Source organism: Flavobacterium galactosi, assembly GCF_048158585.1.
In the GTDB taxonomy this organism is placed as follows: Bacteria; Bacteroidota; Bacteroidia; order Flavobacteriales; family Flavobacteriaceae; genus Flavobacterium; species Flavobacterium galactosi.
On record NZ_JBLNKV010000005.1, the window covers coordinates 288,356 to 346,026 of the forward strand.

Below are 57,671 nucleotides of genomic sequence, written 5' to 3' on the forward strand. Positions count from 1 at the left end.
TATCTTTAAAAATAGGACGTCAAGAAATCTCTTATGATGACCAAAAAGTGTTAGGAGGTTTAGATTGGTTGCAACAAGGAAGAAGACATGATGCGATTGTTTTCAAATTTGCAAACAAAGGATGGATTGCTGATGTTGGAGCTGCATTTAACCAAAACAAAGAACTTAATGCCGGGACAGTTTATAATGGAGTTCCTACTGCTTATGGCGCTGGTACAAATGGAATTGGTACCATGTACAAATCATTTCAGTATGCTTATATAGGAAAGAAACTTTCCTTTGGTGATATCTCGTTTCTATTCTTTAAAGATGATTTTAATAAATATACGAATGTTACTTCTGGAACACCGGCTGTAACTACCAAAGTATATGGAGAAGGAGTTTGGAGTCGCAATACTACAGGATTTTATTTCAACACTAATGTTACCAGAAAATTCAATCTTACAGGAAGCTTGTACCATCAAGGGGGTAAGGACAAAGACGGCAGATCTATAAGTGCTAATTTGGCTTCGGTAACATCAACTTTGCAAGTAGGAAGAAAATTATTTGTAGGTCCTGGAATTGATTATTTATCAGGAACAGACGGTACAAAAGCAGTAACCGCAACTTCAGAAAGCAATCTTTTTGATCCATTATACGGAACACCACACAAATTCTGGGGAAGTATGGATTATTTCTATGCTGCGAATGGCTTTGGAAAACAAGGATTATTGAACTATTTCTTTAAAATGAAATACAACGCAAAAGATAACCTTACATTTTTTGCTGATATACATGGTTTTGCAGCAGCAAACACCTTGTCTAATGGAGCTGGAGGAGAATTAGATTCTTATTTAGGGACTGAGGTTGACTTAATGGTACGATACAATTTAACTAAAATGATCAATATTGAAGCTGGATATTCTTTCATGAAAGCTACTAATTCAATGGCGTCAGCAGCGGTTAAAAATGTTACAACACCAGATCTTAGCCCACAATTTGCTTATCTAATGCTAAATATCAAACCTAATTTTTTAGCCAAAAAATAAATTAAAGTATTCAATTTTAAAAAAATAAATAAAATGAAAAATTCAAATAAACAAATAACAAGGGTTTTCAAAAGAGTTATGTTGACCTTGTTGACCGTATTGAGTTCCGCTTTTACAACAATAAATGCTCAAAGTGATCCTGTACGATTAGGTTTCATTCCACTTACGGATTGTTCGCCAATTGTTATGGCAAAAGAACTAGGGTTATTTAAAAAATACGGAGTTGAAGTTATTGTAACCAAAGAATCTTCTTGGGCGAATGTTCGTGACAAAATTTTAACAGGAGAATTAGACGGAGCACATTGTTTGTATTCTATGCCGTTCTCAGTATACACAGGAGTTGGTGGTAAAGCTGGATCTGAAATGAAAATTGCCATGATGCTTAATGTAAACGGTCAGGCCATTACACTTTCTAATGATTTTTGTGGAAAAGTAGGCTTTAAACAAATGAATAAAATAACTCCAGTGGTTGCGGCCAAGTTAAAAGCTGAAAAAGAAGTGACATTTGCCATGACTTTTCCAGGAGGAACACACGATTTATGGTTGCGTAACTGGATGTCTATCGCTGGATTGAATCAAAAAGCAGTGAAAATTATTACGATTCCTCCTCCACAAATGGTGGCGAACATGAAGGTTGGAAACATGGATGGTTATTGCGTAGGAGAGCCTTGGGGAGGTGTTGCCGTAAAGCAAGGAATAGGATTTACACAAATTGCTTCACAAGATATTTGGAAAGATCATCCTGAAAAAGCTTTGGTTGTGAACAAAGATTTCAGCTCAAAACGTAAAGCAGATTTAGTAAAAGTAATGAAAGCGGTAATGGAAGCTTGTATCTGGTTAGACAATCCATCTAATCGTAAAAAAGCGGCTGCTATTATTGGTAGAGCACCTTATGTGAACGCTCCAGCTGATGTAATTGAAGCTAGATTGATGGGAGATTACAATTTAGGTTGTAACCAAGGAACACAAGTTTATTCTAAAGATTATATGTTGTTTCACAAGGGCGGAATGGTTAATTATCCTCGTAAATCATATGCAATTTGGGCGATGGCACAGTTTGTAAGATTCGGATATTTGAAAGAAGCTCCAAATTATGCTGCAATTGCTGATAAATTAATCTTGCAAGATTTGTACGAAGAAGTAGCTAAGAGCATGAAAGTGAAAGTTCCAAATGATGATATGAAACCTTTTTCTCTTACTATGGATAAAACTGTTTTTGACCCATCAAATCCTGCAGCTTACTTAAAAGTTGTAAAAAGATAAATTAAAAAATAGATTACAACGTCTCAACCCCTTCTCTTTATAGAGAGTCCCGTCCCGAAGTTTCGGGATCGGGGAGACATTAGAAATACCTTAATTAAACTAAATTTTATTACCATGTCTGATAAAAACACACTAACCATTGATACACTAGATTCAGAAATCAATGTTTCAACAGAGACAAAAAAAAGTGTCACAGAAGAAAATTATAAACTCAAATTAGCATTAAATACTTTACTTGTAAAATCGAAATCATTGCTTTTGGCAGGTGTAGGTTTGTTCGTTTTTGGCGGATTCTGGAGTTTATTAAGTTATTATACAAAAGATGCACTACCTGGTCCAATAGCTACTTTAACTGTTTTGAAAGAAATGTTAAGCGATCCTTTTTATGACTACGGACCAAATGATAAAGGAATAGGATTACAATTATTCAATTCGATAAAAACAGTATTGATGGGGTTTTTGTTAGGTTCATTAATTGCTATTCCAATTGGAATTTTAATGGGAGCCAGTACCGTTTGTAAACAAATTTTTTATCCAATTGTTCAGCTTTTAAAACCAGTTTCCCCTTTAGCCTGGTTTCCTATTGGTTTGGTGGTTTTTAAAGATACTGGAATGGCAACCATATTTATTGTTTTTATCACTTCTTTGTGGTCTACGTTGATTAATACTTCTTTTGGTGTGGCGTCGATTCCTCAGGATCATAAAAATGTAGCAAAGGCATTTGGATTTTCTAAAATGAGATACTTGACTAAAATTTTAATTCCGTATAGTTTGCCTCATATAATTACAGGGTTGCGTTTGAGTATCAGTGTAGCTTGGTTGGTAATTGTAGCGGGTGAAATGTTGTCTGGTGGAGCGGGTATTGGGTTCTTTGTTTGGGACAGTTGGAATGCATTAAGCTTGGAAAAAGTTATATCAGCCATTATCATCATTGGTATTGTAGGATTGCTTTTTGACAGATTATTTACTTTCATCGAAAATAAAGTGGCTTATAAAGCTTAATAAAATTTAAAAAATACGACTATGAGTTATTTAGAAATAAAAGATTTGGAAATTTCGTTTCCAACTCCAAAAGGAAAATATGTTGCAGTAACAAATATTAATTTATCCATCAAAAAAGGAGAAATCATCTCTATCATTGGTCACTCCGGTTGTGGAAAATCAACCATCATGAATGCCATTGCCGGAATGCTTATTCCCACAGGAGGAACGGTTGAATTAGACGGAAAAATAATAAAAGGCCCAGGCCCAGATAGAGGAATCGTTTTTCAAAACTACTCTCTTTTGCCTTGGATGTCAGTTCATGAAAATATTTTTCAAGCGGTAGATTCAGTAATGGATTGTTCTACGAAAGAAAAACATGAAATTGTGGATAATAATCTTAAAATGGTCAATTTATTGGAACATAGAGATAAATTACCGGGACAATTATCGGGTGGCATGAAACAAAGAGTAGCCATTGCGAGAGCTTTTTCTATCAACCCGGGAGTATTATTGTTGGATGAACCTTTTGGTGCTTTGGATGCTTTAACCAAAGGTACTATGCAAATTGAAGTATTGAAATTATGGAACTTAAACAATAGAGATAAAACTATTGTTATGATTACTCATGATATTGAAGAAGCATTGTTTTTGTCAGATCGAATTGTAGTATTAAATAATGGTCCCGCATCAACCATTAGGGAGATTGTAGAAGTTCATTTACCAAGACCTCGAAACAAAATTGAAATAGTAAAAATGCCTGAATATATTGAGCTAAGAGATGAATTATTACATCTGTTAACGGATAAGTTCTCCATTGAAGATATGGATATGGTATATAAAAGTTAATTTTTTTGGTTTGGTTTAATTTGTTTAGTTAATTTAAGAATCCCTGAGGTATTGAGCCATTTCAGGGATTTCTGTTTAAACCCAAAATACTAATTATAAAAAATAAATCGATATGAATACTACAATTTTTGATTTTATAGGAGATCATGCCGGGGAGTGGAAAGTAACTTCAATGATTGCTTTGAAAGGAGAGCCAATCGAGTCCGTTTCTCACATACAAAAGATTTCAAGTTCTTTAGTTCCATCTAAAAAAGGAATTTGGACCTTAAAAGGAATTGTGAGTAACCTTAGGTATACGGAGAAAGAGGATAAAGACAACTTGGTTGCTATTCAAGAAGATTTAGGCCGCTCAGAAGCTACTTTAGCGGCATTTATTCCCATCCGAAAATCGGAAGCATGGTGGAATTTAGCGCAAGATGAACGTAGAAAAATAATGGAAAATAAATCCCAACATACCCAAATAGGTATGAAGTATTTGCCTGCAATTGCCAGGAAGTTATTTCATTCCAGAGACATTGGTGAGCCTTTTGATTTTTTGACTTGGTTTGAATATGCTCCAGCTGATGCCGCTGCTTTTGAAGAACTTTTAGAAACACTTCGAAAAACAGAAGAATGGAGTTATGTGGATAGGGAAATTGACATTAGATTGGTGAGAATATAACCAATAATCATAGGGTAAAGAGATGAATTATTTGCGACTGTTATCGCTGTGCATTCTTGGACTTTGAGGTTTTATTTTTCGGTTTCAGACCGATTTCCACTTCCTCAAAAATCGAAGACTTTGTCTGGGCCTAGCTATTTCATTTTTTCAATTATATTTCCATCAAGTCCTGCCACATCTAAATACATTTCGTTAAATTCTTCTGAGTCAACAAATGAAATTCCTCCAAATGGATTTAACTCAATACCATTCAATAAAACTTTAAAATTGTAATTGACACTATTAGCATTTCTATATTTATTAGTAAGTTTTTGAATGTCTTTTTTAAATTTTGTATAGTTTTCATTTGCAAAAAAATTACCACCGATTACGCCCATGCTTTCGTCAATATTTTTAAAATTAGCAAAACCAATTTCTTCATTATCTATAAATACGAATCCTTTCATAAGTTTTTCATAGTTTGATGTATAATATTTCTAAAATGATTTATAACCCATAAATAGTATCGCCTTTATAAATCTGAAGTATTTAGTTAATCTCAAATATACTGTTAAATCAAATAGTACAATATCTCAAATTACCATTAAAAAAATCAACCGCAAATTCACAGATTTCAAAGCTGTGAATTTGCGGTTGATTTTTTAGCTTCTACACAAGACGTAAAACCGTAATAGAAAGTGTTACGTCTGTGCATGAAGTAAAAACTTTCTAGAGGAATTGAAAGTTTTGCTATTCTTTTTTAAATGAAGTTTACTGGTTTTATTATTAACAATTTTTTTAACCTAATTAACCCATTCAAAAAAGTATTATTATTTACGTTCCATTTCTCTGGATAACGTAGGTTGTTTTTCGTTCATAATTTTAGTTACGGTAAGATGCATCCAAACTAAACAGATTGCTGAGAATAGCAGGATAAATACCCAAGAGCTTGACCAAATTCCGGTTGCAGTCAATAAATAACTGAAGATAATTGGTCCAAAGAAACCTCCAAGACCACCTATCATACCTACCATTCCACCTACAACACCAACTTCTGTCGGGAAATATTCAGGAATGTGTTTATAAACGGCTGCTTTCCCGATTCCCCAAGAAATACCAATCAGGATTACCAAAACTAAGTATACCCACATGTTAGCATCAAAATGGATTTGTGTTATTCCTTTTGCTAATAATTCTTTTTTCTTCACTTCTTGGTTTTGTTTTACCACTATTTCTTGCCAAGAGTTTTTGGTTGGGAAAATAGAATTTTCAACTGTTTTTTCTACTTTTTTATTGATTGGAAAATCTTTATCTCCTACTTTTACATTGGTATCAGAAATAGCGGTTATAGTTCCTTTTTTACCAGCCATAACACCTGGACCAGCAGTTGTAATATCCATTTTTGGGACCATCAATAAAGCACTTAATACAACAGAAGATCCTAATACCCAATACATCACTTTTCGAGCTCCGAATTTATCAGATAAATAACCACCAAAAGCGCGAATCACTCCAGAAGGTAAGCTGAACATGGTAGCAAATAACCCTCCCATGACAAGGCTAGTTTGGTATACGTTCATAAAGTTTGGCAACAACCATTGTGAATACGCAACGAAACATCCAAATACTAAGAAATAATAGGCTCCAAATCTCCAAACTCTCACACTCTTTAAGGATTGAAGCATTTGAGAAACTGTTTTGGTTTGGTTCTCTATTTTTTTGTTTTTTGCAAAAATCAAGAAGACAACACCAATAACTACCAATGCAACTCCATATATTATAGGTAATAATTTCCAACCATTTTGTGGGTCTTCTACTGAAAAATGATTCAATAGAGAAGGCGCAAGAAATGTAGTTATCGCAGCTCCAGCATTTCCCATTCCGAAAATCCCCAAGGCTCTACCTTGCCATTCTTTTGGGTACCAAATAGAAGTATACCCAATTCCAACGGCAAAACTCGTTCCTACCATACCAAACAAAAAGCTTAGAAGGGCAAACATGAAAAAACTATCAGCCAAAGGAAGAAGAAACAAAGGAATAGAGCAAAGGAGTAGTAATATGGAGAATACGTATTTTCCACCGAATTTATCAGTTAAAATACCGATTGGTAAACGCATAATAGAACCTGTAAGAATTGGAATTCCAAGAAGCCAGCCCACTTGGACAACACTCCATTTAAAAATTCCATTGTCTACTAAGAATGTAACTAAAACACCATTTAAAGTCCAACAAGCAAAACATACAGTAAATGCAAGTGTATTTAAAACCAAAATTTTATGGGATTGGGATAAAGAGTTTGAATTTTTCATAAAACTTATATTTTTTTTACAAATATAAGTACTAAAACTTAGTCAAAATCTGCGTTTTCGCAGCTTTAATAAAATAATTAAGTATTTATACTTAATTATTATTATTATTATTATACGTAGTCTTTAAGTTGTTGGAAAGATGCTTCTGCAAAAAAAAAAGATTACAATAAAGAATATTCAGTTGCTTTATTAGAAAGTTCCATAAGATTTTTTACTTTTAATTTTTTCATCAAATTAAAACGGTGAACCTCTGCCGTACGCTTACTGATGTCTAAAGCTTCGGCAATTTCTTTATTCCCTTTTCCAGATAGTAAAAGTTTAAGAATTTCTTTTTCTCTTTTGGTTATCATCAGTTCTTCGTCAAGTGCATGCTTTGTTTCCATTACTCCAGACGGATTACTAAGCTGACCAATTAATATAGAGGAGATGTCGCCACTAAAATATTTTCCACCATTAGCAATGGTGTGGACTGCTTTAAGAAATTCTTCTTTGCTGGAACCTTTAAGTAAGTATCCATCGGCTCCGGCTTTGATTGATTTTAATACGTACTCTTCTGATTCATGCATAGAAAGCATAACAATTTTTACCATATTGTTTTGATTCCTTAGTTTTTCTACTACTTCAATACCGGTCATATTGGGCATACGAATATCTAAAATCAGTAAGTCAGGTTTAACGGATTCTACCATTTTCAAGGCTTCCAGACCGTCCATAGCTTCGCCTGCAACTTCTATGTTGACTTCATTTTCTAATAATGATTTGATACCATCTCTTACAAATACATGATCATCTGCCAGTACAACTCGAATAGTATTACTCATAACTTACTTAATTTTGAAACTTGATTATTACGTATATTAACCTAAAAATAAAGGCTAAGATACGTATTCTAATGAAATTATTTTATTTGGATTGAAAAAAGAGTGAATTTTGTAAGTTTCCCAGGATTATATAGGAATATTGAAAGTAATACGAGTTCCTTCACCTGGAATCGAGTTGAAGAAAATCCTACCATTAATATATTGAATCCTTTCTTTCATGAAAAGCAATCCCATTCCGGACTCGCTGTCTCTTTTTTTCTCGACGGTAGTAATATCAAATCCTTTTCCGTTATCGTCAATTGTAATACTCAAAATAGAATTACTATGCGACAATTGTACAATTATATGCGAGGATTCGGCATATTTAAGAGCGTTATTAATAGCTTCCTGGGTCAGTCGGTAGATGTTAATTTCAATTAAAGAATCCAATCGTTTGTCAAAATGGGTCTTATTGTAAAAAAGAATATTCTTTCCTGTCAATTTTGATAATTCCTGAGTCAGTTTTGCAATAGAGGAAACAATGCCATGATCGCTCAATTCCGGAGGCATTAAGTTGAATGTGGCGGTGCGAACTCCTTTTATAATGTCAAGCGATAATTTTTTTAGGTATTCTATTTTTTGAGCAGCTTTTTCTTTATCATCCAGATTGATGCTTTCCAGACTAAATTTTAAACCGGTAAGCATTTGGCCAATTCCATCGTGAATTTCTCTGGCAATCCTGTTTTGTTCGTTTTCCTGATTTTCGACAATCTTACTCGAAATAATTTTTTGCTGATTGATTTTATCAGTTACATTTTCGGTATTCAATCGTTCAACTTCCTGTTCCGCTTTCTTACGCTCGGTAATATCAAAACAGATAATCAATAATTCAGACTCTTCTTTTTTTATGGTTACAGGAACCATTGATAAGTCGAGCCAGAGCGATTCTCCGTCTCTATTGGTAATGTTGAGTTCTCCTTGCCAACCACTTCGTTGTTTTTCGGCAAGAATCCTATCAATTACGATTTGCTCTTTTTCTATTGGAGTCAAAACCTGAGAAAAGGTCTTGTCCGAAATAAATGGGTTGTATTGAAGCAGTTTTGAAAATTTTTCGCCAATATGAATTACGGTGCCATCAGGGGCAACGCGGCAATAGAGCAACGTATTCTCCATGGCATAATTGAGTGATTTTAATTCTTTGACAGAATTTTCTTTTATTTCACTAATTATTTCGGTGTTATAAGCAAGTTTTAATGCCTTTTTTTCAGAAGATAAAAGTTTAGAAATAAGTTTTTCTACTTTTTGATTTGTAGGTTTAAAGATGAACAAGAATTCGAGTAATAAAACAAATAGCGTAAATACTAAAATTGCATATTCCGTTTTACTTTGGAGTGTCACTTTTTCTAGCGCCTCTTTGTCGTATTCATCAACAATTTGGTTCATTTTAGAAAGAAAAACTACTTGGTTTTCAAGAATGGCTTGTACTAATTTTTGATTTTCGGATTCCTTTGCGTTTAGTTTTTTATTTTCTAAAAAAAAGGTTGTAGCATTAACAATACTGTCAAAATTAGGTTTAATTGCCTTAAATAATACCGAAAGGGTTTTGCTTTTCTCTTTTGGAAAACCAAGACTGTCATTTCCTTTTTCTAAATTAAAATGGGTAGTTTTCCAAAGCGAAAGCGTTTCTTCTATGCTTGTGATTTCCTCATTTTTTTTTGCAGTATCTGTTACGAAATTTAAAATTAAAACCTCTTTCGTCAATTTCTGGCTCAGCATTCTTTGTTTTCCCGAAATATTGATTATTCGGGAATCACTCAGTTGGCTGTTAAGGTTGTATTGTATCAACAACTGGCTTAACAACACTGTAATGGCAATAGTTAATAAGGCGAAAAGATACAATCGCCTTAAGTTTTTAAATGAAATAGTATCGATAGATGATCCTTTGGCGCTTTTTGTCATAACGAAATCAGATTACAGTTCAAGAGACTCTTTGATCAATTCAAGATTCGCAGCACTGTAGTTGATTTTTAAGGCTTCCTGCTGTCCTTTTTCAGACATTTTAAGCCAAGTTTTCAGAATGATATTTTTCATTTTTTCCCTGTCGTGTTTGTGTACAAAAGGGTCTAGGTAGTATTCTAGAAAGACTAAGCAAATGACATCTTCTAAAAGTTGTGTTTCCTCGTCTTTTTTAAGTAATTTTTTTTCAATCAGAAAAGAAACTCTGTCGATAAATTCCTCACTGTACCCCGCTTTTTCTAAAATAACAGCGGTTGTTTTGGCGTGAAATTTTTTCAAATCTTCGCGCCATTTTAAATAACCCACACGATCCATAGGGTAGGATTCCCGTGCTATTTTCCATCGGCAAATGTGTTGTGCTTTAGAGGCTATTTGAACTGATTCTGAAGCATTTGGATGAAAATCCATCAGTCTTTTATACATTCGATTTGAATATAATAATTCCTTTGGATAGGTTATAGATTGGTATGTTTCGTGGTTTGGATCTTGAGCATTCTCTGCATCAATCCATGTACTTGCGTTCTGGAATGGTGTTGTTGTCATTTGAAATGTTTAAAATCAAAGATACATAATTATTCCAAAAAGCCAACGAATACTTCATCTTCTACAATTTTTACAGGGTAGGTAGCGATTTTTAAATCATCACCATTCAGATTCGAACCGTCTACAAGAGAAAATGTTTTCTTGTGCATCGGACAAGCTATTTTAGGAATATCGTCAGTAGAACCAATCATTCCTCTTGAAAGCACCATTTCCATTTTATGAGGACATAGGTTTTGACAGGCGTACCATTCGTTTCTGCGGTCAAATTTTATAATGGCAATCTGTTTGTTTTTGTATTTGATACAACCACCACCATTACTAGGGAAATCAGATGTTTTACCTGCCTTGAACCATATTTTTACATCGTTTAGAGAAACGGTTTGGTATTGATTTAGAATATTTTCCATTTGAATAATCTTTTAATTTTTCTTCACTTCAGCCCTCTCCAAAAGAGAGAGGGTTGAGAGTAGAAAGAGTTAATTAGTTGTATATAATGTAGTAGTTGTTTTTATTTAAAAACGGTTGATTACCAAGATTTTGGCATTTTTTGATCTCTTATTGGTACAAATTCAATATTGTCGTCTCTCTCGTCAGAATTGGTGAAATGTCTAAAACGTTTTTGCAATTCAGGATTTTCAATAACTTGAGTCCATTCACATTCGTATGAATCAACCAATCCTTGCATTTCTACATCCAATGCATTAGCAATTCCCAAGCTATCTTCGATTACTACTTGTTTCAAGTAATCTAGTCCACCTTCCAGTTTTTCTAGCCAAGTAGAAGTTCGTACTAATGGTCCTGCTGTACGGATATAAAACATCAAGAAACGATCTAAGTATTTCAAACAAGTTTCTTTGTCAACCTGTTCTGCAAATAAAACAGCGTGTTTTGGATTTGCTCCTCCATTACCACTGATGTATAGATTCCAGCCTCCGTCTACGGCAATAACTCCAAAATCTTTTCCTCTGGCTTCGGCGCATTCCCTTATACAACCAGAAACGCCACCTTTGATTTTGTGTGGTGAACGCAATCCTTTGTATCTGTTTTCTAATTCAATGGCAAAAGTGGTACTATCATCCATTCCATAACGACACCAAGTGTTCCCTACGCAGCTTTTTACGGTACGTAATGATTTACCATAAGCATGTCCACTTTCAAAACCGCTGTCGATAAGTATTTTCCAAATTTCAGGCAAATCATTTAATTCGGCTCCAAATAAGTCGATACGTTGTCCTCCTGTAATTTTGGTATATAGATTGTATTTTAGAGCTACTTGACCTAAAACGATTAGTTTCTCGGCTGAAATTTCCCCACCTGTAACTCTAGGCACAACAGAATACGTACCGTTGCGTTGAATATTAGCCAAGAATCTGTCATTTGAATCCTGTTCAACGACATGTTTGTTGGCAGTATCATTGTATATACTGGAGAATATAGAAGATAAAACCGGTTTACAAACCTCGCATCCGTCTCCTTTTCCTACAGTACCTAATACCTCATTGTGATTGGTAAATTTGTTGATTTTTACGATATCATATAGTTCTTGTCTGCTATAAGCAAAATGCTCGCAAACAACATCTTTTACTTCTTTTCCTAATGATTTTTGGGTTTCTTTTACTAAATCTACAACCATTGGTTTACATCCACCACAACCCGTTGTTGCTTTGGTCAATTTGACTACATCTGAAAGAGTTTCGCAAGTACCGTCTGTGATAGAACAGCAAATACTTCCTTTGGTAACATTTTCACAAGAACAAATTACGGCAGTGTCCGGCAAGTCCATTGCGCTTCCCATAGTAGAACTTTCTCCTCCTCTTGAACCCAAAATCAAATCTTCTGGATTTTTAGGCAATTTCATGGCGTTGCTGTAAATTTGGAACAATCCATTATAATCACTTGAGTCACCTACCAATATCCCTCCTAAAAGTGTTTTTCCGTCTTTGGTAACATTGATTCTTTTATAAATTCCACTGAATTTATTTTCGTAAACAATGGCGGTCACCTCCTCATTTTCTATAAACGGATCACCAAAACTCGCAACTTCAACACCAATTAATTTTAATTGTGTAGACATATCGATGGTTTCCCTCATCGTTTTTGCTCCTTTCATAATTTGTTCAGCGGCTACATCGGCCATTTCATATCCGGGAGCTACAAGACCATAAATCATATGATTGTAAAGTGCTACTTCTCCGATCGCATAGATGTAAGGATCAGAAGATTGCATTTTGTTGTTTACTACAATTCCTCCTCGTACGCCTACTTCAAGTCCGGAAACTCTTCCTAGTTCGTCACGTGGTTTAATCCCTGCAGAAATTACTAACATGTCTACTTTTAGGAGTTTTTCTCCTTCAAACATCATTCCTGTTATGGTATCTTCACCAGCAATATATTGTGTTGATTTGTTAAGGTGAATGCTAATGTTGAGTTCCTCAATTTTTGATTGCAACATATCACTCGCACCTTTATCAAGCTGTCTTGGCATCAATCGAGGAGCAAATTCCACTACATGTGGATTTAATCCTAAATCATATACCGCTTTAGCGGCTTCAAGTCCTAATAATCCACCGCCAAGGACGGCAGCTTCAGTAGCACCATTTTGCTTTATTTTCTTGGCGTAAGCCATGATTGCATCTAGATCTTCAATAGTTCTGTATACAAAAACTCCTTCTTTATCTACGCCTTCAATAGGTGGTACGAAAGCAGCTGAACCTGTAGCTAAAACTAAGTAGTCGTAGGCATGCGTTTTTTCTAAATGGGTATGTATGGTTTTTTGCTCTCTATTAATATCAGTGATTAATTCAGAGGTATTTAGGATTATGTTGTTTTCTTCATACCAATTTGATGTTGATAATGATAAGTCGTCAGCGCTTTTACCCGCAAAGTATTCACTCAAGTGAACTCTATCGTATGCGCGTCTTGGTTCCTCTCCAAATACGGTGATTTGATATTCTTCTTGTCCTGATTTTGCAATGAATTTTTCACAAAATTTGTAACCTACCATGCCGTTTCCGACTACTATTACTTTAATCATAATCTCATTAATTAAGTATTATTACGCAAATATAAGTATTAATACTTAATTCAGATACTTAATTATGTGTTTTTGAAATTAATTAGTAATTATTCAAAAAAGGGTGTTTTAAATAGGGTATTTATAATTAAAGTCCTGTTTTGTTAAAAAAAATATTCTGTATTTAGGGGGGTCATTTAATATTTGGATAAAAAAAACTCCCAAAAAAGTGTTTGGGAGCTTTGAGTTAATTTAAAACAGTGTACTTATATTTTAAAATTTTAATTTTAAAATTACTTAGATTGATAGTATTTTTTTCTTAACCAAAAAGCCACATTTACTAAAATTATCAAAGCCGGAACTTCTACTAATGGACCAATAACTCCAGCAAATGCCTGTCCGCTATTGATGCCGAAAACTCCAATGGAAACTGCAATTGCCAATTCAAAATTATTTCCCGATGCTGTGAATGAAAGTGCTACAGCATCTCTATAATTGGCTCCGATTTTTTTTGAAACAAAAAACATCAGGAAAAACATAATGGTGAAGAAAATCACAAGCGGAATGGCAATTCGAATTACATCCAGTGGTAGATCAACAATCATTTCGCCTTTTAAACTAAACATGACTACGATTGTAAAAAGCAAAGCAATCAACGTAATTGGAGAGACAAAAGGAATAAATTTTTGATTGAACCATTTGTCACCAATGTATTTCTTGATGGCATAGCGGCTAATTACTGCTAATACAAATGGAATTCCTAAATAAATCCCAACTGTCGTGGCAATTTGTGCAACCGTAATATTTAATTCCAATCCTTTTATTCCGAATAATGGTAACATGATTTCCAAATAGAAATAGGCATATAAACCAAAAAAGAACACTTGAAGTAAACTATTAATTCCAATTAATCCAGCGGTTAATTCTCTATTTCCCTCGGCTAATTCATTCCAAACAATTACCATCGCAATGCAAGGCGCAATTCCAATTATGATTAAACCGGTCATGTATTCCGGATGGTCTTTCAAAAAGAATGTTGCTAATAAAAACATTAAAAACGGACCGAAAATCCAAGTGATTAAAAAAGAAGCGGTCAGTAATTTTGGCTTTTCAAACATTAAAGAAATTTTTGAAAAATCAATTTTAGTCAATGGAGGATACATCATTACTATTAATCCAATTGCCAAAGGAACATTTGTCGTTCCGCTTGAAAAGGAATTGATAAAACCACTGCTTGACGGAATAAAGTAACCAATGGAAACTCCAATTATCATTGCCAGAAATATCCAAAGGGTAAGGTAACTATCGAGAAAGTTTAATCTTTTTTTAGAGGCCATTATTATGATTTTATTTGGGAGAATACATAGCACATTTCAGTTGCAATTTGTAAACTGCGTTCCTGATATTTTTTTGCTTGTTGTGGTGTATTGTCAAATGCTTTTGGATCTTCAAATGTGATTGGAATACGCTTTTCAGCACCAGCGATAAACGGGCAACCTCCATCTGCTTGGGAACAAGTCAATATTGCTGCAAACTCACTTTGGGGGTTAAAATCGTCATCATAAGTTTTTGAAAAACCAATAACGGGATGTTCATTGTCGGAATATTTTATGGCATAAATTGGATTATTCCCTGCTGCAATAGTTTTAATTTTAAAGCCTGATTGTTCTAGTGTTTTGGCAGCCATGGGAAATAAAGCCGTTGCTTCGGTACCTCCAGAATAACAAAATACATTTTTGATATTGAAATACGCCGCTGCTGTTTGTGCCCAAACTTGCGATAAATGGCTTCTTCTGGAATTGTGTGTGCAAATCAAATTCAGCCTAACTTCTTGTTGGTTAGTAACTTTTTGTTGAATAAAATCAATAAGTGGTTGCAAAATAATTTTGCGTTCTGCTGCGATGGTTTCAAAATCAAAAGCAGAGATTACCTTTTCGATTTCTGGAAATACGATGGTTTTTGTTAAAGTCATTTTATAGTTTTAAAAAATTAGCAACAGCCTCCTCCAGGAGTACAACAGCTTGATTGCGTTGGGATTTCAGATAATTTTACTTTTTGTTTTTCTGCAGGAATGCCACATTGATCTTGTGCTAAACAAGCTGTTTGTTTGTTTAAAAGAGTGAATGCTGTTCCGTTGAAACCAATGTCGTATTTACCAATGGTTTCTGTTTGAAATTCCATTTCTATTTCATAATCTTCAATACCTAATACTTTTTCTGAAAGTGCGATGATGTCCAAAAGTTTTTGTGGTTTTAGGCGGTGTTCGAAGTCATTGGCATCCCATAATTGGAAATTTACTACGGTTTCTTTTCTAACTTTTCCACCGCAATCAATAAAGTTTTTAGTGATTAAACCCACTTCGGTTACATGAAAATGTTCTGGAACATAGGTTCCGTTTGGCAATACAAAAGCAACGTTATCTAGTGTGCTCAATTGTTTTTTAATTTCTGATAATTTCATATGAATATAATATTTGTTTTTTAAAGGAATATGGTATCTCTATTCCTAAATTATATTGTTTTTTTTGAGTCATGGCGATTTCATGATTCTTGTAATTTAAAAATTAACAACATTGATTTTTCTTGTTTTCTAAATAGGTGTTGATGTGCTGAAAAAAGCCTTTTATTTTATTAAAACCTTCTTCGTTGAGGCAATAACAAATGGCATTTCCTTCAAAATTGCCTTTTATAAGTCCGGCATTTTTTAGTTCCTTCAAGTGTTGGGAAACAGTGGGTTGTGCCAAAGGGAGTTCATTTACGATATCACCGCATACACAACTGTTTACTTTTATGAGATGCTCTATTATAGCAATTCGGGCAGGATGACCTATGGCTTTCGCCAATGTTGCCAATTCGTTTTGCTCGTCTGTGAAATGTTCTGATTTAGTAATTCCCATCGTTATATATTTATATTGCAATATTACGATATAGATATATATAAACCAAATCTAAAATACTAATTTTTGTTTAAATTTTTAATTGGCTATTGCCAATAGTAGTACAAGCATTTTGAAGTTGGTGCTTGTTAAGGAAATGGTTTCCAGATAAAATTTAAAAATTTATTGGATAATAAAAACCTCTGAAGAAACTATGATCTGGACACATATATAAATAGAACACAGATAACATGGATTGAACAAATTAACACTTATTTAAATTTGTTCTTTTCTATTTTAATTAAAAAAGTCATGTCCCGAAATGTCATAATTATATTGGATTCTTCATGTTATAATCAAAAAAATCTGTGGCAATAAGTCTAAAATCTGTCAAATCTGTATTCTATTCTACTGTATGAAAATTGGTGTCCAGACGTATCTGAAGAAATGGTTTCTAGTCTTTTTTTGAAAAATACGCTTCTAATTCACATCCATTTCGATAGAAAATCAATCAATTCTTCTCTCAATTCTTTAAATATTTTTTCAAAAACAGCGATACTTTCTCTATGCTTTTTATGGTCTGAAAATTTTTCATGATCAATACTATTAGGATTTCCAAGTGCTGCTGCTTCCAGATACAATTCATGACTTTTAATATCATGGCTTAAGATGTCAATCTGTTCCTTTTGAATGACTAGCAGATTATTAAAATGATCGGCTAAGGAGCGTACCTCATTAGAAGTGTTTTTTTTTGCCACTTCCAAAATTCGGTTATCCATAATTTTAAGTTCATCCTTATAAAAGGAAAGTTTGTTTAACCACGTTTTGTGTTCTTCGTGTAGTTGATAAATTGTTTTTTTAGTTTCCATTTTTTTGTCTTTTTAAATAGTTTTAGATTAATTGAATCTGCGTTATTTCAAAATATTAAAGCTCAAATAAATCTTTTGGAATAGCATGAAATCCCACTGATTTTACTTTGTTTTCAATATCGTTGATCAATACCATTTTGGAAGTATGAACCGTGAATTCTCGTGGAAATATTTCAGCATTCAACAGCACATCTTTTATTCCGTCTAATTTAAATAAGCTGGCTTTAATTTCGATTAAATCCACTTCTTCTATAGCATTTGTTCCAAAAATTTGACCATGATTTCCTGGAATTATATTGTCTTTTAGTGCGCTCATGTTTTTATTTTTTTTAAATTAGGAATCTAGTTTGGATGTATTTAAATAAATATTTAAATTGCTTAAAGTTAGTGATTTATGTTTTATTAATGTAAAAAATGGAATAGAAAAATATCACTTTTTGGATTTTAGAATGAATGTTTGTTTACAGCACATTTTAGTAAAACCACTGGTTCTAATAGTTATTTTATCTTTGAAAAATAAAGTGGCATCTTGTCCAGAAATAACTTTGTCTTTGTAACTTTGAAATCTAATGCTGTCCAACTGCACAATTGGTTTTTTGGTGAAAAATAACCAAAATCAATTAGTAGAATAAGACTTAGAGACTATTTAATTTTAGTGTATTAAGAATTGGATAAATATCGTAATAAGTCATAAAAATAGTCATTTCAGTCACATGGGTTTATCTGAAACTTTAGAAGAGAAATATTATATAAAAAAGGTTGATACGGATAAAAAAAGTATTTATTGCCATCATGATTTAATGGGCGAATTATTTATTCCAACCCACAAACATGAAAAAGCACAAATGCTATATTCAGAAGGAGGTATTGTTTATGTTACCACTGAAACCAAAACTTATTTTCTTCCTGCTCGCCATTTTATCTGGATTCCAGGCGGAATAAAACATAGTATTCATGCCAATTCGGATCATGTTATAATGCGAAATTTGTATTTTCCAATAGATTCGAATGAAGATTCTTTTTATGAAAAAGAAGGGATTTATCCCATTAATGATTTATTGCTGGAAATGATGCGTTTCACAAACCGATGGAACGGAAACCTGGAAAAAGGAACCAGAAATTTTAATATTGCCAATGCCATAAAAGCTATTTTACCGGAAATCTGTCTGACTAATTTACCATTATCTGTGCCTTTACCAAAGGATATTCGTCTGAATAAGATTATTAGCTATTTAGACAAAAACTTGGAAGAAACTATTTTGTTCTCTGATTTGGCCAATCGATTTGGTTTTAGTGAGCGCTCTTTGTATCGTTTATTCCAAAAAGATTTAGGCATGTCATTCATTCAATATTTCACCATTCGAAGAATTTTAAAAGCAATAGAATTGTTACTCGAAAAAAAACGCTCTGTTAATGAAGTTGCGCAAGCTGTGGGCTATAATAGCGTTCCAACTTTTAGCAATACATTTTTCAAGATTTTAGGACAACGCCCTTCTGATTATTTAAAAGGCGTTGAAATATTAAAAAAGTAATTTTTTTTGTAACACTTATTTTCTGCAATCGTTGTAGTATTTTTATTGTTTTATATTTGTCCGAAATGAATAAATAGTTGGCTTTAGTTGATTTTATAGCATAAATTAAATTAGGGAACTTTGCACCCTATTCCTTTATCAAAATTATGTTTCTTAAAAAATGGGTTCATTTGAACCAATCGAAAATTAATTTTTCAAAAAATGCCGTGTTATTATTCCTCTTCTTTCAGGGGATAACATCAGTACAAGCACAACAAGCTACCGCTATTTCTTTAAATGATGCTTTAAAAATCGCTAAAGAAAATAATAAGACGATTCAGAAATCTCATATCGAACAGCGCATTTCAGAAAAAGAAATTGCCGAGGCAAAAAATCTTCGTTTGCCGGAAGTTAATTTTAATGCGATGTATTCCCGATTATCAGATTTGACGGAATACGAAGGCGGTTTTTTCTCAGACAAACATACCTATACTCCAGAACCTGGGACCGTAATATATGATGCGGTTACAAAATTTGAGATGCCACTTTATGCAGGTAATAGAATCAATAATGCGATTAAAAAATCAAAAGAGGAAAATGAAATCGCTAAAATCAAGGTAGAGAAGACGCAGAATGACATTCAATTACAGGTGACAACTACTTTTTTGGGTATTTATAAAATGATGGAACTCCAGAAAATCATTGGCGAAAGCATTAAAGAAGAACAGGAACGATTAAAGGAAGTGAAAGCTTTTAAAACTTTTGGAACCGTAACTAAAAATGAAGTGTTGCGTTCTGAACTGCAACTTTCGGATCGAGAACTAAACTCATTGACCAATAAAAAAAACATCAGGATTGCGCTTCAAGAGTTAAAAACGATGCTACAGTTGCCCGAAGAAGCTGAAATTGCTATTGATACAACTGGATTACTCGATATTGCACCGTTGAAAGACTATGATTTCTATTTTAAAGAGACGCTTGAAAATGAAGAAATGCGTATCGCAAATAGGGAAGTGGACATTAAAAAAACAGCGTTAAAAATAGTCAAAGGAAGTTATTATCCTAAAGTTAGTTTCTTTGGGAATTATAATCTTAAATATCCGGACTACATGTTGTTTACGCTGAATCGTCCGTATCTCTATACCGTAGGACAAATAGGTGTGGAGACTAGTTATAATTTATCGGGTTTGTATAAAAATAAAGCTAAAGTTCAGGTTGCCAATTTAAAAGTGGAATTGCAAAAAAATGAATTGGAGCTAGTGAAAAATGAGATGGTTGATAAAGTATTTAGAAATCATACCCAATATCAGGAAATACAGGACAAGTTACCCGTTACGGACAAAGCATTGGATTTAGCCAATGAAAATTATCGGATTGTGAAAGTAAAATACCTCAATCAACTGGTTTTGATTACTGAAATGGTCGATGCAGATAATGCGTTGCTTCAGGCAAAATTCAACAAAGTTTCCACTAGAATTGATGCGGTTATGAAACATTATGAATTGCTTCATACGGCAGGATTGCTCAACAAATAATAATTTAGGTTTAATATAATTTAGTTTCCAATTTATATGGTAAAAGTTCATAATTCGTCAAGAGGCCATAGATCATTTCATAGATTAATTACCGTGATTGCCAGTATGCTGGTTCTCGGAGGAATTGTTTTAGGGATTTGGTTTTATATTTTTAATAAAAATCACGAAGAAACCAATGATGCTCAAGTGGATCAATATGTAACGCCAATTATGGCGCGGATTACGGGTTATGTTACCGAAGTGCGCTATGATGAAAATCAGTTTGTTCACCAAGGCGATACGTTGTTGGTAATTGACAATAGGGAATACAAAGCGCATTTAGACATGGCACTGGCCGATGTTGAAAACGCAAAGAGCAACAGCATTGTGATAGCAAAAAATGTCGCAACAACTTCTAATGTGACTTCGGTCAGACAAGCTCAGTTACAAGCTGCAAAAACGGAAGTTTGGAAAACAAAACTGGAGTACAATCGCTATAAAGGATTAGTAAGCCAAGAAGCGGCTACTGAACAACAGCTGGAAAAAGTAAAAGCGGATTACGAATTGGCACAAGCACATTATCAGGAAATAGTAAACACGATTCAATCGGCGGTATTGAACACCTCAGAAGCTTCGGCTAAAATTCCTACGGCTCAGACGGTAATTCAGTCCAAACAAGCGGTTGCTGACAATGCTACTTTGTTTCTTTCCTATACTGTAATTACCGCTCCTTATGATGGCTGGGTTGGTAAAAAAATGATGCAACCGGGACAAATGATAAAAGAAGGACAAACCTTAGTTTCTATCGTTAGCAAGGAAAAGTGGGTTACGGCTAATTTTAAAGAAACGCAGCTGCAATATTTATCCATTGGTCAGGAAGTAGCCCTGAAAGCAGATGCGATAAGCGGGAGAGAATTTATGGGAAGCATTGAATCTTTATCGCCAGCCAGTGGTGCGCGTTTTTCATTAATGCCTCCTGATAATGCAACAGGCAACTTTATAAAAATAGAACAAAGAATCCCGGTTAGAATAAAATTAAAAGAAAGTGATGCGCAAACGGACTTTCTCAGAGCCGGTATGAATGTTACCGTTATAGCCGAACACAAATAATCAGATGTCAGAAGTAAGTGTTTTTAAATCTTGGGTTCCCAATTGGGCTATTATTGCCATTATTTTTTTCTGCATGCTGCATTCCATGGTTTTATTGGGAGTATATACTTCTAATGTAACTTATGCAGCGAGTTTTTTGGACGTAGAAATCGAAGATTTACAATTTTCGATGTGTGTTACATATGGGACTTTTTTAGCTACCATTCTCATCGAAAGTCGGTTTTTTAAGTTTTTCCCAACCAAGAACTATTTTCTGGTTATTTATAGTTTAGCTGCTTTAACATTTATACTGACGGCGTATACACAAAATTTTTCTTTGTTTATCATGTTAAGAATGGCCGAAGGAATTCTGATGGCATTGCCAGTTTTACCTTTACGACAATTTTTGATAGCACGGTTTAAGTCTAAAAATGCCGTGATTATTGCGTTTACGCTCAATTATGGAGCTTTGATGCTGGCTTCCCCTTTCATAATGAATATTGCGGTGTGGTTGCTTGAGAATTACGATTGGAAATATATGGCGTATGGTTCGGCTTTTTTCCAAATTGTGTGCGTAGCTTTGGTCATGATTACCTTTAATAACAATCGCTTTCATAAAAAAATTCCGTTGTATCAAATTGATTGGGCCAGTTTTGTTCTTGTGCTTACCGCGATTTTATGTGGCAGTTATTTTGTGGTTTATGGCCAAAAAAAATATTGGTTTGAATCTCCCCAAATTGTTGCAGCGCTCATTGTTGCCTTACTAACAGGAGGTTTTTTTATAGTCAGACAAATGCTGGTGAAGAGACCAACTTTTGATATGCGAGTATTTCGGTATGCGAATTTACGAACCGGATTGTTATTGTCTGTGGTTTTTTATATTGCCAGAGCAACGTTAAATATTTGTCACAGTACGATGGCTGTTATTTGGAATTGGGAACCTTCAAGAGTGGCGCATGTGCAGTATTTGAATTTGACAGGAAATGTGATTGGAATGATTTTGACAGGGGTGTTTTTGGCTAAATCAGTTGCTTCGCGCTATATTTTTATAATCGGATTTTCACTTTTAGCGCTATTTCATTTCTGGTTTACGTTCCTTTTTGTGCCGGATGCTTCCTTGTCGGATATTGTGATTCCTTATATGTTGCAGGGTATGGCTGTTGGAATAATATTTGTTCCGCTAGTCTTGTTCACGGTATCTGCCGTTCCTACGCATTATGCTCCGTTTGCGGGTGTTGTTGGAGTTGCAGGGCGTTTTTGGGGAAGTATAATGGGTTTTGCTATGATTCAAAATGCAGGATTGTTTTTGCAAAGTACCCATTTTACAAAATTCAGACAGTTTGTTCTTCCCGAAAGTGCAGAAACCCAAATGCGGGTCGGGCAACTCACCAAAAGTTTTATGGCTAAAGGCTATACGATGGATGATTCCAATACATTAGCGATGAAACAAATTATCAGTTCTGTTTCAAAACAATCGGTTTTATTGTCCAATATGGAAATCTTTACCGCTATTGGTTATCTAATGGGTATTGTAGTTGTTTTTCTATTGCTTAATCAGCATTTAAGACAAACAGTTGACATTTTCAAAAATAGAATTTGGGGTAATTAAAAAGGTTTACTATAAGTTTAGTGAAAGCGTTTAAAAACAAAATACCCTATTCTAAATTAAGTTTAAGAATAGGATATTTTACTTTTGAAACAATTGACCTTCGGATGTTTTTGTGATTACTTTTTGTCTAAACCCCGTTTTCTTAACAAAGGCGCAACGCTAGGTTCTGCTCCACGGAAACGTTTATACAAGATCATTGGCTCTTCGGTTCCGCCTTTTTCTAAAATGTTTTTTCGAAATGATTTGGCTTTCTCAGGATTGAATAGATTGGTTGTTTTGAAGACTTCAAAAGCATCAGTATCCAAAACGCCTGACCAGATGTAACTGTAATATCCAGCCGAATAACCGCCTGAGAAAATATGATTGTAATACGTACTTCTGTATCTTGGAATGATTGCAGGTATTAGACCTATTTCGTCCATTGCATTTTTCTCGAAAGTATTGGCATCTCTTGTAATTGCTGACTTTTGAGTGTGATACTTTAAATCTAAAAACGAAGCTGCCAAGTACTCTGTAGTCATAAAGCCTTGGTCAAAAGTACTTGATTCTTGTATTTTTTTAATTAAATCAGCAGGAATGACTTTTCCTGTCTGATAATGTTTGGCATACATTTTTAAAACTTCAGGTTCTACAGCCCAGTTTTCCATAATTTGCGAAGGCAATTCGACAAAATCTCTTGGGACATTTGTACCGGCTAAACTTCTGTAGGTTACATTAGATAATAATCCGTGTAAAGCATGACCAAATTCATGGAAAAAAGTCGTCACTTCATCAAAAGTCAATAAAGACGGACTGTTTTCTGTGGGTTTAGAAAAATTGCAAACAATAGAAATTACCGGAGCTTGTCTTAGTCCGTCAACTGTTTTTTGGGTTCTGTAGGACGTCATCCAAGCTCCGCCACGTTTAGAATTTCTAGGATAAAAATCCATATACAAAACACCTACATGCGTTCCATCGGATTCTGAAACTTCCCAAACATCCACCTCTTCATGGTATTTTGGTACCTCCTGTAAGGGTTTGAATTGTAAGCCGTATAAGTTTTCGGTAACTTGAAAAATGCCTTTTCTGACATTTTCTAAACTAAAATAAGGTTTTAATTCCTGCTCGTCTAAATCAAAACGTTCTTTACGAATTTTTCCAGTGTAAAATCGCCAATCGTAGGGTTGAACCGAATCGTTGATTCCATCTTTTTTCATCATTTCGTGAATGTCTGCTGCTTCCGTTTTGGCAATTTCTAAAGCTGGTTTCCACAAATCATTCAAAAGTTTATAAACAGTTTCTGGAGTTTTGGCCATAGTTTCCTCCAAAATATAATACGCATGCGTTTCATAACCAAGAAGTCTGGATTTTTCGCCGCGAAGATTTGCTAGTTTCAGAGCATTTTCTTTATTGTCAAAATCGTCATCATGATTGGAACGGGTTTGATAGGCTTCCCAGATTTGCTGTCTTAAATTTCTATTGGCACTATATTGCAAAAACGGAATTACACTGGAATTCGATAAGGTAAAAACCCATTTTCCCTCGTTTCCTTTTGATTTCCCCTCGGCAAAAGCGGCAGTAATTAATTCCTGCGGTAATCCGGATAAATCGTTTATATCTTCAATGACCAATTTGTATATATTGGTTTCAGCCAAAACATTTTGGCCATATTTCAAACAAGTCAGCGAAAGTTCCTCGTTTATTTTTCTCAGTTTATCTTTGTCTGAATCAACTAAATTTGCTCCGCTTCGTACAAATGCTTTGTATAAATTATCTAAAACTTTTGCTTGCTCTATATTTAGATTTAGCTTTTCTTTTTCATCCCAAAGTGATTTTACTTTTGAGAATAATTTTTCGTTCAAATAGATATTGTCGTTGTGTGCTGCTAAGTTTGGAGCAAGTTCTTTGGCTATATCCTGAAGTTCATCGTTGGTATTTGCACCGTTCAAATTAGAAAATACCATATTGGCATTCAAAAGAAATTCGCCTGCATTTTCCATAGCAAGAGTGGTATTCTCAAAAGTTGGGGCATCTGTATTATCTGCAATTTGATCAATTTCTGTCTGATGCCGTTTAATTCCCTCTAAAATTGCGGGTTTAAAATGTTCGTTTCTTATTTTATCAAAAGGCGGAACATTATATGGTGTATTATTGGGCTGAAAAAATGGATTCATTGCCGCATTTTGGTCTTTTTCTTGGTCTTCCATTGTTACCATTTTGTAGTTGTTTGTAAAAATAAAAAAATAGTTTCTGTAAATTTAACAGAATCCGGCTTGATTAGGAAACCAAAGAATGTTACTTAACTTTATTTTAAGGATTTAAGGAGTAAAACAATCTTGTTTAAAATATAACGGATTCTCACTAAAGCAACAATTAATTTGAATTAATTATTTACTGATCAGGAAGCTTAAAATTAGTAAATAATGTACAAAAAGTTCCGGTTATAAAATCAGGATTAAAGGATGTTTTTTCATACTATAAAATATATTTTTGATTAAAAATGATTAACTTAGTGTTCTGTAAGTCAATTTAATAAAACATTAAAATGGAAAATAAAGACGACAAATCAAATCTAAATAAGATGAAACCGGTTAATAAAGATAAAAATAAAGTGCCGGATTCTCTTGTGTATCCTCCAAGTGAAGATATGTATAGTAAGTTCCAAAAAGAAATGGAAATTGACCCGGAAGATATTACTAAAAAGAAGGCGCCTGTTGAAATTAATAATGTCAGGGAATTGAATCAAAAAGATTTTGAGGAAGATGAATCTGGCAGTGACTTAGACGTTCCTGGATCTGAACTGGATGATGATCAGGAAGACATGGGAAGTGAGGATGAAGAAAATAATAATTACAGTATAGGTGGTGATAATCACAGCAATTTAGACGAGAATACAGGAAAAAGTTGAACCCAATCTAAATATTTTTTTAGTTTGCTTATTGACTAATTTCACGAATATATCAATTCCATACCTTTTAGATTTATTTTAACTCTAATTTTATTTATCATGATATCTTTAAATAAATACAATCAAAAGCGTAATTTTAATGCTACGACTGAACCTGAAGGTGCAATTAAAAAATCAATAACCGAATTAGTTTTCGTCATGCAAAAACACGCTGCATCCAATTTGCATTATGATTTTCGGCTGGAAGTGGACGGAGTATTAAAAAGCTGGGTCATACCCAAAGGACCATCGATGAATCCCGCTGATAAAAGGCTGGCGATTATGGTGGAGGATCATCCTTATGATTACAAAGATTTTGAAGGAATTATTCCTGAAGGAAATTATGGAGCAGGAACTGTTATAATTTGGGACAATGGAAGCTATACCTTAGCAGACAAAGAAGGTGCTGACAATATCGAAAAAAAATTAAAATCTGATTTGAAAGAAGGACATCTTAGTTTTATTCTAAACGGAAAAAAGCTCAAAGGTGAATTTGCATTGGTAGAACTAAAAACGAAAGAGGAAAATACTTGGCTTTTGATAAAGAAAAATGACCAATATGCAAGTGATGAGGATGTTTTGGAACAAGATAAGTCTGTAATTTCAAATAGAACATTAGAAAGTTTAGAAAAATAGATAGATTGAAAAGTTGTTTAAATAGAAGAAACCTCCAAAGTTTTGAAGCTTTGGAGGTTTCTTAATTACGCAATTCATAAATCAGTATTAATGTATTGTTTCTAGTTTTAAATACAATCGATCAGCTTCATTTTCTAATTTTTTTATTTCATTTTGCCAATGGATAATATCATTTTCTATCAAGTTAATCTGTTCCTCCCTTTCGCTTTCTGTTCTAAATAATTTAAAATCTTTGGCATCAATTAATTTATTTTGATCTTCTTCTAAATTAGCACTGTTAACAAGGATTATTTTCTTGATTTCTGAAATTCTGTAGTTTACAGAGTCTTTTTTTTGTTTAGAGAGTCTATCTGAGTCTATTTTTTCTTGAATAGCAATTTGTATCTTTTCCTCGTCAGTTTGTTTTTGTTGCAGTTCAATTTGTTGGTTTTGAAATTCCGTTTGGTGATTTTTTTGGTCAAATTCTAAACTTCTGTTTTCTTGATAAGTATTGAAAATCAGTGTTCCAATAATTAAAGTTATAATTCCAAAAGCTAAAAAAAAGATACTTTTATCCAATCCTAAAATAGTTTGACTTACTACTTTTTCATCCTCTTCAGGCAAAAGGGGAATCCTGTTTAGAGGTGGAGGTATTACTGATAAAATATTTTTTAATTCAGGTATGTCTGCGGCATATTTCCATTCGTCCATACCTTCAAACCATATTAATGTTGTTTTTGTTATTTTCTTAGCTTTTAATTCGTCCAAGAAAAATGGACCGCTGTTTTCAGTTCCGTTATGAATGTAATAGGTTTTCATTTATAATATTTTAATAGGGCTTCTTGGTTTAATTTCTTGTTTTTGAAAGCGTTAATAAGATGTAAGATAATTACATGATTTATATTATTCTTTTAAAAATTTTTTCTTTCAAAAAACAAAAATAACAAAAATGACTTTGTTTATAGAATAAAGAATAAAAGAAATATTTTAGAGTTTATTGTGTAAAGCAAGAGAAAATTGATGCAATAGACTTTAGGTTTTAATGAAAAAATAACGCGATGGCAATCTCCAACGCAATTAATATGATAACCACCCATTCCAGTCTGGAGCTTTCCCGTACGTTCAGTACATCGATAAACAATGTAAGATTGTTTTCTACAATTTGCAAACGATAATCGAGGTCTTTAAAACGGGTATTAATATCAAAATTAGCTTTGAGGTGGCGGTTGAGCAGATTGAGTTCTTCATTATCCCAAACGAGATTTGGGTCGTCAAGAATATATAAATTGTCTACAATACTGTTCTTGACATTCAGTACTTTACCAATGTATTTTAGTAAATTGGTTTTAGAAATACTGAGTTTTCCCCGTTGTTCTAATTCGAGAATGTAGTGTTTTGAAGAGGTAATGAGTTCGTCAGTCAATACTTCGTAATATTCAAGTGCAACAGATTGCGCAATATTAAGCATAACGATTCGCATAAGGGAGGAATCTATTTGAGAAACGGTGACATAATTGTTTTTTACAATGACTTTTTGCAGTGTTTCATCGGTTTCAATGCGGTATTCTTCTGATAAATTCAAATCGACCAAAGTAGTGGCGTAATTTTTTATAAAATTCACGAATTCACTTTTAGCAACTGCATCATAATTGGCAAAGACCACAACACCATAATCAAAAACATATAAATAACGCTCGTTTTCTTCCAATGCATAAAACACTTCGGAAGTGGAGCCCGAATGTGCTTCGACCCGAAAATCGGCACGGAATTTCTTCATGTTGAAGGATTCCGCAATTTGAACAGCTTCGATTCTGATTTCCATAATCAAACTATTTTATACAAATTTAAGGAAAATACAGATTTTATATTCGCCTTTGTACTATTGTTTTGTTTTTAATTATCAATAGATTGGAATCTCTCTCTTAATAAAAAACAGGTTTTCTTCTATAGGTCTGTAAATAAATAGAATAGTTGTGAATTTTATGAATAAATTTACTGTTAAACTACTCGTTCCTTATAACAGAAATAGATTTGTACTTAAAACTAAAAAAATAAAAATAGAATAGCATGAAAGATATTGCAAAACGTTTCACACAAAACCCATTATTATCCCCTGCAGATTTACCTGCCAGTAGAGAAGGTTTACAAATTACCTGTCTTCTTAATCCGGGTGTATTTCAATTTGAACGGAAAACATGGTTGATTGTTCGCGTAGCCGAAAGACCAGAACAAAAAGAGAATAGTATTTCTTTTCCTATTTTAACGGAAACTGGAGCGATTAAAATCATCGAAATTCCTACTGATGACACTGAACTAGACGCAAGTGATGCCAGAGTCATTAATTATAAAGGAGTTGATTATTTAACTACTTTATCACACCTGCGATTATTGTGTAGCGATGATGGGCACCATTTCTACGAACCGGAGAATTATCCGCTTTTAGTTGGAGAGGGAATATTGGAAACATTTGGTATAGAAGATTGCCGGGTTACTTTGCTCGAAAATAAATATTACCTTACTTATACAGCAGTTTCTGATAATGGAGTAGGAGTAGGTTTACGCACCACAACCGATTGGAGAAATTTTGAATCACACGGAATGATGTTGCCGCCACATAATAAGGATTGTGCCATTTTTAACGAAAAAATTAATGGTTTGTATTACGCTTTACACCGTCCGAGCAGTGTTGATATTGGAGGAAATTATATTTGGATTACCTCTTCTCCTGATGGGTTACACTGGGGAAATCATCATTGTATTATTAAAACCAGAGCAGGTTTATGGGATAGCAAAAGAGTGGGTGCCGGAGCCGCTCCTATAAAAACAGAAAAAGGCTGGTTATCCATTTATCATGGAGCTAATGCAGCACATCAATATTGCTTAGGGGCTTTTTTAATGGATTTAGAAGATCCTACAAAAGTAATTGCACGAACCGAAGAACCGATTATGGTACCTACGGCAACCTATGAGCTGACTGGTTTTTTTGGTAACGTAGTATTTACTAACGGGCATGTGGTACATCCTGATGGCGATACCGTTACCATCTATTACGGTGCTTCGGATGAGTTTGTTTGTGGTGCGGAGTTTTCTATCAAAGATATTTATTCACTTTTAAAATATAACTAATGTTCAAGAAACTAAAAACAGAAATTGGTCATTTTAAAAGCCAAACCCACAATTTTCAAATATTAGTACTTACAAATCTGGTCTATGCCATCGTCTTGCCTGTGATAGATATTTTTGTGGCTGCTTATGTGATGCGAAGTTCCAATGATCCGGTAAAAGTGGTGATTTATCAGCTTACTATTTACACCGGAATTCCACTTACTTTTTTATTGAATGGCTATTTGTTGAAACATTTTAACATTAGAAAATTATATTCGGCAGGGATGATGCTCAGCGGAGTTTCCATGATGATTATGATGTCGTTGAAAACACTCGATTTAGTAGGGATTGGATTTGCGGGAATTACTATGGGATTGTCTTTTGGTTTTTATTGGTCTAACCGAGATTATTTGGCATTAGCCATTACCAATGATACGAATCGAAATTATTATTATGGTTTAGAAACTTTTTTCTATACCATTATAGCCGTTATCATTCCTATTACTATTGGTTGGTTTATTGAATCAAGTGGAGACGAAGCACAGATACATACAGCTTATTTAATCATTACCGGAATCGTTTTTTTAGTGACTGTTGCGGCATCTATAGTTTGTTTTAGAGGGACATTTAAAAACCCGGAACAGAAACGATACGTATTTTTTAAATTTCATCAATTATGGTATAAACTGCTGTCCTTGTCCTTGTTGAAAGGTTTGGTACAGGGTTTTCTGGTAACGGCACCCGCAATGCTTATCATGTTATTGTTAGGTAAGGAGGGAGCATTAGGAACAGCACAATCCATAGGAGCAGTAATTGCAGCGGTAATTATGTATGTTTTAGGGAGGATCTCTAAACCGTCAGACCGTATAAAAATATTTACGGCAGGTCTAGTTTTATTTGCTTTAGGAGCCGTAATCAATGGGTTATTATTCAATCAAACAGGTGTGATTTTATTTATCTTATTGCTGCTGATTGCAAAACCGCTTATGGATTTGGCATATTTTCCAATCCAATTTAAAGTAATCGATATTGTTTCTAAAATAGAAAAAAGAGGTGAGTTTGCTTATATACTGAACCATGAAGCAGGTTTGTTTGTGGGGCGATTTTTGGGTGCTGGAACATTTTTGGTTTTGGCTTACACTATCTCCACTGAAATTGCGTTGCGATACGCTATCGTAATTGTTGCCGTATTGCAGTTGAGTTCTATTTATGTAGCCAAAAAAATTATTGCAGACGGAAAATTGCTTGCACCCGATGAAACAGAAATTGATGGTAAAGTACTGAATGAAGTAGCAGAAAAATTGGTGTAATAAAACGGTTATTATTTAAAATATAGTTACAACTAAATAAAAATAAGGAATGAATACTATTTTCAAAATCACTTTCTCGAGTCTGTTTTTTCTCCTTTTCGGAATAAATGGAACGGGCCAAGTTAAACAACAAAAGATAGCTCGTGTGGATCAAATGCCAAACTTGCCAAAACCATTGCAAATCATCGATTATAAAAAACTGGCGCTCCGTTTTGACAGTACGGTGTATGATTTTAATGCCAAAGGAAAATTTTGGCCTATGGTATGGATAGACAGCAGTAAAAAGAATTTTCCCCAAGATGTTGTAGGAATGTACACTGCGGTTGGTGATGTAAGACAAGGAAAGAATAATAAAGGGATGTTTCACGAAGCTTTGGCAACTATGGGAGCCACATTAGGAGCTAGTTTGGTTGGGATTGACAAGGCTAAGCAACAAAATCTGAATTATGTTGGAATGCTTAAAAACTATTATAATAAAGAAGCAGGCTGGGATATTATGATGAACAATACGGCACCGGAAGTGGCTTTATTAGGTGGTGGTTATGGACGTGACTGGTGGTACGATGTATATCCGAATCTCTTATTTTATGCGGTTTATGACAAATATCCTAAAGAACCGGGTTTTAAAGAAATCGCAAAAAGTATCGCAGAAAAATTTTTCAAGGCCGATTCTATATTGAATGGAAATTATAACTATTCCTATTTTGATTATGGCAGAATGAAACCCATGAAAAACAACATCTGTTTGCAGCCTGATGCAGCAGCTGGTCATGCCTGGGTTTTGTATGCAGCGTATAAAAAGTTTGGTGATCAAAGGTATTTAAAAGGAGCGATGAGTGCATTAGCTGCACTAGAATCGCAACCCATAAATCCAACATACGAATTATTAATGCCTTTTGGAGCTTATTTATCGGCAAGAATAAATGCGGAACAAGGCAAGAAGTATGACACTAATAAAATGTTGGGTTGGAGCTTTGACGGAACTGCTGTATGTCGAGAAGGCTGGGGTGTATTAGTCGGTAACTGGAATGGAATTGATATTTCAGGAATTGTGGGTAGCACGGTAGATCATGGTGGTTATGGATTTTTAATGAACACTTATGATGCGGCATGGCCATTGGTTCCTATGGTTCGATATGATCAATCGTATGCCACGGCAATTGGGAAATGGATGTTGAATGCAGCAAATGCCTCTCGCTTTTTTTACCCGCAATATATGCCGGATGAGCATGAAACGAATCCTGAACTGGCTGATGTTTCAAAAGAAGTAATTGGTTACGAAGGCATGATTCGTCAATCCAGTTATAAAGAGCATGAGCATTTAAAAGCCCCGGTGGCACAAGGTGACGGACCACTTTGGGTACCTGGAGAAAATCCAAAGGAATCTCAATTCAGCGTTTATGGAAGCGGACACGCAGGTATTTTTGGAAGTATTATTCGTGCAACTGATGTTACAGGAATATTACAATTGAATTTACTGGCTACTGATTTTTATAGTGATAAAGCCTATCCTTCTTTTTTATATTATAACCCTTATACCACTAAGAAAAAAGTTTCAATAGAAACAGAACAAGGAAAAAAAGTGGATTTATATAATACAGTTTTGGGACGTTTTGTTGCTCGGAATGTTTCTTCTTCGGCTAAAATAAAGATTGCACCAGAAAGTGCAGCGGTAATTGTTTGTGTTCCCTCTGGCGGTAAAATAACCTATGAAGGTTCTAAAATGCTGGTGAATGGTGTTGTTGTAGATTATAACTTTCAACAGAAAAAATAAAAGGATTTGCTTATGAAATTGAATCTGTTATTTGTTGCACTGCTTTCTTTTTTTGTATTGAATAGTAGTTCAATGGCCGCACAAAATACCCAGAACTCACAAAAATGGTGGAAAGAATCGGTCTTTTATCAGATCTATATGCCCAGTTATGCGGATAGTAATGGCGATGGCTATGGGGATTTTAAAGGAATGACCCATAAACTGGATTATTTGAAATCATTGGGTATAAAAGGAGTCTGGCTCACACCATTTCTGACTTCGCCAAAGGTGGACAATGGGTACGATATTGCTAATTATTACGAGGTAGATCCCACTTATGGCAGCAAAGCTGATTTTGATAAATTTTTGACCGAAGCGCATAAAAAAGGAATCAAAGTAATTATGGATATGGTTTTGAATCATACTTCTACCGAATGCAAGTGGTTTCAAGAATCCCGGAAATCAATTGACAATCCGTACCGTGATTATTACATCTGGAAGGATAAACCGAACAACTGGGAATCTTTTTTTGGTGGAACTGCGTGGGAAAAGGATACGTTGACCAATCAATATTACTACCACAAATTTGATAAAAAAATGGCCGATCTCAATTGGTCCAACCTTAAAGTGGTTGCTGAAGTCCAAAAAGTGCTGCGTTTTTGGCTGGATGCTGGTGTGGATGGATTTCGACTGGATGTGATTAATTTTTTAAACACCGATGGAATTACAGCTGACAATCCGATAAAAGACGGACAACAGGAACACAGCAACGACATCGATCAGGAAGGTGTAAAAAATGCCATGCGAATGATAAAATCGACCGTAAGCGAGTATGACAATCGTTTTATAGTTGGAGAAATAGGAAGTGACAAAATTGAAGTGTTGAAACAATACCAATCGCAGGATTTGTTGGATGTGGTTTTTAATTTCAACTTTGGAAGTATCAAAACATTTTCCTCGCAACGTATTTTTGACGAATTGCAAAGCATGGAAAAAAACATGAGCAATTATCCTACTTTGTTTTTTGGAAGTCATGATATGCCCCGAATGATGGACCGATTAGCCGACGGGAATTCGGATAAAGCTTTCGCATTAGCTGCCCTGATGCTTACCGCAAAAGGAGTACCTTTTGTTTATTACGGAGAAGAAATCGGGATGCATAACAGTATTGCCAAGAACTTGGATGAAATGGTAGATATCCAAGGAAGAACTCATTATGAATTGGGTTTAGCCAAAGGTAAAAACCCTGATGAAGCACTTATTGAAGGGAATGAGCACAACCGTGATAAATCCCGAAGTCCAATGCAGTGGAATGAAAATACTTTTTCAGGATTTTCAGCCAAGAAAACGTGGATTAAAATTAATCCGGATTACAAACAAGTCAATGTTCAGCATTTAATGAACAAAGATAATTCTATTCTTAAGAGCTACAAAAAATTGATTGCATTACGGAACAGAGAAAAAGTATTGCAATATGGGAAATACGACCGATTGGAACATCATGAGAATCAAATTTTGTTTACCCGGTCTTTTGAAGGAAACAAAATCACCGTGGTCATTAACTTTGGCTTAGCAAAAGAAATCAAGCTTCCAAAAGGAGCAAAAATCCTGATGGGAAATCCAAAATTGAAATCAAACAGTTTTATTATTTACAGAAAATAATATTTACAGAAATTACATTAATCGAATATTTATTACTTTTAAAACCATAAAAATGAATTTGAACCTACCTGATAATTTCGAAAAAAGCACTGTTTTTGAACAAATTGCGGCGGCATTAAAAAAAGAAAATTTGCACCGTTATAAAACAAGATGAAACACGTCCTTGGGGAGTTTTTTTGTGATTGACGAAAGTCAGGCGAGTGCTTTTGCCGCTAAATTTTTCCCGCATCTTGGAATGGAAGCGATTAGAATTACTACTAAGTTAAGTCCGAAAATTCTGGTTGTTGCTCCCCATAAACGTTTGTCATGGCAATTTCACCATCGCAGGGTAGAAATATGGAAAATACTCTCTGGAGTGGTGGGGGTTAAAACCAGCTTCACAGACGAGGAAGGAGCACTTCAAAAATTAGCTCCGGACAGTTTTATCCAGCTGGACAAGGGAGACCGTCATCGCTTAATAGGATTGGATTCCTGGGGGATAGTAGCCGAAATTTGGCAACATACCGACTCTGAAAACCCTTCTGATGAAGAGGATATCGTTCGTTTGCAGGATGACTTCGGCAGATAAATAAAATTTTCTTTTTAGTTTTAAAACATTATAATTCAATTAACACCCAAGAATATAGGTCTTTGGTGTAAATGCTTAATTTTGCTCAAAATTTGAAATTTAAATGATGAACAATATTCCAATTTCTATACTAGAATTAGCAATAATTACTCAAGATAGCGATGCAGGCGAAACATTGCAAAAAACAAAAGAGGTGGCGCAACTTGCCGATAGTTTGGGCTATAAGCGATTTTGGTTAGCCGAACATCATAATATGGCACATGTCGCTAGTTCGGCAACAGTTGTCCTGATTGGTTATATTGCTAGTCAAACACAAAATATTCGAGTTGGTTCAGGTGGAATTATGTTGCCAAATCATTCCCCGCTTATCGTTGCGGAGCAGTTTGGAACATTGGAACTGCTTTATCCTGACCGAATTGATTTAGGTTTAGGAAGAGCACCAGGAACCGACTCGCTAACCGCACAAGCCATTCGAAAAGATTTCTTTGAACAATCACAACGATTTCCACAAAATGTGACTGCACTTCAAGATTATTTTTCTGTGGAAAATGCTACGGCAAATGTGCGAGCTTTTCCTGCAGAGGGGACAAAAGTCCCTATTTGGATTTTAGGTTCCAGTATGGACAGTGCTGCTTTGGCTGCTGCCAATGGATTGCCGTATGCATTTGCAGGACATTTTGCCCCCAAACAGATGTTACAGGCGTTTGAATTTTATCGCGATAATTTTCAGCCTTCTCCATTTTTGGACAAACCGAAAACAATGGCGTGTGTCAATGCGATCGCCGCCGATACGGATAAAGAAGCTGAAATTTTGTCGACCAGTTTGACTCAGATGTTTCTAAATTTAATACGAAACGATAGAAAAGGACTGCAGCCTCCAGTTGATTCTTTAGAAGGTATTATGGGTGATGAGGAACGTTTTCATGTAAACCAAATGACTGCTTGTTCGTTTGTTGGGAATAAAGAGAAATTAGCAACCGATATACAGCAATTTATAGCTTATTCCCGTGTTGATGAATTGATGGTTACCAGTCCGATTTTTAATCATCAGGACAAATTAAAAAGTTTACGACTCCTGAAAGAAGTTATTGATGCTATTAAATTATAGGATTAGTTTATTTAGAAAAGACATGAAAAAAGAAAATCCGAAACAATAGTTTTGGGTTTTCTTATGTGGAGTATTGAAGTGATTTCTTTATTTGCATGATATCACTTAAAAGAAACTATCATTTACTTTTCTTCAAAGCATCCATCAATTCTACCATATCAACTACAGCGTAAGTAGAGGAATAGTCAGATACAGCATAGGGTAATATAAGACTGTTGTTGTGAATGATCGAACCACAAGAATACACTACATTGGGTACATAGCCTTCTCTTTCATCTTCTAAGGGTGAAAGCAAAGGTTCTTTAAGTCTTCCAATTTCTTTCGAAGGGTCATCAAGATCAAACAGCGAAGCTCCTATGCAATATCGTCTCATGGCGCCTACACCATGCGTGATAACCAGCCAGCCTTCTTCGGTCCAAAGTGGCGATCCACAATTTCCGATTTGTGTAAATTCCCAGGGATAACGTGGCTCTTGAAGCATAACGGGATCGTTCCATTGTGTAACCCTATCCGAATACATAAGGTAATTGTTAACCCCATCAATTCTGGAAAGCATAGCATATTTGCCCTTTATTTTTCTAGGAAATAGTGCAAGATTTTTATTTTTAGCGCCCGCTCCATGTAAAGGCATTACACGGAACGAATAAAAATCTTCAGTAGAAATAAGTTTTGGAAGAATGGTATGTCCATTATAAGCCGTATAAGTTGCTATTATTCTTTCTGATTTATCATCATCCACAAAACGTACAAAACGGGCATCTTCAATACCACGACTTTCAGAATCGGATATTGGAAATATAACACGTTCAGTAATATCGGAATCGTGCTTGAATTGCAAATCATAAAACGAATCCGCCAACCAAATCACTTCTTCGAGGGCAGTTCTCCTCTCCTGGCGAATCATTGGATCGCTTAAGGCTTTATTTACCATACTTTTTAATACGGCATACTCAAATTCATTCGGTAGTTCCTGCATGATATGGGCTGAGTATTTGTTCGAAGTATGCATTTCTGCCAATTTAATCAAAAATCGTTCTTTGTTATATAACGTTTTGTGTACAATCTCTGCTTTATCAATGTTATTCCCAATTTTCATCACATGTAGATTGTTATTCTTATCCAAGATTCCCCTTCTAAAAACGATTGATGAGATATGACCTTCGCCAGTGGCACGGAAAGAAATAATGACCCGTTTTTCACCCATTTCAAGGCCCGACTGATCGAAATCTTCCACAATGGAAGGGTTGAAAAAAGCTGCTGATTCTATAGCGTACTCCATTGTACAGTAAGAACCGATGAGCATTTTTCGTTCAGCAGACAGGCCGTCATAATTGATTTGCATTCCTTCAATGATTCCTCTAATTTTTTCACAATGCCTGAAAAATGTGCTAGAAATATTTCGATGCCGTCTGGCAAACTCCCGAAGTGTATGTTCTAGGGTATCTACGACTTGTTTTTCGTCCAACATCATTATATGGCTTACCATTTTTTTGGTCCGTTGATCGCCGTTTATAAAATATCGGGCCACAACCCTCTTGGAATCAGGACTAAATATTACATTTTTTCTGATGACGGAAACTCGCATAGATTTATTTTTAAATTATAATAAAATAAGTGTGCTTTTAATGTAATAATGAAAGCGGTTAGATATTGCATCATAATATAGTTTTGGAATCTCTTTAATAAGTTGAGATTTTGAAAGCTCAAACTTTAATTATGTACTATATCAAAATTACGAAAAAATAAATATAAAAATAAGGGGAAAAAATTGGTTACAGGGTGAATGCTGTTTTTTTAGACCTGATAATGAAATATTACAGAAATAAAATTTTAAATATTGATTCCGATTAGCTTTATATTTTTTATATTTTAAAAAAAAGAAAATCGCTTCACAAGTCAATGCTTTTAATAAAACACGACTGGCTTTTAGAATCAATCCTGAATGTTCTTGAAAAAATATAAAATTAGGGAATAATTAAAAGCAGAAAACCCGAAACTTACGTTTCGGGTTTTCTTTCGCGGAGAAAGAGGGATTTGTATCTCTCTCCTTATGTCAGTGTTTACGGTGTTTCGCAAACTATTTTAAAACAAGGGTCTCGATTTTACTCCTACAAATTATAGGCAAAAAATCATGTAATCTTATCAATGTAAATATAGTGATAATTAAAGGTTTATCAAAGATAAAAAAGGTCTTTCATTGTTTGAAATTTGAACTGGTTGACTACTAGTATTGAATTGGCATTGGATCAAAATTTAGTTGCCTAAAATAGGTTTTTCAACCAATAATTAAAGGTTCAACCTGTTCAATTTTTAGGCTCGTGTATTGGCAAAATTCCTCAATAGATACAAACTCATTTTGGAGCTTATTGAGCTCCTTTCTTATTTTTTGTAGTAGTCTAATGCTTTGACGATAACTCTTTCCAGTTATGCGTTGTATATCTTTTGGGTAGATACATAATCTCTTGTTTTCGGTTCTCATACTCTATATATAGCTTTGATTGGGCTTTGCCTAACTTGAAACCCTTATGATCCAAGTTCTTGCACTCAATAAAAATAGTAAATAATTCCTTTCGTTCAGAAGCGACGATTTGTTTCCATTTATGATGGGTATAAATGGGTATTTATGTCGATTTCTGCCATTTGTGTCACAAAGTGACATATGGAATAGGGGAGTCTTTTTTATGTGGTTTAATTGGCTAAAATTTGCTTCATAATCAATCGAAAGGTGTTGCAACAGATGATGATTGAAAGAGTTTTAAGTAATAATTTAATCTAAATTTAGTAATTATGGCAAGACAGAAGGGCATAATTAAATTGAAAGGTACTATCGGGGATATTACTTTTTACAAAACCAAAGATGGTCATTTAGCACGTGAAAAAGGAGGAATAGATGCCAGCAGAATTGCAAATGATCCAGCGTTCCAGAGAACACGTGAAAATGGTTCTGAATTTGGGAGAGCAGGGAAGGCAGGCAAAACTTTGCGAACTGCATTGCGAACTTTGCTCTTGAATTCTGCTGACAGTAGAATGGTGAGCCGACTTACTCAAACTATGGTTAAGGTAATTCAAGCGGATTTAACCAACGAACGTGGTTTACGTAATGTAATTGATGGCGAAGCAGAATTGCTTGTAGGATTTGAGTTCAATATCGGTGGAAAATTGGGGACTACTTTGTTTACACCATTTGTGGGAGGAATTGATCGTGTTACAGGTGAAATCACTGTTGATTTGGCATCATTTATTCCTGCGAATATGATTGCAGCTCCAAGTGGAACAACCCATTTCAAAATTATATCAGCTGGGGCAGAAATTGATTTTGAAGCTGAAGTTTTCGTTACTACAAATTCAGAAACGGCAATTCTTCCTTGGGATATGACTCCAACTGTAGCTATCAATCATTTGAATGCGGTAACTCCCAATAGTACAAAACCTTTGTTTTTAGCTCTTGGAGTTGAGTTTTATCAAGAGGTAAATGGTAGAATGTATCCTTTGAAAAATGGTTCATATAACCCATTAGCATTGGTACAAGTAAGCGGATTGTAAGATGGTTTTAGTACTATCCAGAACTTATTTCCCTGATGGAACTAATGGAAAACTCGAATATGAAGGTAAATTCATCTGTTGTACAATTGAATTACCTTGGATAAATAATGAGAGAAGGGTTTCCTGCATTCCGGAAGGGAAATATTTATTGAGAAAGCGTTACAGTCGGAAATTTCAATGGCATATCGAAGTGGTTGATGTAAAAAACAGAAGTTTGATTTTGTTTCATCCGGCCAATAATGCTCAAAAAGAATTAAATGGTTGTATTGCTCCGGTAACGAAATTTTCCGGACCTGGTTTAGGTCTTCAATCCAAACAAGCTTTTGTTAAGTTAAAAAATTTAGTTTACAAAACTTTGGAGCGAGAGGAAAAGGTTCTATTAATTGTTCAATCTTAAAATTCTAATTATGAATATAGTAAAAAGAGCAAAAGCTCCAACTCCTAAATTTTTTAAAGTGCTTCGAAATATAGGATTGGCATTGGCTGCTGTTGGCGGAACTATTCTAGCAGCACCAGTTGCTTTACCTATTGTTATTAGTTCAATTGGAGGTTATTTGGCTGTTGCTGGTGGTGTACTATCGGCTGTAAGCCAGATTACTACCATCAGCGAAGAAGCTAATGCAATCCAGTAATCCAACATTAATTAGTACCGCTGGCGGTACGTTTTTGAGTGTTGTACCGAATTTACATTCGGAAGATGTTTTGAAAACTGTTTTATTAGCAACGATTGGAGCAATAGTTAGTTTTGGAATATCAATGGTGCTCAAATTTTTTATCAAGAAGCACAAAAAATAGTTTAATTCGAGTTGTGGTGACCTAGAATTAAACAAAATGAAAGCCCAAACCGAAAAGGAATGGGCTTTCATTGTTTTTGACACTAAGTGACTGCTATTTTAATAAAATAATAGCGAACATCCTCTAGTGTTCTGAAGTTATCCACAAAATACTGTCGATTTATTATCATCGTTTCCTGTTTAGCAATTCTAGTGTAAGTTCATCAGGTATTCCATTAAAATATTTTTCTAAAACCTTCTGAAATACCGGATTGGCATTTTTGACGTTTGCAAATAATGTCATGCATGATCGTAATTTCATATCGTCAGGAGTTCCAAATATCTGTGTTACTGTTTTTTCTTTGAGATTGAATACTTCCTCAGAAATTTCAACTAGGTGTTTGCCCAGAATGGGATGTTGTAAATAGGCAGTAGCTTCATTCAAATCTTTGATTCCATAATACTGTGCCGTTTCGCTAGAACCCAGTCCTTTAATTTGGGGAAAGATATACCACATCCAATGGGTGTCCTTTTTACCTTTTTTTATTTCAGAAAGTGCTTTTAGGTACACTTGGTTTTGTGCCTCTAAAAATCGGATTAGTTCGTTGTTATCAGCCATTTTTTTATTTAAGTTGCCTTTGGCAAACGGGATTACTAAAGTATTGATTATTTGTTTTGCATTCTAAAGAGGTCAAAAAACTTTTTTCCGCGACTGCCTGATGCAAATATTTCGGTGTCATTGAAAAGTATCATTTTGCATAAGTGTTACTAGTTATCATGTACTCATTTTATGTCTCGGCAGGTTAATCTCATGCTCCTGTGGATACGGTGCCCGATGGGTCATGCTGACGTCTTCCCGAATCTGTTCGTGTACTTTATATTGTCTGTCGTTTGTGTTAGAATACCGCGGATCAGGAATGAACGGCATTTTAGCCATTTTGGTAACGGTAATGGTAGGGAAATGATAGTCCACTTCAACATTTCCCAGAAGCAAATAACAGCCACCACCTTGGAACGGATATTTCTCCAAACTTTTTGTAAAATGTGCGGTGTCAAAATATTCTCCTTCTATGTCGATCCAAGTTCCAAAATACATGGTTCCCATTTTGGTGGGCACATGCTTTCTTGAAATTAGATAGGCTAGCATCTTTACCGTTTTTTTATGGTGACTTAATAAATCTTTAGCCATTACGTCCCCCCGATATTTTGTCTGCAATAAATCGAATGGGGTGCAGGAGACCGGAAAACTCAGCAGCTCGATTTCATCAAAAGCATCTTCAAAAGGGGAGCGTTCGAGTATTGGCAACGTATATTCTTTAATTGGTTCCTGTAGCAGCATCAGGTTTCGGTTTTCGGGTTTGAAGTTTACCAGAATGAGTCTGGCAATCACCAGCAATTGGTTTTTTGTTTTTCCGGTAAAGCGGAAGGCTCCGATAAAAATCAAAATCTGTATGCCTTCAATACCTATGGGGATGCGGTTGATGAAATCTTCCAAAGAGTTGAATTCACCATTTTTCTCCCGCTCATTAACTATAAAATGCGCTAATTTACTTTCCAAACCTTCCAGATGCATCAAACCGAGATAGACGTCGATGCGGTATAGGGTAGTCTCATAGTCGCTCTTGTTTACGCATGGATTCTGAATAGTTGCACCAGACATTTTGGCTTCATGAACATACACTTCGGTACGGTAAAAACCACCCTGATTATTGATGACCGCTACCATAAATTCAATAGGGTAATAGACCTTGAGGTAAAGACTCTGGTAACTTTCCACAGCATAAGAAGCGGAGTGCGCCTTACAGAAAGAGTAGCCGGCGAAAGATTCAATCTGTCGGTATATTTCTTCGCTCAACTTTACTGGATGTCCTTTTTGTGCACAGCAGGCAAAATAATTGTCTTTTACTTTTTGCAATGCTGCTTTAGAACGCCCTTTACCACTCATGGCACGGCGCAGAATATCTCCATCGGCTGCGGGAAGTCCTGCATAATGTAAGGCAATTTTAATGACGTCTTCCTGATAGACCATCACCCCATAGGTTTCTCCGAGCTGTTCTTTGAATACCTCATGAAAATACTCGAACTTGTCGGGATGGTTGTGTCGGAAAATGTATTCTTTCATCATACCGGATTGGGCTACACCCGGGCGGATAATGGAGGAGGCCGCAACAAGTGTTTTGTAGTTATCGCATTTGAGACGGCGCAATAATCCGCGCATGGCCGGGCTTTCGATATAGAAACACCCGATTGTTTTTCCATGGCTTAGAAAATAATTGGCCTTGGCCTCATTTTTTGACAATGAAGTATCTCGGATATCGACTTTAATTCCTCTGTTTTTCTCAATCAGTTTCACACTGTCATCGATATGACCAATACCCCGCTGGCTAAGGATGTCAAATTTTTCAAAACCAATATCTTCGGCAATGTGCATGTCGAACAAAACGATTGGAAACCCTTTCGGGGGCATTTCCAGTGGCGTATAATTGGTAATAGGTTCTTCTGAGATCAAAATGCCACAGGAGTGCATGCTTCGTTGATTGGGGTATTTTTCGAGTAACATCCCGTATTCTTGGACTAACTTTACTATTGGGTTTTTATCATGCAACTGCATCGGGTTTTTGGCTAATAGATCCAATTCCTCTTTTGGCAGCCCAAACACTTTGCCCACTTCCCGGAATATGGAGCGGTATTTAAATTCCACATTGGTACCACAGAAAGCGACATGATCGGCACCGTATTTATCAAAAATGTATCGTAGAATGGTATCGCGTTCTTTCCAGGACCAGTCAATGTCAAAATCGGGGGGACTCTTGCGGTTCACATTGAGGAAGCGTTCAAAATACAAATCCAATTCAATAGGGCAGATGTCTGTGATGCCAAGGCAGTAACTTACAATACTGTTGGCTCCGCTGCCGCGACCAATGTGTAAAAAGCCCTGACTCGTGCTGTATTGAATGATATCCCACGTGATTAGGAAATAACCGCTGAATTCCAATTGATCAATCACCTTTAATTCTTTTTCCACTCTTGCTGTTGCTTGTGAATTATCGACACCGTACTTTTTGAATAATCCTTCCTGAGCGAGATTCGTCAAAAGTTGCCTATCACTTTCCTGACTTCCGGAATAATATTTTTTATTTTTGGGTGTTTTGAAGTCGAATTCAAAATGGCACTCATCCATCAATTCTTGTGTGTTTGCAATGATTTGCGGATACTCCTCAAATTTCACCAACAATTCCTCCAAAGGAATCATTACTTCAGATGTTTTGCAATAATCATCCACAGTCAATTTGGACAAGATCACATTGGTATCAATAGCTCTCAGGATTTTATGCAGGTTGAATTCTCTTTTAGTCCGGAAGGTGACGGATTGCAAAATCACCATTTTGTGAAGCAAAGCTTTCCATTCCGGTAGAAATAATTTGGGAAGCTGATCGGGAGTAATGCCAATATACTCCTGGTCTTTTAATTCCATTGGCCTATTTTCGAAAGGATAAATAATACATACGGAATTAAATGAAGGAGCAGTCAAAGGCAAAGGGCTATTTTCAAAATTATGTTTGGTCAGAAAACGGTTCATTTCGGCGAGACCATCGGCATTTTTAGCCAAGCCGATATAACGCAATTGATGGTTGCAGCGAAATTCTATACCAACAAGAGGCTTAATATTTACCTCTTCGCAGGTTTTTATAAAATCGTAAATCCCTGTGACGGTATTAATATCGGTCAGCGCCATAGTTTTTACCCCACAAATAACTGCCTGCTGTACCAGTTCGGTGAGCGGGATGGTGCCGTAGCGTAGGGAATGAAAAGAATGACAGTTGAGGTACATTGGATTATAATTTACGTTTTAAAATTTCCGATTTGTTATTGGGTTTGAATGTTGCTCCGGCACACCGCATTACGGCATCAAAACCATACCGGCTTTTCATTTTGTCCATGGCTTGGTATAGCGATAGCATTTCTTCGGTGTCCTCAAATAAGTTGATTTGATAGGTGCCTCTGACGAGTCCACTGAAACGAATTCCTATTAAACGGAGTCGCATGCGACGCTGGTAGACTTTATCAAATAAGTCGGTAACGGCTTTGGTCAGCATGTGATCGGCTGAGGTGTAGGGTACTTTGCATTGTTTGGTTTCCGTATCAAAATTGGAATATCTAATTTTGATCACCACAGTGGAAGTAAGCCATTCTTCGGAGCGTAGTTGGAAGGCTAATTTTTCTACCATTCCGATCAGTATCGATTTTAATTTTGGAATGTCAATGGTATCCTGACTAAAAGTATGTTCCGTTGAAATGGATTTCCGTTCCGTGTAGGGTTCCACCGGATTGTTATCTATTCCATTGGCTTTCTTCCATATTTCGATGCCATTTTTACCGATCATTCGTTGTAATACTTCGGCCGGCATTTCTGAAAGGGTCTGAATCTTGCGGATACCAATTCGGGATAATAGTTGAAAAGTAACATCGCCCACCATGGGTATTTTTTGAATGGAAAGCGGATTTAAGAAAGACCGTACCTTATGCTCCGGTATTTCTAAGTTACCTTTTGGTTTGGCTTCGCCGGTACCAATTTTGGAAACGGTTTTGTTTACCGATAAAGCAAAGCTTATCGGTAAACCAGTTTCTTTGGTAACGGATTGTACCAGTTCGTTGGTCCATTTGTAGCCCCCATAGAATTTATCCATTCCGGTAATATCGAGGTAAAATTCATCGATGCTGGCCTTTTCCACAATTGGTGCTTTTTCTTGGATCACTTCGGTTACGTTATGCGATAATTTGGAGTACAGTTCCATATCGCCTTTCATCACTTTTGCCTGCGGGCAGAGGCGGAGTGCCATTTTAATAGGCATTGCCGAACGCACTCCGAAGGTGCGGGCTTCATAGGAACAAGAAGCCACTACGCCGCGATCCCCGCCACCAATAATTAAAGGAATTCCCTCCAGTTTTGAATTCCCCAGTCTCTCACAAGACACAAAAAATGTATCTAAATCCATGTGTACAATTGCTCTTTCCATGCTCCTCTCCTTTTTTATACTTTACAAAATTAGTATAGATTGTAACAAATTTTATTATATTTGTTGTTACAAATTATAACAAAATAGCTATGTCTTTATTTTCCGACAACATCAGGAACCTTAGGGTAAAACAGAAAATTTCACAGGAAAAGCTCGCTGAAAGCCTTCTAATCACGCGGGGGCGATATGTAAAATACGAAGATGGGACTTCGGAAGCTCCTTATGAAATACTCAAGAAAATAGCCCATTATTACCACATCAGTATTGACCTGTTGCTTTCTGTTGATGTGCGGAAAATACCTATGGATGATTTGTTAAAACTTGAGGATAACAGAATATTGTTGCCCATTACCGTAGATAAGGAAGGAGATAATTTTATTGAAATTGTTCCTCATAAAGCGAGGGCTGGTTATCTTACCGGTTATTCCGACCCAGAATTTATTGAAAACCTGCAGCATATTTCGTTGCCGTGGTTACGCAATGGCAAATTCAGGGCATTTCCTGTGGATGGGGATTCTATGCCACCCCATAAAAGTGGTTTTTTTATTGTAGGTCGTTATGTTGAAAAATTGGGGGATGTTATGGATGGGAAGACGTATATCTTGCTGACCAAAAACGAAGGAATTGTCTACAAACGATTGAATAAAAACGGAAAAAATGCCTTGATGCTTCATTCGGATAATGCCTATTATAAATCGTATGAAGTCAAAGCTTCTGAAATCCTTGAAATTTGGGAATTTGCCTGCAGTCTTGCTACTGAAGAATTTAAACCTGACGATTTGAGCCCGGAAAGTTTGAAAGAAATAATAATGGATTTGAGAAGAGAGGTTAGAGAAGTGAAGGATAAACTTTTTTAAACAGATCTCTGCAATAAGAAAATAAATTAGTTGTTGTTAATCTTTACTTGCTCATTGATGTCTAAAAAATATTTTTTGCAATACCTAGATAATATCACCCTTCTCATTTCGTTTATAAGGACAATATTCTGATGTAATTGGTCCTCTCTTTGTTCCAGTAACCTCAACGCCTGGACTTGTTTTTTGTGCAGCTCGTGTTCCTGCAGCATTTCATTTACTTTTGTATCAAATTCCTTTTTGAAATCATAAATACGTAAAAATGGAATTACGGATCCAATAAGCGATTGGTGCCAGAATTTCGATTTCCATAGACTATAGGCCAACCAATAAACCGTTTCCTCATCTTCTTCATTTTGAAATAAGATTACAAAGCTATTTGTAAATGGCTCTTTCTGTGGCTTGCCACTGTTCATTCCTTTGTTGAGGATGTAGATTTTTTTTCCTTTGTAAAGAGCGTTTTTTTGGTGGGTTTTAATAACAAAATTTGGCATGGCTTCGGATTTAAATTATGTGCCTCGCTTTGCTCGGCACCACATCATTTTTAAAAGAAAAAAAGAAAAAAAAGAAAGTCGTCTCTAAAGTGGAGGTTTCAAAAAGTCACGTTTTTTTAATAAAATACTACCCGACTTATAATCGGGAACGTGTTGAGAAGCGGAGATTGGTTTATAAAAAAGAACCTGAAATGAATTCAGGTTAAAGGGTGGAGATTTTATTAAAAACCCGGAGGGCTTGAACTTTACTTTTTAAGAAACCGGAACTTACCTTTACTTTCTTTTTATTTATTTTTTTCGAAGACAGATGTTCTTGTTTAGTTTTTTCAGGGAAGTTCTTGTGGAAACGGCAATCAAACACCCCCAAGCACCGCAGAAAATAATGATTGTAGCGATAGCGGAAATTATTATTTTTCGAGGAGCGCAGTGGCGGGGTTGCGGCAATCGAACAGCCACCCTAGACCGGGAACGAAGCGTAGTCCCGCTTTTTCCGCGGGACGAAGAGGAGAGAAGGGATAGGAGCGTGAAACGGGGGGGAAAAAATATAAGACTGCCTTTGGCGTTCCTTGATTTAGGGCAAAGTGCTAACGGAGCCAACCCCGATGGCTGTGCGAAGGAGCAACCGCTGAAAAAATAAGGGGCGACAGACACCATACTGCTGGAATACAGTGGAGCGTAGCCTGCGGAGTGTAACGGAATGAAGCGGTATTGTGGATGTACTAGCCCCGCCGAACATAGGGTAGAGAACGTGTGAAGATGAGGAACGAAGCGGCGCAATAAAAATAGCTGCTTATTTTCAAGCTACTATTTTTATTGTGCTGCGTAGTGTCTGCGGAACGGAGGGAGGAGGCTTTTTCTGCCGATAACCGACTGGAGCTGCCGAACGGAACAAAGAGAACGACCGAAGAGAGACCGCTTGATTGCCCGTGATTTTAAATAGATATATTGTTTAATTAGAATAGCTTTATTTTTTCGCTATTTGCCAAATTAATAAACCAATATTTATTACCCCAAGCGCGATGTTAATCCAAGTTGTAATTTTATTACTTCTCTCGTTTTTGAGGTTTTGTTTTGCGGCCTTTTTGTTTAATTTATTGGCTTCTAAATTTGATTCTGCTAATGCAAATTCAAACTTTTCTTTTTTGATTTTCTTCGCCTCGTTCTTGATTTCAATATCCTCTATTTTAGAAAAACCTCCATTTTCAATAAACTTTTTGGTTGCAATATCAACTTGTATTACATACGTTTCATTGTGATCAAAATAGTCAATTTTAATCTCAGGATGCTTTCCTATTTCTGAAATATAGTATAGCATTTCTTGATTAGTCATTTCAGGAAATACATCTTTGATAACTTCGGTAGCTATGGTAAAATTATCATGAATACCCTCTATTAAGCAGTATTTAAGGATTTCATCTTTTATTTTACTTTCGCTCATACTAAAATAGCGGTAAATTATTTATTGAATTATTTTTAATTTGGCTTCGTCGTGTTCTTTGAAAGCATTGCTCAATTCTAAATGTTTTTCAATAGTTTCCATATTGTCTCCTAAAATTGTTGCACTAAAATCTTGTGCTCTTTGTAACATTCTTATATAAACTGTTGGATCCTGATTGCGAGTTAAACGTCTTAATGCGCCTAAATAATCATCTCGATACACAGTTGGGATAATTATTCTTGTTTGTTCTGCTTTGACTAATTCAGCATTCATCATTACTCTAGCAATTCTACCATTACCGTCTAAAAAAGGATGTATTTCGCTTATCATAAACATAATATAAGCTGCTTTTGAAAAGGGTTCTGAGAGTGCTTGGTAATAATCAAATCCTTTGATTATTGTTCCTCTAACTAAAGTATGGTCAACAAAATGCGTTTCACCAGCCCGGTTGTTTTTATCTTTAAATTCTCCAGGTTTTTTAGACGTTCGAGCACTTAGCAATACTTTATGCCTGTATTGCAAAATATGCAACAACTCATCATGGTTTGCGGGTGTAACACTCATTTCTCTTTTATTGCTTACTAATTTGTAAGTCCCTAAAATATCATGAGAATCTTCATCACGATTTGGAATTGGTGTTTCGGTTTGAATAATGCTTTTTGCTTCTTCTATTTCGAATATTGTACCTTCAATGTAATTGGAAAAATAGGCTTCGAAAAATGAGAAATTCCGGAATGCAGTTATCTCAAGATTTTTGTCCGAACAATTTTTAAATTCATTTTGTTTTAATTCTATGAATAGTTTTTCAAATAGTTCTACTCTAGATTTATCATACGGATTTCCTAATGCCCTAGCTACTGCAAGTGGTGATGTTAGTATTTTTGATGGTTGTGTTGTTAATAATGCACTAATTAATTTGTTTAATTTTTCAAACTCACTTTGCATTCCTGTTTTTTCAGCTATTATTCTGGCTTTATCTCTAAATTGATTTAAACCTTCTTCCCCTTTTGACTGAACAATCTGTTCTAATTTGTTTTCAATTTCGGGAAGCGTTATCGTTTTGGATGTAGGGCCAATTTGACGAGATGATTGCAAGTTTTCTAATAATGCTCTTTCCTGTTGTGATACAAACAATTCTCCTGAAAAGGGATTATCTCCCTCAATTGGAAACATACCTTCAAGAAAGCGTATAGTTATGCCCGGTAATTCTATTTTCTTAGTATAGGTATACGTTACAAAAATGTGTCCTTCCGAAGTGGGTTTAAATTCTAAAGCAGACCGATGACTCAATAGTGATCCCGGATATAATTTACCAAGAATAGTAAAGATATTTCGTTTGATGATAACCTCATCAGTATCCGTAAAATTTGATGTATAAATACGCGGGGCAATTTTTCTAATTTTTCCTGTTTTCTCCAGTTTAGAAATTTGTTTACTTATTGCTGTGTCACTTGAAGCAAAAACAACCTCTTGAAGTTGTATTGGTAAAATATTTTCCATTATAAATGCTTTATACATACAAAATTAGATTTAATTTTCCAGTATAATAGGCTTTTTGGAAAATATTTTCCAGTATAGATAGCCTATGAAATTTGAAGACCTCAACTTTTTTCCAGTAAAATGAATTTTAAGGGTATTAATTGCTGTTATTTTCCAGTAAAATATTATTTAAAGAAAATATTTTCCATTATAAAAGGAATTATTGAAAATTAAGTCTTAATCACATAATTTATACCCTTTCAGGTATAAATTGCAAATTCCAGTGATATTGACCACCCAATTCCAATTTAAAGTGACCACCTGATTCCAATTCAAAATGACCACCTAATTCCGGAGCAAAATGACCACCTCCATTTTTCATTAAAAACTACTCTTTTTCATCTGTTAATTAGTATTCAAATATACTTAAAATATTACCCTTTGTTTATGCCTCTTTTTTTTCTCATAGACTCCCCATGTAATTCGAGCCGGTGGGATTGATGTATAAGCCTGTCCAATATTGCATCAGCTATAGTTTTTTCACCAATTATATCATACCAACCTTGTACTGGGATTTGTGATGTCACAATTATAGAACCGTTATTATGCCTGTCTTCAATGATCTCCAAAAGGGTAATTCGGTTGTGACTGTCTAATGCTTGGAGTCCAAAATCGTCAAGTATAATGACGTCTTGCCTTTCAATTTTAGCAAGCTCTCGCAGGTAAGAGCCATCTGCTTTGGCCATTTTTAATTTAGCAAACAACTTCGATGTATTAAAATAACTCACTTTAAAACCTTGTATACAGGCTTGATAACCCAATGCTGTACCTAAATAGCTCTTACCTACACCTGTACTTCCCGTGATTAAGATGTTTTCATTTTTTTCTACAAATTCACATTCTGCCAGACGCAGAACCATGTTTCTATCAAGATTGCGTGATACATCAAAATTGACGCTTTCAATATTTGATTTATAATGGAATCTGGCATTCTTGATACTGCGTTCAATACGACGATTGTGTCTTTCGTCCCATTCCGCATCAATAATCATCGATACAAACTGATCTAGCGTGTAGTGGTCTGTTTTCCCGCTTTCAATGGCTGTTTTAAAAGCATTGAACATACCATAAAGCTTCATTTGTTTCATTTTTGTTACTGTGGATTCATTCATGTTTTCAAGATTTAATTTAGTTATAATAATGTTTTCCTCTTATGTTACCGTGATTCGGGAGTTCCTGCTCGGGTTCTCGCTCAAAATCAATATGGTCTAAGTTGTTTTCTAAAATATTCTGTATGGTCTTAAAATTGTAAATTCTAAAATCAAGTGCCCGTTTACAGGCATTTATTAATCGCTGCTTACCAACCTTTTTTTCGAAGTTTAGTATTCCTAAACAACTTTTATAAGCCTGTTCAGGATGGTTTCTGCTTTCGATTATCTGCATAATATATTCTCCCACTGACTCATCAATACTACTTGCCCAATCAATAAATCGAGCAGCACTCCATTGGGCTACAAATTGATGTGTACTGGCTAAATGCTCTGGGGTTGTGGTATAGACATAAGGTTTGTAATTCCGCTGATGGACAGCTATTCGATTGTATTTATAATAGATCTCTACGGTTGATTTTGTATACAAGAGTTTCGCTTTTTTCTTTACATACTGATATGGAACACTGTAGTAATTTTTGTCTTGACTTAATTGGACATGCCCGTTTTGCATTACCGTTGCAAAGGATTGGTATTTGATTTCAAAGCGCTCTTGTGGCAGTGGGCGCAGTTTTTGTTTCTCATCTTCTAAAAACAATTCTTTTCGAGAGTAAGGGCGTCCTGTGAGTTTTCGACTGTTATGAGTATCCAATAAATCCCATATCTGCTGGTTTAATTCTTCAAGGCTAAAGAATTTAGTTTCTTTTAAGTTTACATAAATCCTTCTGTACAATATCTTAACAGCTCCTTCAACTAATGACTTATCTCTGGGTTTATAAGCTCTGGCTGGCAAGATTGTAGTTTCGTAATGTAGGGCTAAATCGGCCAGGGTTTCATTAATTGTTGGCTCAAAACGACTACTTTTTATTACTGCAGATTTTAAATTATCGGGGACAATTGCCTCAGGAGTGCCTTCAAAAAAACGCATGGCATTTTCTACCGAAGTGACAAAATCTTCCTTTTGCTGGCTCATGGAAGCTTCGGCATACGTGTATTGACTGGCTCCCAAGATAGCTACAAAAAATTGTACTTCTTTGATTTCCCCAGTGTCGTTATCAATAATGGAGAGTGTTTTTCCGGCATAATCCACATACATTTTATCACCGGCTTTGTGATTCATATGCATTACGGGATTGACTCGTTTACTCCATACTTTGTAGTGATGAGCAAATTGAGAACTCCTGTAACCTTCAGGGTTTATGGCAATATATTGTTCCCACATATGTTGTATGGTAACGCCAACTTTTTTTAGTTCACGCTCCATTTTAGGGAAAAAACTATGGAGTGTCTGCAATTTGGGACTAATTGATTCCACAGTAGTCTGTGAAAACAAAAGCTCTAGTTCTGCATCTGTTTTTTTATCAATTAATTCAAAGCTTAATCCGAGAACTTCAAATAAAGAAATATACTTCTTTACCGTATTCCTGGAAAGGGATAAGTAGCTACTTATAAATAACTTGCTTTTTCCGTCACAATAGAATTTAATTACTTTTCTAATTTTACTCATGTCTGTTATTTTGTTTGCCATAATCCGTATTTTTTTAACGAATGTATGGTTCTAACAACATGAAAAAGTCAGTAGTTTTTAATAATCAATTTACCCCAAAATTAGGTGGTCAATTTGAATTGGAAAGTGGTGGTCAGTTTGCTCCGGAACTGGTGGTCAATTTACACTGGAAAGTGGTGATCAATTTGACCGGTTTTTCCAATAGAGTATCTCATTGCTTACTATAGCTTTTCCGTATTCTGTATGCATTACTCTTTCGATATCATATAAGTGTCTGCTTAGCCGATCGACTCTGATAGCCGTGTAAGGCTTTTGAAATTCCTCATGCAGCAGAAATATTTTTTCCAGAAAAGTCCGTTCCGGATTTACAGTCGGGATTTCGATGGGAGCATCAGCAAACGGCCTGTCAGGATACTGGCTTCCAACTAAAGAAGAAAAAGACTTGACGGTGAAAGGTTCTCGAAGTGACCGACATCCAATTTCTACTAAAACCCTGGGTTGGATGTATTCCGGGTACTGAATTACATTGGGATAGTAAATTTCAATAATTAGCGGATCCTGGTCGGAATCTTTCGTTTCGCCTAAACGAATATCTACATTGAGCCCTTCATTTTTAAATTTTTGCTTCAAGGCAGGATAAAATTGTTCAGATATATAGTTAAAAGATCTCTTTCGTAACGTTTTTACCTGACTAGGGGTTAATGGTCCTTGGAAACCAAAAAAGGATCTGTCTAGTGCCAAATCAATATCTTCTGAAAACCTTTCAATAAGATTCCAGGCTTTGCTTAGGGAGGTTCCTCCTTTGAATGCCAGATGTGGTGCCAGTCCAGTTTGGAAAATAAGTCCGATGGTTTGGGTCACCCACCAGTCTTTTTCTACTGCGTAAGCTGTCATGCCTGTCTGTACGGCTATTTCATTGTAGATTTCTACTTTGTCTCTATTCGGTATTTGTAACCAATTTTGCATATCTATTTTTATTGATTTTCTGGTAATGCCGCTTTCATAATATTTCTGATCCATTCTGGAGCCAGTCTGATATCATGATGTAATCTTACAGGATTTTCTTTTTTCAGAAGAATAATTATTTTTTCTTTTTCTTCGGCTGTCACTTTATCTTTCTCAAGAACCTTAAGTGCCTGGATTACCAGACTGCTTATTTCGCCAATGGCTGCCAAATTTTTCGGAACTGTTTTCTTAAATACTATAGTTCTTTTTCCTATCTGTATTTTCCGCGCTGCGCCATCGGTAAGGTATACCACATTCATAGGAATTTGTGTTGACAGACCTAATGCGTTCAAGGCATAGACACCTGTAGGGACAATTCGGGCTCGGTCTCTTCTTGCTATTGCTTTGGCAATTGTTTCTGTTGAAGGTGTGAGCACCGTGCCTAATAATTTACTTTCCTGTGGTCGTGTATAAATACCCCGTGCTACTCTTGTGATTTCGCCTTTATCTGCCAAACGTTCGAGCGTTTTGCTGACTGCTTTGGCCGCACCAAAAGACACAAAATCGTCTATAAAAAAGACCGTGCCCCTCTTGGCTTTTTTTATTTTAGTTAGTATCTTGTTTTCAGTGCTTTCAGTCATTTTTTAGTGTATTATTGTCGCAAATTTAGTAAATATTTGCGACAAAAAATAATTATTTTTAGCTTACAGAAGTTGCTTTGCATATTCCTATTCAGTTGAAAATTAACCAGTTTAAGATGTAGTTCCATTTGGCTCCATTTTCTCTATTCTAAAATTGCCTAACTTGGATTTTAATAATTCCATATCATCGCTCACTTTTTTGTCCAGTATCTTAGCATAGTGTTGCGTGGTTCTCAAACTTCGATGTCCAAGCATTTTACTAACGGTTTCTATAGGGACACCATTAGTAAGTGTTACAGTTGTTGCAAAAGTATGTCTGGCAATGTGAAAGGTTAATTCTTTTTTAATACCGCAAACATCGGCTATTTCCTTTAAGTAGCTATTCATTTTTTGATTGCTTAAAACTGGAAGTAATTTATCTTCATTTAGGCATTGTGGGTGATTAGCATATTTCTGAATTATTTCTTCTGGAATAGGGAGGAGGGGGATGCGAGAAGCTGTTTCTGTTTTTTGGCGGTGAGTAATACTTATCAATCAGGGATTAAAGCTTATCAAAAAAGGATTTTCTGATTTCGAGCTAAAAAGTAGCTCTGTATATGTTCTATATTTGAGGTATGGGGATTTATTGTGGTTTGGTTTTTAGGTCTTCACTTGAAAGGGAAATTTTCTGAGCATTTGAGGAATTATAATAAAAATGATAGTTGGAAGAGTAGGAGGAAATATTGAAAGATGCTGAGAGGTGTGTTTTTGTTATGATTAGAAATCCTTTGTAATTTACAACTTAATCCTTCATTAATGAATTACAGTTAACTTGCCCACAAAACAGAATTATAGTTTGTACATTTGCGACAATGAAAGGATATATTAAAATAGTACTTCTAATTTTGATTTCGTGTTGCTATATCAACACCGTATTTGAATTTTCAGATACTGAGAAAAATTCTAATTTTGAAAATGAAAGTCACGCCTATATTCAGCAATGTAGTAATCAAATCTTTGCAAACAGCGTAACGCAAAGTATTCCGCATTGCGACATTAGTGACACGCCAATTCAATTCCATTTAAATGGAATTCTACCTGTATCTAAATGCAATTCATTCTACAAAAGCTCTTTCTTTCCAAAACGGCATAAGCTTTTTATTCTATATTCTTCTTTCTTGATTTGATGATTTGATGATTTAACTTTTTCGGCAATTGTTATGCAGTTGTCCGTTTTCACGATTTCAGAACAATTCTATTTAAATCCAAAATGAAAAAAATAATATTCATTCTTTTGCTATTTCCATTTTTAGCAACAGCCCAAAACACTTTTAAAGCAATCATCAAAGATGAAAAAACAAAAAAAGCACTTGATAGCGTTTCTGTATTTCTAACCGGAAATCAAAACGGTTCCACTACTTCTGACGAAAAAGGATTTGTAGTAATTGAAAACATTCCCAGCGGTAAGCAAACAATTGTTTTCAGCTCTTTTGGTTACCGAAAAATGGAAAAAAATATTTTATTCCCTCAAAATGAAACTATTGAAATATTTTTAGAACCATCATCGGAAGAATTAGAAGAAGTTAAAGTTACTTCAACAAGAAGTAGCCGAACAATAAAAAACACTCCAACTCGAATCGAAGCGATTGCTTCGGGCGAATTAGAAGAAAAATCTTCAATGCAACCAGGGAATATAAAAATGTTGCTTACTGAAAGTACAGGAATTCAAACGCAACAAACTTCCCAAGTTTCAGGAAGTGCGAGTATTCGTATTCAAGGTTTAGACGGAAAATATACGCAACTTTTACAAGACGGATTTCCTTTGTATTCAGGTTTTGCAAGTGGTTTGAGCATTTTACAAATTCCACCATTGAATTTAAAACGTGTAGAAATTATAAAAGGCTCCACTTCAACACTTTATGGAGGCGGAGCCATTGCGGGATTGATAAACTTAATTACAAAAGAACCGACCGACACAAGAGAAATTTCATTTTTGGCAAACATAAATCAAACACAAGCGTTGGATTTAAGTGGTTTTTATGCTGAAAAATACAAGAAATCCGGACTTACAATTTATGCTTCAAGTAATTCTCAAAAAGCAACCGATGTAAATAATGATGGATTTTCGGATATTCCAAAATTCGACAGGTATACAATAAACCCGAAATTCTTTTATTATCCAAACGAAAAGACAACCTTTAGTTTTGGTGTAAACGCAGGATTTGAAAACCGAATTGGTGGGGATATGCAAGTAATAGAAAACAAATCAGATGCTACGCATATGTTCTTTGAGCGAAATAACAGTAATCGATATTCGACACAAGCAAAATTTGAAAAAACATTTGACAATAAAAATATATTGACCATTAAAAATAGCGTTGGATATTTTAACCGAAAAATAGAAAAACAAACTTATAATTTTGAAGGACAACAAATAGCCACTTTTACAGAAGCCAATTATCTAATCCCTAACGAAAAATCAGAATGGAATTTGGGAGCGAATTTAGTTTCGGACAATTTCAAACAAATGAATTTAATGGCTGACAAGTTAGATTATTACAATGCTGCCTTTGGTCTTTTTGCTCAAAACAATCTTAACATAACCGAAAAATTTATTTTAGAAAGCGGTTTGCGTTTAGACATTACAAACAGAAGCAATGTTTTCGTCTTGCCTCGTTTATCATTATTGTATAAAATCAACAAAAAATTATCTTCAAGATTTGGCGGTGGTTTAGGATACAAATCACCAACCATTTTCTCGGAAGAAACCGAAGAAAAAGCGTTTCAAAATATAAATTCACTTGATTTTTCAAAAGTTAATCCTGAAAAATCGTATGGATTAAATGCTGATGTCAATTACAAAACTACCATTTTTGAAGAGGTAAGTTTTGCCATAAATCAAATGTTTTTTTATACCATTATCAAAAACCCGTTGGTTCTTAATCCAGTCCCATCGACAGTAAATTATGCCTTTGAAAATGCCAACGAAAATATAGAAACTAAAGGATTTGAAACAAACGTAAAGCTTCGTTTTGAAGATATTTCCTGTTACATTGGTTATACCTATATTGACGCAAATAGAAATTTTAATAACACAACAACTATAAACCCTTTAACGGCAAAACATAGAATAAATGCAAACGTAATGTATGAATGGGAAGAGAAATTGCGAATCGCTTACGAAGTTTTTTATGTTGGAAACCAGTATTTGACAAACAACGAAAAAGTTAGGGATTATTGGGTTATGGGAGTTTCAGGAGAATACAAATTCAAGTATTTCAGCATATTTTTGAATCTTGAAAACTTTTTGGACAGCCGACAATCGAAATGGGAAAACATGTATTCGGGAACAATTCAAAATCCACAATTTAGAGAAGTTTACACGCCAACAGATGGATTTATATTGAATGGTGGAGTTAAAATTAGGTTGTAAAGGTTTGGATATAAGTACTACAAAACATTGGCAGCCGTTGCCGACTTCTCTAAAAATCTAAATCGACACTGAATAACATAAAAAACAACCTCGCTTAAGTCATTTTAAGCGAGGTTTGTTTTTATAAAAAAAAAATTAAACATTATGGTTGTGCTAGTTGTAATTGTTTGGCTTTTCAATGTGTTTGGACTTTTCAATAGCTTGATGGATGTACATGTATAAAAAAAAACATGTCACATTATTCAAATATCAGTTCTGAAATCGAACGGTCTTTAAAACAATAATCCTTAAAACTAACAATCATGAATTTAAAAAAGATCATTTGGAGTTTTTCAACTCGCTCAGATTTAATCCCATAAAAAAAGCGCAAAGGTTATCACCTTGCGCAGCTTATAGGGAAGTA

The 57,671-nt window shown here is 35.1% G+C and carries 51 protein-coding genes and 1 pseudogene (1 of these 52 cut by a window edge); 23 read left to right on the forward strand and 29 right to left on the reverse strand.

Translation table 11 applies throughout. The annotated features are described in order from the left end of the window. From ACM55M_RS12755 to ACM55M_RS12775, 5 genes are all read left to right on the forward strand, one after another. Positions 1–1,028, forward strand: the 3' portion of a protein-coding gene (locus ACM55M_RS12755) for an alginate export family protein (RefSeq protein ID WP_416858051.1). 424 nt of this gene lie to the left of the window's left edge; 1,028 of the gene's 1,452 nt are visible here — the last part of the coding sequence; the start codon falls outside the window, past its left edge; its stop codon occupies positions 1,026–1,028. Between the two features lie 33 nt (positions 1,029–1,061). After that, on the forward strand, positions 1,062–2,291 hold the full coding sequence (locus tag ACM55M_RS12760) for a CmpA/NrtA family ABC transporter substrate-binding protein (RefSeq protein ID WP_416858052.1): 1,230 nt from the start codon (positions 1,062–1,064) through the stop codon (positions 2,289–2,291). Between the two features lie 114 nt (positions 2,292–2,405). Next, a complete protein-coding gene (ntrB, locus tag ACM55M_RS12765) occupies positions 2,406–3,293 on the forward strand; it encodes a nitrate ABC transporter permease (protein ID WP_416850555.1) in 888 nt (295 codons plus the stop codon). Positions 3,294–3,314: 21 nt separating this feature from the next. Continuing rightward, entirely contained in the window at positions 3,315–4,121 is an 807-nt protein-coding gene (locus ACM55M_RS12770) for an ABC transporter ATP-binding protein (protein WP_416858053.1), read from the forward strand. A 112-nt stretch (positions 4,122–4,233) separates the two neighbouring features. Beyond that, positions 4,234–4,782: a chlorite dismutase family protein gene (locus tag ACM55M_RS12775; protein ID WP_416858054.1), complete on the forward strand. Its 549-nt coding sequence runs from the start codon at positions 4,234–4,236 to the stop codon at positions 4,780–4,782. A 134-nt stretch (positions 4,783–4,916) separates the two neighbouring features. Here the strand turns inward: ACM55M_RS12775 and ACM55M_RS12780 are convergent, their stop codons facing one another. The 13 genes from ACM55M_RS12780 to ACM55M_RS12840 all read right to left on the reverse strand — a co-directional run bounded on the left by ACM55M_RS12780 (position 4,917) and on the right by ACM55M_RS12840 (position 17,502). Beyond that, positions 4,917–5,228, reverse strand: a complete 312-nt coding sequence (locus tag ACM55M_RS12780; RefSeq protein WP_416858055.1) for a hypothetical protein — start codon at positions 5,226–5,228, stop codon at positions 4,917–4,919. Positions 5,229–5,591: 363 nt separating this feature from the next. After that, on the reverse strand, positions 5,592–7,070 hold the full coding sequence (locus ACM55M_RS12785; RefSeq protein WP_416858056.1) for an MFS transporter: 1,479 nt from the start codon (positions 7,068–7,070) through the stop codon (positions 5,592–5,594). Positions 7,071–7,231: 161 nt separating this feature from the next. Beyond that, complete coding sequence (locus ACM55M_RS12790) at positions 7,232–7,891, reverse strand: response regulator (RefSeq protein WP_416858057.1); 660 nt, start codon at positions 7,889–7,891, stop codon at positions 7,232–7,234. A 126-nt stretch (positions 7,892–8,017) separates the two neighbouring features. Continuing rightward, the gene (locus ACM55M_RS12795) at positions 8,018–9,829 is read right to left on the reverse strand and encodes a sensor histidine kinase (RefSeq protein ID WP_416858058.1); all 1,812 of its coding nucleotides are present in this window, start codon (positions 9,827–9,829) and stop codon (positions 8,018–8,020) included. Between the two features lie 12 nt (positions 9,830–9,841). Continuing rightward, positions 9,842–10,429 (reverse strand): DUF4202 domain-containing protein, encoded by a 588-nt coding sequence (locus ACM55M_RS12800; protein WP_416858059.1) that lies wholly within the window; start codon positions 10,427–10,429, stop codon positions 9,842–9,844. Between the two features lie 29 nt (positions 10,430–10,458). Next, positions 10,459–10,836: a nitrite reductase small subunit NirD gene (nirD, locus tag ACM55M_RS12805; RefSeq protein WP_416858060.1), complete on the reverse strand. Its 378-nt coding sequence runs from the start codon at positions 10,834–10,836 to the stop codon at positions 10,459–10,461. 119 nt (positions 10,837–10,955) lie between these two features. After that, positions 10,956–13,463 carry a nitrite reductase large subunit NirB gene (gene nirB / locus ACM55M_RS12810; protein ID WP_416858061.1) on the reverse strand — a complete coding sequence of 836 codons (2,508 nt, stop codon included), beginning with the start codon at positions 13,461–13,463 and terminating at the stop codon, positions 10,956–10,958. Between the two features lie 272 nt (positions 13,464–13,735). Then, entirely contained in the window at positions 13,736–14,779 is a 1,044-nt protein-coding gene (gene arsB, locus ACM55M_RS12815; protein ID WP_416858062.1) for an ACR3 family arsenite efflux transporter, read from the reverse strand. A gap of 2 nt (positions 14,780–14,781) precedes the next feature. After that, complete coding sequence (locus tag ACM55M_RS12820; protein ID WP_416858063.1) at positions 14,782–15,414, reverse strand: arsenate-mycothiol transferase ArsC; 633 nt, start codon at positions 15,412–15,414, stop codon at positions 14,782–14,784. A gap of 17 nt (positions 15,415–15,431) precedes the next feature. Beyond that, positions 15,432–15,902, reverse strand: coding sequence for a DUF6428 family protein (locus ACM55M_RS12825; protein ID WP_416858064.1), 471 nt, complete (start codon positions 15,900–15,902; stop codon positions 15,432–15,434). Positions 15,903–16,005: 103 nt separating this feature from the next. Beyond that, positions 16,006–16,338 (reverse strand): ArsR/SmtB family transcription factor, encoded by a 333-nt coding sequence (locus tag ACM55M_RS12830; protein ID WP_143388120.1) that lies wholly within the window; start codon positions 16,336–16,338, stop codon positions 16,006–16,008. A gap of 464 nt (positions 16,339–16,802) precedes the next feature. Then, the gene (locus ACM55M_RS12835; RefSeq protein WP_416858065.1) at positions 16,803–17,186 is read right to left on the reverse strand and encodes a hypothetical protein; all 384 of its coding nucleotides are present in this window, start codon (positions 17,184–17,186) and stop codon (positions 16,803–16,805) included. Between the two features lie 55 nt (positions 17,187–17,241). Continuing rightward, a complete protein-coding gene (locus ACM55M_RS12840) occupies positions 17,242–17,502 on the reverse strand; it encodes a heavy-metal-associated domain-containing protein (RefSeq protein WP_416858066.1) in 261 nt (86 codons plus the stop codon). A 397-nt stretch (positions 17,503–17,899) separates the two neighbouring features. Here ACM55M_RS12840 and ACM55M_RS12845 point away from each other — a divergent pair, with 397 nt between their 5' ends. The 4 genes from ACM55M_RS12845 (at position 17,900) to ACM55M_RS12860 (ending at position 22,909) form a co-directional block, all read left to right on the forward strand. Beyond that, on the forward strand, positions 17,900–18,718 hold the full coding sequence (locus ACM55M_RS12845; protein ID WP_416858067.1) for a helix-turn-helix domain-containing protein: 819 nt from the start codon (positions 17,900–17,902) through the stop codon (positions 18,716–18,718). A gap of 146 nt (positions 18,719–18,864) precedes the next feature. Next, positions 18,865–20,232, forward strand: a complete 1,368-nt coding sequence (locus ACM55M_RS12850) for a TolC family protein (protein ID WP_416858068.1) — start codon at positions 18,865–18,867, stop codon at positions 20,230–20,232. Positions 20,233–20,268: 36 nt separating this feature from the next. Next, positions 20,269–21,321 carry an HlyD family secretion protein gene (locus tag ACM55M_RS12855; protein WP_416858069.1) on the forward strand — a complete coding sequence of 351 codons (1,053 nt, stop codon included), beginning with the start codon at positions 20,269–20,271 and terminating at the stop codon, positions 21,319–21,321. A 4-nt stretch (positions 21,322–21,325) separates the two neighbouring features. Further along, positions 21,326–22,909 carry an efflux MFS transporter permease gene (locus ACM55M_RS12860; RefSeq protein ID WP_416858070.1) on the forward strand — a complete coding sequence of 528 codons (1,584 nt, stop codon included), beginning with the start codon at positions 21,326–21,328 and terminating at the stop codon, positions 22,907–22,909. Positions 22,910–23,025: 116 nt separating this feature from the next. On the opposite strand, the gene ACM55M_RS12865 is transcribed toward ACM55M_RS12860, so the two are convergent. Beyond that, complete coding sequence (locus ACM55M_RS12865; protein ID WP_416858071.1) at positions 23,026–25,095, reverse strand: M3 family metallopeptidase; 2,070 nt, start codon at positions 25,093–25,095, stop codon at positions 23,026–23,028. Positions 25,096–25,469: 374 nt separating this feature from the next. On the opposite strand from ACM55M_RS12865, the gene ACM55M_RS12870 reads away from it, so the two are divergent. Further along, positions 25,470–25,796 carry a hypothetical protein gene (locus ACM55M_RS12870; protein WP_416858072.1) on the forward strand — a complete coding sequence of 109 codons (327 nt, stop codon included), beginning with the start codon at positions 25,470–25,472 and terminating at the stop codon, positions 25,794–25,796. 99 nt (positions 25,797–25,895) lie between these two features. After that, on the forward strand, positions 25,896–26,471 hold the full coding sequence (locus tag ACM55M_RS12875; protein ID WP_416858073.1) for a DNA polymerase ligase N-terminal domain-containing protein: 576 nt from the start codon (positions 25,896–25,898) through the stop codon (positions 26,469–26,471). Positions 26,472–26,558: 87 nt separating this feature from the next. Here the strand turns inward: ACM55M_RS12875 and ACM55M_RS12880 are convergent, their stop codons facing one another. Next, entirely contained in the window at positions 26,559–27,269 is a 711-nt protein-coding gene (locus ACM55M_RS12880; protein WP_416858074.1) for a DUF4339 domain-containing protein, read from the reverse strand. Positions 27,270–27,489: 220 nt separating this feature from the next. After that, positions 27,490–28,272: an RMD1 family protein gene (locus ACM55M_RS12885; protein ID WP_416858075.1), complete on the reverse strand. Its 783-nt coding sequence runs from the start codon at positions 28,270–28,272 to the stop codon at positions 27,490–27,492. A 245-nt stretch (positions 28,273–28,517) separates the two neighbouring features. Between ACM55M_RS12885 and ACM55M_RS12890 the strand changes: the two genes are divergently transcribed. The 6 genes from ACM55M_RS12890 to ACM55M_RS12915 all read left to right on the forward strand — a co-directional run bounded on the left by ACM55M_RS12890 (position 28,518) and on the right by ACM55M_RS12915 (position 35,956). Beyond that, complete coding sequence (locus tag ACM55M_RS12890; RefSeq protein WP_416858076.1) at positions 28,518–29,576, forward strand: glycoside hydrolase family 130 protein; 1,059 nt, start codon at positions 28,518–28,520, stop codon at positions 29,574–29,576. Beyond that, positions 29,576–30,865, forward strand: coding sequence for an MFS transporter (locus ACM55M_RS12895; RefSeq protein ID WP_416858077.1), 1,290 nt, complete (start codon positions 29,576–29,578; stop codon positions 30,863–30,865). The genes ACM55M_RS12890 and ACM55M_RS12895 overlap by 1 nt, the downstream gene beginning before the upstream one ends. A 49-nt stretch (positions 30,866–30,914) precedes the next feature. Next, positions 30,915–32,639, forward strand: coding sequence for a hypothetical protein (locus ACM55M_RS12900; RefSeq protein WP_416858078.1), 1,725 nt, complete (start codon positions 30,915–30,917; stop codon positions 32,637–32,639). 12 nt (positions 32,640–32,651) lie between these two features. Then, positions 32,652–34,280: an alpha-glucosidase gene (locus tag ACM55M_RS12905; RefSeq protein ID WP_416858079.1), complete on the forward strand. Its 1,629-nt coding sequence runs from the start codon at positions 32,652–32,654 to the stop codon at positions 34,278–34,280. Between the two features lie 163 nt (positions 34,281–34,443). Further along, positions 34,444–34,848, forward strand: a complete 405-nt coding sequence (locus tag ACM55M_RS12910) for a cupin domain-containing protein (protein ID WP_416858080.1) — start codon at positions 34,444–34,446, stop codon at positions 34,846–34,848. A 103-nt stretch (positions 34,849–34,951) separates the two neighbouring features. Then, positions 34,952–35,956 carry an LLM class flavin-dependent oxidoreductase gene (locus tag ACM55M_RS12915; RefSeq protein WP_416858081.1) on the forward strand — a complete coding sequence of 335 codons (1,005 nt, stop codon included), beginning with the start codon at positions 34,952–34,954 and terminating at the stop codon, positions 35,954–35,956. Positions 35,957–36,074: 118 nt separating this feature from the next. Here ACM55M_RS12915 and ACM55M_RS12920 read toward each other — a convergent pair whose 3' ends face one another. Next, entirely contained in the window at positions 36,075–37,160 is a 1,086-nt protein-coding gene (locus ACM55M_RS12920) for a glycoside hydrolase family 130 protein (RefSeq protein ID WP_416858082.1), read from the reverse strand. A 1,583-nt stretch (positions 37,161–38,743) separates the two neighbouring features. Here ACM55M_RS12920 and ACM55M_RS12925 point away from each other — a divergent pair. Genes ACM55M_RS12925 through ACM55M_RS12935 form a run of 3 tightly spaced genes read left to right on the forward strand, consistent with a single transcriptional unit; the run spans position 38,744 to position 40,131 of the window. Next, positions 38,744–39,499 (forward strand): hypothetical protein, encoded by a 756-nt coding sequence (locus tag ACM55M_RS12925; RefSeq protein WP_416858083.1) that lies wholly within the window; start codon positions 38,744–38,746, stop codon positions 39,497–39,499. 1 nt (position 39,500) lies between these two features. Next, on the forward strand, positions 39,501–39,896 hold the full coding sequence (locus tag ACM55M_RS12930; protein WP_416858084.1) for a DUF5675 family protein: 396 nt from the start codon (positions 39,501–39,503) through the stop codon (positions 39,894–39,896). A 10-nt stretch (positions 39,897–39,906) separates the two neighbouring features. Next, complete coding sequence (locus ACM55M_RS12935) at positions 39,907–40,131, forward strand: hypothetical protein (RefSeq protein ID WP_416858085.1); 225 nt, start codon at positions 39,907–39,909, stop codon at positions 40,129–40,131. Positions 40,132–40,459: 328 nt separating this feature from the next. Here the strand turns inward: ACM55M_RS12935 and ACM55M_RS12940 are convergent, their stop codons facing one another. The 3 genes from ACM55M_RS12940 to dinB all read right to left on the reverse strand — a co-directional run bounded on the left by ACM55M_RS12940 (position 40,460) and on the right by dinB (position 45,290). After that, positions 40,460–40,891, reverse strand: coding sequence for a DUF1810 domain-containing protein (locus ACM55M_RS12940; RefSeq protein WP_416858086.1), 432 nt, complete (start codon positions 40,889–40,891; stop codon positions 40,460–40,462). 156 nt (positions 40,892–41,047) lie between these two features. Next, positions 41,048–44,104, reverse strand: a complete 3,057-nt coding sequence (locus ACM55M_RS12945; RefSeq protein ID WP_416858087.1) for a DNA polymerase III subunit alpha — start codon at positions 44,102–44,104, stop codon at positions 41,048–41,050. Positions 44,105–44,108: 4 nt separating this feature from the next. Beyond that, a complete protein-coding gene (gene dinB, locus ACM55M_RS12950) occupies positions 44,109–45,290 on the reverse strand; it encodes a DNA polymerase IV (protein WP_416858088.1) in 1,182 nt (393 codons plus the stop codon). Positions 45,291–45,379: 89 nt separating this feature from the next. Between dinB and ACM55M_RS12955 the strand changes: the two genes are divergently transcribed. Then, on the forward strand, positions 45,380–46,147 hold the full coding sequence (locus ACM55M_RS12955; RefSeq protein ID WP_416858089.1) for an XRE family transcriptional regulator: 768 nt from the start codon (positions 45,380–45,382) through the stop codon (positions 46,145–46,147). 26 nt (positions 46,148–46,173) lie between these two features. Here the strand turns inward: ACM55M_RS12955 and ACM55M_RS12960 are convergent, their stop codons facing one another. The 6 genes from ACM55M_RS12960 to istA form a co-directional block, all read right to left on the reverse strand. Next, positions 46,174–46,638: a DUF6943 family protein gene (locus ACM55M_RS12960; protein ID WP_416858090.1), complete on the reverse strand. Its 465-nt coding sequence runs from the start codon at positions 46,636–46,638 to the stop codon at positions 46,174–46,176. A 964-nt stretch (positions 46,639–47,602) separates the two neighbouring features. Next, a complete protein-coding gene (locus tag ACM55M_RS12965) occupies positions 47,603–48,076 on the reverse strand; it encodes a hypothetical protein (RefSeq protein WP_416858091.1) in 474 nt (157 codons plus the stop codon). Between the two features lie 21 nt (positions 48,077–48,097). Then, positions 48,098–49,576, reverse strand: a complete 1,479-nt coding sequence (locus ACM55M_RS12970) for a Fic family protein (protein ID WP_416858092.1) — start codon at positions 49,574–49,576, stop codon at positions 48,098–48,100. Positions 49,577–49,805: 229 nt separating this feature from the next. Then, entirely contained in the window at positions 49,806–49,937 is a 132-nt protein-coding gene (locus tag ACM55M_RS12975; RefSeq protein ID WP_416858093.1) for a hypothetical protein, read from the reverse strand. Positions 49,938–49,989: 52 nt separating this feature from the next. After that, positions 49,990–50,727 carry an IS21-like element helper ATPase IstB gene (gene istB / locus ACM55M_RS12980; RefSeq protein WP_219319283.1) on the reverse strand — a complete coding sequence of 246 codons (738 nt, stop codon included), beginning with the start codon at positions 50,725–50,727 and terminating at the stop codon, positions 49,990–49,992. A gap of 16 nt (positions 50,728–50,743) precedes the next feature. Beyond that, entirely contained in the window at positions 50,744–52,291 is a 1,548-nt protein-coding gene (istA, locus tag ACM55M_RS12985) for an IS21 family transposase (RefSeq protein ID WP_416858094.1), read from the reverse strand. 38 nt (positions 52,292–52,329) lie between these two features. Here istA and ACM55M_RS12990 point away from each other — a divergent pair, with 38 nt between their 5' ends. Next, on the forward strand, positions 52,330–52,497 hold the full coding sequence (locus ACM55M_RS12990) for a hypothetical protein (RefSeq protein WP_416858095.1): 168 nt from the start codon (positions 52,330–52,332) through the stop codon (positions 52,495–52,497). Here ACM55M_RS12990 and ACM55M_RS12995 read toward each other — a convergent pair. The 3 genes and pseudogenes from ACM55M_RS12995 to ACM55M_RS13005 all read right to left on the reverse strand — a co-directional run. Continuing rightward, positions 52,451–53,164: a nucleotidyl transferase AbiEii/AbiGii toxin family protein gene (locus tag ACM55M_RS12995; RefSeq protein WP_416858096.1), complete on the reverse strand. Its 714-nt coding sequence runs from the start codon at positions 53,162–53,164 to the stop codon at positions 52,451–52,453. The two genes, ACM55M_RS12990 and ACM55M_RS12995, sit on opposite strands and share 47 nt — an antisense overlap. 80 nt (positions 53,165–53,244) lie before the next feature. Further along, positions 53,245–53,856 (reverse strand): DUF6088 family protein, encoded by a 612-nt coding sequence (locus ACM55M_RS13000; RefSeq protein ID WP_416858097.1) that lies wholly within the window; start codon positions 53,854–53,856, stop codon positions 53,245–53,247. A 111-nt stretch (positions 53,857–53,967) separates the two neighbouring features. After that, a pseudogene (locus ACM55M_RS13005) lies at positions 53,968–54,378 on the reverse strand (site-specific integrase); the annotation flags it as partial. A gap of 727 nt (positions 54,379–55,105) precedes the next feature. On the opposite strand from ACM55M_RS13005, the gene ACM55M_RS13010 reads away from it, so the two are divergent. Then, positions 55,106–57,268, forward strand: coding sequence for a TonB-dependent receptor (locus ACM55M_RS13010; RefSeq protein ID WP_416858098.1), 2,163 nt, complete (start codon positions 55,106–55,108; stop codon positions 57,266–57,268). Positions 57,269–57,671 lie beyond the last annotated feature (403 nt).

Bases quoted from the DNA above. Each gene is read 5' to 3' on its own strand.
- ACM55M_RS12760 (WP_416858052.1), top strand. From the start codon at position 1,062: ATGAAAAATTCAAATAAACAAATAACAAGGGTTTTCAAAAGAGTTATG.
- ntrB (WP_416850555.1), top strand. From the start codon at position 2,406: ATGTCTGATAAAAACACACTAACCATTGATACACTAGATTCAGAAATC.
- ACM55M_RS12770 (WP_416858053.1), top strand. From the start codon at position 3,315: ATGAGTTATTTAGAAATAAAAGATTTGGAAATTTCGTTTCCAACTCCA.
- ACM55M_RS12775 (WP_416858054.1), top strand. From the start codon at position 4,234: ATGAATACTACAATTTTTGATTTTATAGGAGATCATGCCGGGGAGTGG.
- ACM55M_RS12780 (WP_416858055.1), bottom strand. From the start codon at position 5,228: ATGAAAGGATTCGTATTTATAGATAATGAAGAAATTGGTTTTGCTAAT.
- ACM55M_RS12785 (WP_416858056.1), bottom strand. From the start codon at position 7,070: ATGAAAAATTCAAACTCTTTATCCCAATCCCATAAAATTTTGGTTTTA.
- ACM55M_RS12790 (WP_416858057.1), bottom strand. From the start codon at position 7,891: ATGAGTAATACTATTCGAGTTGTACTGGCAGATGATCATGTATTTGTA.
- ACM55M_RS12795 (WP_416858058.1), bottom strand. From the start codon at position 9,829: ATGACAAAAAGCGCCAAAGGATCATCTATCGATACTATTTCATTTAAA.
- ACM55M_RS12800 (WP_416858059.1), bottom strand. From the start codon at position 10,429: ATGACAACAACACCATTCCAGAACGCAAGTACATGGATTGATGCAGAG.
- nirD (WP_416858060.1), bottom strand. From the start codon at position 10,836: ATGGAAAATATTCTAAATCAATACCAAACCGTTTCTCTAAACGATGTA.
- nirB (WP_416858061.1), bottom strand. From the start codon at position 13,463: ATGATTAAAGTAATAGTAGTCGGAAACGGCATGGTAGGTTACAAATTT.
- arsB (WP_416858062.1), bottom strand. From the start codon at position 14,779: ATGGCCTCTAAAAAAAGATTAAACTTTCTCGATAGTTACCTTACCCTT.
- ACM55M_RS12820 (WP_416858063.1), bottom strand. From the start codon at position 15,414: ATGACTTTAACAAAAACCATCGTATTTCCAGAAATCGAAAAGGTAATC.
- ACM55M_RS12825 (WP_416858064.1), bottom strand. From the start codon at position 15,902: ATGAAATTATCAGAAATTAAAAAACAATTGAGCACACTAGATAACGTT.
- ACM55M_RS12830 (WP_143388120.1), bottom strand. From the start codon at position 16,338: ATGGGAATTACTAAATCAGAACATTTCACAGACGAGCAAAACGAATTG.
- ACM55M_RS12835 (WP_416858065.1), bottom strand. From the start codon at position 17,186: ATGGAAACTAAAAAAACAATTTATCAACTACACGAAGAACACAAAACG.
- ACM55M_RS12840 (WP_416858066.1), bottom strand. From the start codon at position 17,502: ATGAGCGCACTAAAAGACAATATAATTCCAGGAAATCATGGTCAAATT.
- ACM55M_RS12845 (WP_416858067.1), top strand. From the start codon at position 17,900: ATGGGTTTATCTGAAACTTTAGAAGAGAAATATTATATAAAAAAGGTT.
- ACM55M_RS12850 (WP_416858068.1), top strand. From the start codon at position 18,865: ATGTTTCTTAAAAAATGGGTTCATTTGAACCAATCGAAAATTAATTTT.
- ACM55M_RS12855 (WP_416858069.1), top strand. From the start codon at position 20,269: ATGGTAAAAGTTCATAATTCGTCAAGAGGCCATAGATCATTTCATAGA.
- ACM55M_RS12860 (WP_416858070.1), top strand. From the start codon at position 21,326: ATGTCAGAAGTAAGTGTTTTTAAATCTTGGGTTCCCAATTGGGCTATT.
- ACM55M_RS12865 (WP_416858071.1), bottom strand. From the start codon at position 25,095: ATGGAAGACCAAGAAAAAGACCAAAATGCGGCAATGAATCCATTTTTT.
- ACM55M_RS12870 (WP_416858072.1), top strand. From the start codon at position 25,470: ATGAAACCGGTTAATAAAGATAAAAATAAAGTGCCGGATTCTCTTGTG.
- ACM55M_RS12875 (WP_416858073.1), top strand. From the start codon at position 25,896: ATGATATCTTTAAATAAATACAATCAAAAGCGTAATTTTAATGCTACG.
- ACM55M_RS12880 (WP_416858074.1), bottom strand. From the start codon at position 27,269: ATGAAAACCTATTACATTCATAACGGAACTGAAAACAGCGGTCCATTT.
- ACM55M_RS12885 (WP_416858075.1), bottom strand. From the start codon at position 28,272: ATGGAAATCAGAATCGAAGCTGTTCAAATTGCGGAATCCTTCAACATG.
- ACM55M_RS12890 (WP_416858076.1), top strand. From the start codon at position 28,518: ATGAAAGATATTGCAAAACGTTTCACACAAAACCCATTATTATCCCCT.
- ACM55M_RS12895 (WP_416858077.1), top strand. From the start codon at position 29,576: ATGTTCAAGAAACTAAAAACAGAAATTGGTCATTTTAAAAGCCAAACC.
- ACM55M_RS12900 (WP_416858078.1), top strand. From the start codon at position 30,915: ATGAATACTATTTTCAAAATCACTTTCTCGAGTCTGTTTTTTCTCCTT.
- ACM55M_RS12905 (WP_416858079.1), top strand. From the start codon at position 32,652: ATGAAATTGAATCTGTTATTTGTTGCACTGCTTTCTTTTTTTGTATTG.
- ACM55M_RS12915 (WP_416858081.1), top strand. From the start codon at position 34,952: ATGATGAACAATATTCCAATTTCTATACTAGAATTAGCAATAATTACT.
- ACM55M_RS12920 (WP_416858082.1), bottom strand. From the start codon at position 37,160: ATGGGTGAAAAACGGGTCATTATTTCTTTCCGTGCCACTGGCGAAGGT.
- ACM55M_RS12925 (WP_416858083.1), top strand. From the start codon at position 38,744: ATGGCAAGACAGAAGGGCATAATTAAATTGAAAGGTACTATCGGGGAT.
- ACM55M_RS12930 (WP_416858084.1), top strand. From the start codon at position 39,501: ATGGTTTTAGTACTATCCAGAACTTATTTCCCTGATGGAACTAATGGA.
- ACM55M_RS12935 (WP_416858085.1), top strand. From the start codon at position 39,907: ATGAATATAGTAAAAAGAGCAAAAGCTCCAACTCCTAAATTTTTTAAA.
- ACM55M_RS12940 (WP_416858086.1), bottom strand. From the start codon at position 40,891: ATGGCTGATAACAACGAACTAATCCGATTTTTAGAGGCACAAAACCAA.
- ACM55M_RS12945 (WP_416858087.1), bottom strand. From the start codon at position 44,104: ATGTACCTCAACTGTCATTCTTTTCATTCCCTACGCTACGGCACCATC.
- dinB (WP_416858088.1), bottom strand. From the start codon at position 45,290: ATGGAAAGAGCAATTGTACACATGGATTTAGATACATTTTTTGTGTCT.
- ACM55M_RS12955 (WP_416858089.1), top strand. From the start codon at position 45,380: ATGTCTTTATTTTCCGACAACATCAGGAACCTTAGGGTAAAACAGAAA.
- ACM55M_RS12960 (WP_416858090.1), bottom strand. From the start codon at position 46,638: ATGCCAAATTTTGTTATTAAAACCCACCAAAAAAACGCTCTTTACAAA.
- ACM55M_RS12965 (WP_416858091.1), bottom strand. From the start codon at position 48,076: ATGAGCGAAAGTAAAATAAAAGATGAAATCCTTAAATACTGCTTAATA.
- ACM55M_RS12970 (WP_416858092.1), bottom strand. From the start codon at position 49,576: ATGGAAAATATTTTACCAATACAACTTCAAGAGGTTGTTTTTGCTTCA.
- ACM55M_RS12975 (WP_416858093.1), bottom strand. From the start codon at position 49,937: ATGAAAAATGGAGGTGGTCATTTTGCTCCGGAATTAGGTGGTCATTTT.
- istB (WP_219319283.1), bottom strand. From the start codon at position 50,727: ATGAATGAATCCACAGTAACAAAAATGAAACAAATGAAGCTTTATGGT.
- istA (WP_416858094.1), bottom strand. From the start codon at position 52,291: ATGGCAAACAAAATAACAGACATGAGTAAAATTAGAAAAGTAATTAAA.
- ACM55M_RS12990 (WP_416858095.1), top strand. From the start codon at position 52,330: ATGAAAAAGTCAGTAGTTTTTAATAATCAATTTACCCCAAAATTAGGT.
- ACM55M_RS12995 (WP_416858096.1), bottom strand. From the start codon at position 53,164: ATGACAGCTTACGCAGTAGAAAAAGACTGGTGGGTGACCCAAACCATC.
- ACM55M_RS13000 (WP_416858097.1), bottom strand. From the start codon at position 53,856: ATGACTGAAAGCACTGAAAACAAGATACTAACTAAAATAAAAAAAGCC.
- ACM55M_RS13010 (WP_416858098.1), top strand. From the start codon at position 55,106: ATGAAAAAAATAATATTCATTCTTTTGCTATTTCCATTTTTAGCAACA.